The 49,732-nt window shown below is 65.0% G+C and carries 46 protein-coding genes and 1 tRNA gene; 14 read left to right on the top strand and 33 right to left on the bottom strand.

Going from position 1 to position 49,732, the window contains the following annotated elements; genetic code table 11:
- The coding region (locus GGD67_RS39115) for a hypothetical protein (RefSeq protein ID WP_210286722.1) at nt 1–225 on the top strand (225 nt) is incomplete at its 5' end.
- Nucleotides 226–1,878: 1,653 nt separating this feature from the next.
- Here the strand turns inward: GGD67_RS39115 and GGD67_RS33260 are convergent.
- From GGD67_RS33260 to rpoZ, 12 genes are all read right to left on the bottom strand, one after another.
- Nucleotides 1,879–3,423, bottom strand: a complete 1,545-nt coding sequence (locus GGD67_RS33260) for a GMC family oxidoreductase (protein WP_179738710.1) — start codon at nt 3,421–3,423, stop codon at nt 1,879–1,881.
- Between the two features lie 315 nt (nt 3,424–3,738).
- Nucleotides 3,739–5,997 carry a DNA topoisomerase IV subunit A gene (parC, locus tag GGD67_RS33255; protein WP_018320017.1) on the bottom strand — a complete coding sequence of 753 codons (2,259 nt, stop codon included), beginning with the start codon at nt 5,995–5,997 and terminating at the stop codon, nt 3,739–3,741.
- A 60-nt stretch (nt 5,998–6,057) separates the two neighbouring features.
- Nucleotides 6,058–6,345, bottom strand: a complete 288-nt coding sequence (locus tag GGD67_RS33250) for a hypothetical protein (RefSeq protein ID WP_018320016.1) — start codon at nt 6,343–6,345, stop codon at nt 6,058–6,060.
- A 101-nt stretch (nt 6,346–6,446) separates the two neighbouring features.
- Nucleotides 6,447–7,199 carry a DNA repair protein RecO gene (gene recO / locus GGD67_RS33245; RefSeq protein ID WP_179738696.1) on the bottom strand — a complete coding sequence of 251 codons (753 nt, stop codon included), beginning with the start codon at nt 7,197–7,199 and terminating at the stop codon, nt 6,447–6,449.
- Between the two features lie 138 nt (nt 7,200–7,337).
- On the bottom strand, nt 7,338–7,718 hold the full coding sequence (locus tag GGD67_RS33240) for a hypothetical protein (protein WP_018320014.1): 381 nt from the start codon (nt 7,716–7,718) through the stop codon (nt 7,338–7,340).
- A gap of 21 nt (nt 7,719–7,739) precedes the next feature.
- Nucleotides 7,740–8,666 (bottom strand): GTPase Era, encoded by a 927-nt coding sequence (era, locus tag GGD67_RS33235; protein ID WP_092257556.1) that lies wholly within the window; start codon nt 8,664–8,666, stop codon nt 7,740–7,742.
- Nucleotides 8,656–9,477 (bottom strand): ribonuclease III, encoded by an 822-nt coding sequence (gene rnc, locus GGD67_RS33230; RefSeq protein ID WP_018320012.1) that lies wholly within the window; start codon nt 9,475–9,477, stop codon nt 8,656–8,658. The genes era and rnc overlap by 11 nt, the downstream gene beginning before the upstream one ends.
- Nucleotides 9,474–10,238, bottom strand: coding sequence for a signal peptidase I (lepB, locus tag GGD67_RS33225; protein WP_179738694.1), 765 nt, complete (start codon nt 10,236–10,238; stop codon nt 9,474–9,476). The genes rnc and lepB overlap by 4 nt, the downstream gene beginning before the upstream one ends.
- A gap of 249 nt (nt 10,239–10,487) precedes the next feature.
- The gene (gene acpS, locus GGD67_RS33220) at nt 10,488–10,907 is read right to left on the bottom strand and encodes a holo-ACP synthase (protein ID WP_179738692.1); all 420 of its coding nucleotides are present in this window, start codon (nt 10,905–10,907) and stop codon (nt 10,488–10,490) included.
- On the bottom strand, nt 10,904–11,656 hold the full coding sequence (locus GGD67_RS33215) for a pyridoxine 5'-phosphate synthase (RefSeq protein WP_179738690.1): 753 nt from the start codon (nt 11,654–11,656) through the stop codon (nt 10,904–10,906). The genes acpS and GGD67_RS33215 overlap by 4 nt, the downstream gene beginning before the upstream one ends.
- Before the next feature lie 45 nt (nt 11,657–11,701).
- A complete protein-coding gene (locus GGD67_RS33210; protein WP_018320008.1) occupies nt 11,702–13,987 on the bottom strand; it encodes a RelA/SpoT family protein in 2,286 nt (761 codons plus the stop codon).
- Nucleotides 13,988–14,191: 204 nt separating this feature from the next.
- The gene (gene rpoZ, locus GGD67_RS33205; protein WP_008133017.1) at nt 14,192–14,584 is read right to left on the bottom strand and encodes a DNA-directed RNA polymerase subunit omega; all 393 of its coding nucleotides are present in this window, start codon (nt 14,582–14,584) and stop codon (nt 14,192–14,194) included.
- Nucleotides 14,585–14,913: 329 nt separating this feature from the next.
- Between rpoZ and GGD67_RS33200 the strand changes: the two genes are divergently transcribed.
- Together GGD67_RS33200 and GGD67_RS33195 are read left to right on the top strand one after the other, a co-directional pair.
- The gene (locus tag GGD67_RS33200; RefSeq protein WP_018320007.1) at nt 14,914–15,558 is read left to right on the top strand and encodes an NYN domain-containing protein; all 645 of its coding nucleotides are present in this window, start codon (nt 14,914–14,916) and stop codon (nt 15,556–15,558) included.
- The gene (locus tag GGD67_RS33195; protein ID WP_018320006.1) at nt 15,539–16,213 is read left to right on the top strand and encodes a uracil-DNA glycosylase; all 675 of its coding nucleotides are present in this window, start codon (nt 15,539–15,541) and stop codon (nt 16,211–16,213) included. Before GGD67_RS33200 ends, GGD67_RS33195 begins: the two co-directional genes overlap by 20 nt.
- A 9-nt stretch (nt 16,214–16,222) precedes the next feature.
- Here GGD67_RS33195 and GGD67_RS33190 read toward each other — a convergent pair whose 3' ends face one another.
- The 4 genes from GGD67_RS33190 to dapA are packed head-to-tail and all read right to left on the bottom strand — an operon-like array spanning nt 16,223 to nt 18,700.
- A complete protein-coding gene (locus GGD67_RS33190) occupies nt 16,223–16,804 on the bottom strand; it encodes a peroxiredoxin (protein ID WP_179738688.1) in 582 nt (193 codons plus the stop codon).
- A 4-nt stretch (nt 16,805–16,808) separates the two neighbouring features.
- Nucleotides 16,809–17,282 (bottom strand): SsrA-binding protein SmpB, encoded by a 474-nt coding sequence (gene smpB / locus GGD67_RS33185; RefSeq protein WP_018320004.1) that lies wholly within the window; start codon nt 17,280–17,282, stop codon nt 16,809–16,811.
- Between the two features lie 59 nt (nt 17,283–17,341).
- Nucleotides 17,342–17,755 (bottom strand): large conductance mechanosensitive channel protein MscL, encoded by a 414-nt coding sequence (mscL, locus tag GGD67_RS33180; RefSeq protein WP_026202292.1) that lies wholly within the window; start codon nt 17,753–17,755, stop codon nt 17,342–17,344.
- A gap of 54 nt (nt 17,756–17,809) precedes the next feature.
- Entirely contained in the window at nt 17,810–18,700 is an 891-nt protein-coding gene (gene dapA, locus GGD67_RS33175; protein WP_018320002.1) for a 4-hydroxy-tetrahydrodipicolinate synthase, read from the bottom strand.
- Nucleotides 18,701–18,979: 279 nt separating this feature from the next.
- On the opposite strand from dapA, the gene GGD67_RS33170 reads away from it, so the two are divergent.
- The gene (locus GGD67_RS33170; RefSeq protein WP_179738708.1) at nt 18,980–21,400 is read left to right on the top strand and encodes a lytic transglycosylase domain-containing protein; all 2,421 of its coding nucleotides are present in this window, start codon (nt 18,980–18,982) and stop codon (nt 21,398–21,400) included.
- Between the two features lie 542 nt (nt 21,401–21,942).
- Here the strand turns inward: GGD67_RS33170 and GGD67_RS33165 are convergent.
- Nucleotides 21,943–23,514, bottom strand: a complete 1,572-nt coding sequence (locus GGD67_RS33165) for a porin (protein WP_092257571.1) — start codon at nt 23,512–23,514, stop codon at nt 21,943–21,945.
- An 814-nt stretch (nt 23,515–24,328) separates the two neighbouring features.
- Between GGD67_RS33165 and GGD67_RS33160 the strand changes: the two genes are divergently transcribed.
- Nucleotides 24,329–24,421 (top strand) — tRNA-Ser (locus GGD67_RS33160).
- Between the two features lie 147 nt (nt 24,422–24,568).
- Here the strand turns inward: GGD67_RS33160 and GGD67_RS33155 are convergent.
- From GGD67_RS33155 to GGD67_RS33110, 9 genes are all read right to left on the bottom strand, one after another.
- Entirely contained in the window at nt 24,569–24,778 is a 210-nt protein-coding gene (locus GGD67_RS33155) for a hypothetical protein (protein WP_179738686.1), read from the bottom strand.
- A 95-nt stretch (nt 24,779–24,873) separates the two neighbouring features.
- Entirely contained in the window at nt 24,874–25,140 is a 267-nt protein-coding gene (locus GGD67_RS33150) for a hypothetical protein (RefSeq protein ID WP_018321086.1), read from the bottom strand.
- A gap of 1,574 nt (nt 25,141–26,714) precedes the next feature.
- On the bottom strand, nt 26,715–28,193 hold the full coding sequence (gatB, locus tag GGD67_RS33140; protein WP_179738684.1) for an Asp-tRNA(Asn)/Glu-tRNA(Gln) amidotransferase subunit GatB: 1,479 nt from the start codon (nt 28,191–28,193) through the stop codon (nt 26,715–26,717).
- Nucleotides 28,190–28,492: a hypothetical protein gene (locus tag GGD67_RS33135; RefSeq protein WP_179738682.1), complete on the bottom strand. Its 303-nt coding sequence runs from the start codon at nt 28,490–28,492 to the stop codon at nt 28,190–28,192. Before GGD67_RS33135 ends, gatB begins: the two co-directional genes overlap by 4 nt.
- Complete coding sequence (gene gatA, locus GGD67_RS33130; protein WP_018321090.1) at nt 28,483–29,958, bottom strand: Asp-tRNA(Asn)/Glu-tRNA(Gln) amidotransferase subunit GatA; 1,476 nt, start codon at nt 29,956–29,958, stop codon at nt 28,483–28,485. The genes GGD67_RS33135 and gatA overlap by 10 nt, the downstream gene beginning before the upstream one ends.
- Nucleotides 29,955–30,167: a hypothetical protein gene (locus GGD67_RS33125; protein ID WP_018321091.1), complete on the bottom strand. Its 213-nt coding sequence runs from the start codon at nt 30,165–30,167 to the stop codon at nt 29,955–29,957. Before GGD67_RS33125 ends, gatA begins: the two co-directional genes overlap by 4 nt.
- Before the next feature lie 14 nt (nt 30,168–30,181).
- The gene (gatC, locus tag GGD67_RS33120; RefSeq protein WP_179738680.1) at nt 30,182–30,469 is read right to left on the bottom strand and encodes an Asp-tRNA(Asn)/Glu-tRNA(Gln) amidotransferase subunit GatC; all 288 of its coding nucleotides are present in this window, start codon (nt 30,467–30,469) and stop codon (nt 30,182–30,184) included.
- 140 nt (nt 30,470–30,609) lie between these two features.
- Nucleotides 30,610–31,686: an NAD(P)H-dependent flavin oxidoreductase gene (locus tag GGD67_RS33115; protein ID WP_018321093.1), complete on the bottom strand. Its 1,077-nt coding sequence runs from the start codon at nt 31,684–31,686 to the stop codon at nt 30,610–30,612.
- Nucleotides 31,687–31,740: 54 nt separating this feature from the next.
- Nucleotides 31,741–32,715 (bottom strand): nitronate monooxygenase family protein, encoded by a 975-nt coding sequence (locus GGD67_RS33110; RefSeq protein WP_179738678.1) that lies wholly within the window; start codon nt 32,713–32,715, stop codon nt 31,741–31,743.
- A 97-nt stretch (nt 32,716–32,812) separates the two neighbouring features.
- On the opposite strand from GGD67_RS33110, the gene GGD67_RS33105 reads away from it, so the two are divergent.
- Together GGD67_RS33105 and GGD67_RS33100 are read left to right on the top strand one after the other, a co-directional pair.
- The gene (locus GGD67_RS33105) at nt 32,813–33,703 is read left to right on the top strand and encodes a LysR family transcriptional regulator (RefSeq protein ID WP_179738676.1); all 891 of its coding nucleotides are present in this window, start codon (nt 32,813–32,815) and stop codon (nt 33,701–33,703) included.
- Between the two features lie 195 nt (nt 33,704–33,898).
- On the top strand, nt 33,899–34,834 hold the full coding sequence (locus GGD67_RS33100; protein WP_179738674.1) for a cyclase family protein: 936 nt from the start codon (nt 33,899–33,901) through the stop codon (nt 34,832–34,834).
- Nucleotides 34,835–34,954: 120 nt separating this feature from the next.
- On the opposite strand, the gene GGD67_RS33095 is transcribed toward GGD67_RS33100, so the two are convergent.
- The gene (locus GGD67_RS33095) at nt 34,955–37,189 is read right to left on the bottom strand and encodes a DNA/RNA non-specific endonuclease (protein WP_179738673.1); all 2,235 of its coding nucleotides are present in this window, start codon (nt 37,187–37,189) and stop codon (nt 34,955–34,957) included.
- A gap of 272 nt (nt 37,190–37,461) precedes the next feature.
- Entirely contained in the window at nt 37,462–37,674 is a 213-nt protein-coding gene (locus GGD67_RS33090; protein WP_091967017.1) for a hypothetical protein, read from the bottom strand.
- 45 nt (nt 37,675–37,719) lie between these two features.
- Between GGD67_RS33090 and ruvX the strand changes: the two genes are divergently transcribed.
- Together ruvX and GGD67_RS33080 are read left to right on the top strand one after the other, a co-directional pair.
- Nucleotides 37,720–38,205, top strand: coding sequence for a Holliday junction resolvase RuvX (gene ruvX, locus GGD67_RS33085; protein ID WP_179738671.1), 486 nt, complete (start codon nt 37,720–37,722; stop codon nt 38,203–38,205).
- Between the two features lie 3 nt (nt 38,206–38,208).
- Nucleotides 38,209–39,132 carry an AEC family transporter gene (locus GGD67_RS33080; RefSeq protein ID WP_179738668.1) on the top strand — a complete coding sequence of 308 codons (924 nt, stop codon included), beginning with the start codon at nt 38,209–38,211 and terminating at the stop codon, nt 39,130–39,132.
- Here GGD67_RS33080 and GGD67_RS33075 read toward each other — a convergent pair.
- The 3 genes from GGD67_RS33075 to GGD67_RS33065 are packed head-to-tail and all read right to left on the bottom strand — an operon-like array spanning nt 39,129 to nt 42,345.
- A complete protein-coding gene (locus tag GGD67_RS33075) occupies nt 39,129–39,893 on the bottom strand; it encodes a CPBP family intramembrane glutamic endopeptidase (RefSeq protein WP_018321101.1) in 765 nt (254 codons plus the stop codon). The genes GGD67_RS33080 and GGD67_RS33075 overlap by 4 nt on opposite strands.
- Nucleotides 39,894–39,916: 23 nt before the next feature.
- On the bottom strand, nt 39,917–41,560 hold the full coding sequence (locus GGD67_RS33070) for an isovaleryl-CoA dehydrogenase (protein ID WP_179738666.1): 1,644 nt from the start codon (nt 41,558–41,560) through the stop codon (nt 39,917–39,919).
- Nucleotides 41,561–41,580: 20 nt separating this feature from the next.
- A complete protein-coding gene (locus GGD67_RS33065; RefSeq protein ID WP_179738706.1) occupies nt 41,581–42,345 on the bottom strand; it encodes a M15 family metallopeptidase in 765 nt (254 codons plus the stop codon).
- A gap of 198 nt (nt 42,346–42,543) precedes the next feature.
- Here GGD67_RS33065 and GGD67_RS33060 point away from each other — a divergent pair, with 198 nt between their 5' ends.
- The 4 genes from GGD67_RS33060 (at nt 42,544) to GGD67_RS33045 (ending at nt 46,794) form a co-directional block, all read left to right on the top strand.
- Nucleotides 42,544–43,491 (top strand): aspartate carbamoyltransferase catalytic subunit, encoded by a 948-nt coding sequence (locus GGD67_RS33060; protein WP_018321103.1) that lies wholly within the window; start codon nt 42,544–42,546, stop codon nt 43,489–43,491.
- Nucleotides 43,492–43,496: 5 nt separating this feature from the next.
- Nucleotides 43,497–44,798 carry a dihydroorotase gene (locus GGD67_RS33055; RefSeq protein ID WP_026202486.1) on the top strand — a complete coding sequence of 434 codons (1,302 nt, stop codon included), beginning with the start codon at nt 43,497–43,499 and terminating at the stop codon, nt 44,796–44,798.
- 47 nt (nt 44,799–44,845) lie between these two features.
- Nucleotides 44,846–45,442: a glycerol-3-phosphate 1-O-acyltransferase PlsY gene (gene plsY, locus GGD67_RS33050; RefSeq protein WP_092257610.1), complete on the top strand. Its 597-nt coding sequence runs from the start codon at nt 44,846–44,848 to the stop codon at nt 45,440–45,442.
- Between the two features lie 149 nt (nt 45,443–45,591).
- Complete coding sequence (locus GGD67_RS33045) at nt 45,592–46,794, top strand: patatin-like phospholipase family protein (RefSeq protein ID WP_179738664.1); 1,203 nt, start codon at nt 45,592–45,594, stop codon at nt 46,792–46,794.
- On the opposite strand, the gene GGD67_RS33040 is transcribed toward GGD67_RS33045, so the two are convergent.
- Nucleotides 46,786–48,030 carry an amidase gene (locus GGD67_RS33040; RefSeq protein ID WP_179738662.1) on the bottom strand — a complete coding sequence of 415 codons (1,245 nt, stop codon included), beginning with the start codon at nt 48,028–48,030 and terminating at the stop codon, nt 46,786–46,788. The genes GGD67_RS33045 and GGD67_RS33040 overlap by 9 nt on opposite strands.
- Nucleotides 48,031–48,121: 91 nt before the next feature.
- Between GGD67_RS33040 and dprA the strand changes: the two genes are divergently transcribed.
- On the top strand, nt 48,122–49,264 hold the full coding sequence (gene dprA / locus GGD67_RS33035; protein ID WP_179738660.1) for a DNA-processing protein DprA: 1,143 nt from the start codon (nt 48,122–48,124) through the stop codon (nt 49,262–49,264).
- Here the strand turns inward: dprA and GGD67_RS33030 are convergent.
- On the bottom strand, nt 49,261–49,683 hold the full coding sequence (locus GGD67_RS33030; RefSeq protein WP_018321109.1) for a helix-turn-helix domain-containing protein: 423 nt from the start codon (nt 49,681–49,683) through the stop codon (nt 49,261–49,263). The genes dprA and GGD67_RS33030 overlap by 4 nt on opposite strands.
- Nucleotides 49,684–49,732: the final 49 nt, after the last annotated feature.

Raw genomic sequence — 49,732 nt, 5'->3', positions numbered from 1 at the left:
GCAACGAAGCGCTTCATTCCAGCCCCCCGCAAATCGTGCGGGAATCATATCGCGCGAATCACATCAAGCGCAGCGTTTTCACACAGCCAGGGTCATAAGCCGTCGATGATGACCAAGCTGGGCGACTTCCGTCTTGCTCTTGGAAGCTGTAATTCACGAGCACCCGTCCTCAAGGAAAAGCTCGTCGCAGCGCGCCCGTCGGGCAAAACAGCCCGGTCAGTTTGACCAAGCCGCCTGTCAAGCCCCACCTTGCAAAATATTCCACTTTACCGAAATTCGGATTTGTCGTACACACTGCTCACCCTGGCCCGAGACAAGGGGCGGATCGCGATCGTCACGAACCGCGGGCTGGGTAGCGATGGACGCGACGGCGTCGGGCGCGAGCGGGCATTGCAGGGCGGGACACCGTGAGCAATGGCTTCGCGCAAACGACACGGCGCCGACAGCGTCTTCGTATGGCTTCGGGGGCGAGCACACGCCACCCCTCGGATTCCCAGCGAGGACGTGCGCGGACGGAGAAGTCGTGTGGTCCCGGCGCCCGGGGTTCTGGCGTCAAGCCTTGGCGGTGATGTGTGGCCGACCGGCACGCGCATCGATTATCCGCAAGGCGACGGGGCAATAGTGCAACGCTCCCCGAGGAGAGCACGAAGGACACCGTTAAAACCATTCGCGCAGGGAAGGCCGGGCGATCCGGCGAGACCTGTAGTCCACCCCGTGTGCATCTCTTATGGCGCACGGACTTACGGGTGCCAGCCGGCGCCCGGCCTTCCCTGCGCCCTTGTCTTTGTCGAGGGCGGCACCTGGAGCAAGACTCGGGCGAGACACGCCGCGAGAAGGCGATGGTGCGCCTGCTTGATGCCTCCGTCAGAGTTTTGGAGCCTTCTTAAACCTAGCCCGCACCAAGAGCGCATGCTGTAAGCTACCTCACAGGCGGCCAAGATCTTCGACGTGGCCGAGGGCGATCGCCGCATGCCCGCGTGCTGCCAGGGTTCGACACGGCTGCTCCCTTCTTGCCACCCGCTCAATCGGGGTGGCAATTCATCGTGGAGGAGCAGCAGGCGGCGCGAAAATCTCGTCCGCGTTCCATTGCAAAGGCGCAGATCGAAGCCGACAACCTGTCTGCGCGCGAGCGAGTTTCGGCTTGCTCGGCCCGGCACCGGCAAGCATCCTTTCCGTCGCAAGATGAAATGGACCCGGAATAGAGGCGGCAATCCCAGCAACAACGGACTTGCCCAACGATGTCGCTGCAATCGTAATAGTCACCACAGATACGGCGACGACAAGCACATCGGTCACAATGCGCTTCGAAAGGTGCCTTGTCATGAGTGGGACCCTCACAACCAAAATAAAGCACTGCGCAACTGGAATCTTGCATCGTAGGCAAATGGGTATTGAAGCGTGCTCACCGCACGTGAAGTGCTTGCGGCGGTTATACGCCGCTGATGAACAATGGTGTAGCAGCGATCCAGACCTAGTCTGGTGCGAAACGCGCAACAGGTCTGCGGCTCCCCTGGCGCTCGCGAAACTCGACTCTCGTAACCAGAGATCGTGTCGTCGACAATCTCAAGATCGTGGATTGTGCATTCGCGACCTCGAGAGATAGGGAAGTGCGGTCGGTCTGTGAACTGGTGAGCAAGGTCCCGCCACTTGCTCGGTCGTTGCGAGCGTAGCGAAACAAGCGGTGCGTTCCCATCCATCACCGTCACCCTGAGGTGGCCGCTTCTTCAGCGGCCCTCGAAGGGCGACGGCCCGGCTGGCGCTGCCAAGATATCGAAACATCTCGGCCGTTCATCCTTCGAGGCTCTCGGCGCGATGCTCTTGCATCGCGCCACTCGCACCTCAGGATGACGGAATAAGTGGAATCTGGCGCGGCAGAAACTACCGCATCATCATCCGCGCGATCGCTTCGCCGATCACCACCGTGGTGAAATGCGTGTTGGCGCGGCAGTCGGACGGCATGATCGAGGCGTCGGCGACGCGCAAGCCCGCGATGCCTTTCACGCTGCCATCAGGATTGACCACGCCGTCGGGGTCGCCAGCGCCGGTCATGCGACAACTGCCGGCGGCGTGCTGGATGTCGCCGGTCTCACGGCGCAGCACTGCATCGAGCTCATGATCCGGCAGCGCTGCCGCCTGCGGCAGCGTCAGATCGGTGTCGGCGAGCCGGATCCAGTCGGCAATGCCTGAGAGCGCCGGCTGCGACGTGATCACGGCGAGCCGCCTCACCGCATCCATCATGCGCAGCATGTCGCGGGGATCGGCGAGCATGTTCTCCTCGACGACGGGATCGATCGCCGGATCGGTCGAGGCCAGCTTCAGCGTGCCACGCGAATAGGCGTTGAACAGGCCCGCGCCGATCGCCCCGGGATTGCCGATGCCGCGATGATTGAAGGCGATCAGGATCATGTCGCGCTTGCCGCCCTCGGCGAGGCCCGAGGAATAGGTCACGCAGCAATTGGTGTGACGGGTGTCGGGGTCGGTGGGACGCAGCTCCTCACGAAGCTGAATCGTCGTGCGAAACAGCGGATGATCAAAGTAGTGGCGGCCGACCGGCAGGTCGCGCGCGACGCCAATTCCCATCGCCTTCAATTCCTCGGCAGGGCCAATGCCCGAGCGCAGCAGGATCGCCGGACTGTGGATCGCGCCGGCGCAAAGCACGATCTGCCGCGCACTGATCTCATGAGTGCCCTGCCCTTCGATATGGACACGGACACCGGTGGCGCGGCCGTCGCTGATCAGGACGCGATCAACCAGTGCATGGCCGCGGATTTCCAGATTGGCGCGGCCTCGCGCCGGCTCGAGATAACCCTCATTGGTGCTGATGCGGCGACCATCGCGGCTGTTGATGGGATAGCAGGCAACGCCCTCGCCGTCGGGGCCGTTGAGGTCGGCGCACCAGGGATAGCCGCTGGCGAGCGCGGCATCGCGCAAGCCGCGATCGATCGCGCCCCAGGTCTCGGGCGGCGCGCGATAGACCGGCAGCGGTCCGCCGCGGCCATGGCCTTCGGCGGCGCCGAATTCAAAATCGTCCTCGATCACCGAGAAGAGCGGCATCACCTCGCTGGCCGACCAGCCGGTGCAGCCATGGGCGGCCCATTCGTCGAACGCATCGGCAACGCCGCGGATCGCGATCTGGCCGTTCATCATCGAGGAGCCGCCGAGCCCCTTGCCGCGCCAGTAGAAGCGCGGCTCCTGCCCGGCGACGCGACGCGACAAGAGATCTGGCCACTGCCATTTCTCCTGGTACTCGCGCTTGTGGATGATCGGGATCGGGTTCGGCGTCCGCACCTCCCATGGCGCCTCATCGGCGCGCCAGTCGCGCCCCGCCTCCAGCAGCAGGACGCGCCGGGCGGGATCCTCGGACAGCCGCGCCGCAACAGCCGCGCCAGCGGAGCCGCCGCCGACAACAATGACATCGTACATCGCGCTATTTCTCGACATTCCAGAACACCAGCTGGCGAACGGTATCAGACCGCGCGGAGTGGTGGAATGCGAATTGGAGAGCGGCGCCGTCGCAGCCCGTCATTGCGAGCGCAGCGAAGCAATCCAGAATCTTTCCGCAATGACGGTGTGAAAAGAGATGTGCGCAACACACACGCCTGTGCCCCGGACGCAGCGCAGCGCTACTTCAACGGTGCGCTGCAGAGCCGGGGCCCATGTCTCCGGGCAATCCGTCTGGCGTGGGTCCCGGCTCTGCGCAGCAGCGTTGTACGCTGCAGCGCGTCCGGGACACGAGCCCTACCCGATCACCTTGCCGAACTTGTTCGACTTCGGGAAACCCTTCGGCGGCAGGCGGCCGGCGTCGGCGCGGGTGCCTTGCCACTCGCTGAGCTCCTTCATGGTCGCCGAGAATTCGCGGCCCGCGGAGTCCTTCCAGGTCAGACCCGCCTTGGCCTCGAACACGGCAACGTCGGAGAGACCGCCGTCCTTGTACTTCTGCAGGCGGACGCCGCGGCCGCGCGCCATCTCCGGCACCTGGTCGAGCGGGAAGATCAGCATCTTGCGGTTCTCGCCGATGACCGCAACAGTGTCGCCGATCACCTCGGTGACCGTGCGCGCCTCGTTCGGCATGTCGACGTTGAGGACCTGCTTGCCCTTCTTGGTGGTGCCGACGCAATCGTCCTCGTTGACGACAAAGCCCTGGCCCTCGTGGCTCGCGACCAGGAATTTGCGCCCACCCTTGTTGACGAACAGCGCGACCGGCGCGGCCTCCTGCTCGAGGTCGATGAACAGGCGGATCGGCTCGCCGTGGCCGCGGCCGCCCGGAAGCTTGGCGACGTCGAGAGAGTAGAATTTGCCGTTGGTGGCGAACAGCAGCAGCTTCGAGGTCGTCTCGGCGAAGAAGGCGAAGCCGAGCTTGTCGTCCTGCTTGAAGGCAAGGCCCGAGAGATCCTCGACATGGCCCTTCATGGTGCGGATCCAGCCCTTGTCGGAGACGACGACCGTCACCGGCTCGCGTTCGACGAAGGCCTCCTCGATCGCGGCGAGATCGTGCTCGGGCGCATCGGCAAAGGTGGTGCGGCGCTTGCCGAGCGGCGTCTTCGGTCCGAACATGTCGCGGACCTTGCCGACCTGCTCGCCGACCTTCTTCCACTGCTCGGCTTCCGAAGCGAGCACCGCGTTGATGCCCTTGAGCTCGGCACGGAGGTTCTTGTCCTCGGTGCGGATCTCCATCTCCTCGAGCTTGCGCAAGGAGCGCAGGCGCATGTTGAGGATGGCTTCGGCCTGCACCTCGGTGAGCTTGAACTCCTTCATCAACGCCGGCTTCGGCTCATCCTCGGTGCGGATGATCTTGATGACCTTGTCGATGTTCAGATAGGCGATCAGGAAGCCGCCGAGGACTTCCAGCCGGTGCTCGATCTGCGCCTTGCGGTAGTTGCTGCGGCGGATCAGGACGTCGCGCAGATGGTCGAGCCATTCGCGCAGGCACTCCGCAAGACCCACCACCTTGGGCACGCGGCCCTTGATCAGCACGTTGAGGTTCAGCGGAATCTTGTTTTCGAGCTCGGTGAGACGGAACAGCGATTCCATCATCAGCGCGGGATCGACGTTCTTCGATTTCGGCTCGATGACGATGCGGACGTCTTCGGCCGACTCGTCCCTGATGTCGCCGACCAGCGGCAGCTTCTTCTGGTCCAGCAGCTCGGCGACCTTCTCGATCAGCCGCGACTTCTGCACCAGGAAGGGAATCTCGGTGACGACGACGACCCAAGCGCCTCGTGCGCCCTCCTCCTGCTCCCACCGCGCGCGAACGCGGAACGAGCCGCGGCCGGTGGTGTAGGCCTCGGCGATGGCCTGCTTGGAATCGACGCAGATGCCACCGGTCGGGAAATCCGGGCCCTTGACCCACCGCATCAGCGCCTTGGACTTGGCGTCGGGCTTCTCGATCAGATGCAGCGCGGCTTCGCAAAGCTCGGCGGCGTTGTGCGGCGGGATCGAGGTCGCCATGCCGACCGCGATGCCCTGCGCACCGTTGGCGAGCAGGTTCGGGAAGCCGCCGGGCAGCACGACCGGCTCCTTCGACTGGCCGTCGTAATTGGCGCGGAACTCGACGCCGTCCTCGTCGATGCCGTCGAGCAGAAGCCGCGCGACGTCGGTCATGCGCGCTTCGGTGTAGCGGTAGGCGGCGGGATTATCGCCGTCGATATTGCCGAAATTGCCCTGGCCGTCGACCAGCGGGTAGCGCGAGGAGAAGTCCTGCGCGAGGCGCACCATGGCGTCGTAGATCGCCTGGTCGCCGTGCGGATGGAACGAGCCCATCACGTCGCCGACGATTTTGGCGGATTTCTTGAAGGCCGTGCCGGGGTCGAGCCTGAGCAGGCGCATGCCGTAGAGGATGCGTCGGTGAACCGGCTTCAGGCCGTCGCGCGCGTCGGGCAGCGCGCGGTGCATGATGGTGGAGAGCGCATAGGCGAGATAACGCTCCTCGAGCGCTTCACGCAGCGGCACCTCGTGAATTTCGGCCGGTTCTTCCGGCGGAACGATTCGTTTTCCCATGCCGCCCGGTTAAACCGTGGAAGCGAATCGGGCAAGGATGGATTGGTTCCCTGTGGGCGCCTAATGCCCCGCCCAGCCGGCTGTTACGGTCTGGGTCTGGGTCCCACCAGGCGTTTGGGCAGGCGCCGGCACGTTGGTCAGGCACCGCCGGGCGGCCTCGATTTCGGCCTCCGTCGCTCCCTTCGACCGCGCCCATGTCTCTGCGGCCGCAGCAGAATATTTCGCCACATAATACCGGACGACCGTGCAGGACGCCCGGCGAAACACGCCGGGTTGCGGCTCGCCGGCCATTGCATCAGGCGCAAACGTGAGCAGCGCCGCGGACAAGGCGAATCCTCTGATCAACATTTAGGCTGTCCCCGCTATGGAACCTGAGGAAGCGAACTCAACCAGCCCGACTTCGTTCCCCCGGAACCCCTACTCGGAGGCAAAGCAGAGTCCCACTCCGCTCATGGCGCGGGAATCGCCGCCTTCGCCTGCTGCCGGATCAAGGCGTTGATGAAGCCCGCGCGCGCGTCGGAATGGCCCTGCCCGCGCGGCTCCAGCACATGGCGCAGCAGGAACAGGCCGGTGAGCCGAAAACCGTCCTGGAGATCCTGCTCGGTGAGGTCGCTTGCGGTTTCGCCTTGGCGCAGAAACGGCGGCAGGCGCAACAGGCGGTCACGCCACGGCTCGCCAGCGCCGCGCGACACCGCGCCGCCGGATTTCGGCGAGACATAGATCAGGTCCGTGGTCTCGCCGGTCACCGCGCAGTTTTCCAGCGCCAGCCCAAAGCCGAGCTCGGCGAGCATCGCCAGCTCGAAATGGATGAGGTGCACGGCTGCACCACCGATATCCTCGAAATCGTCGAGCGAATGCTCGAGCAGCGCGAAGATCTCCTCATGCGGATCGCGCTCCGGCAAGAGGCGCGCAATCGAGGCGAGATGGGTGACGCCGTAGACGCCATGGGACGAACCCAGCAGCGCCGCCGCGCGCAGCTTAAGCCCTTCGATGGTGTAGGTGCCGAGATGCTCGTCGAGCCGCGCTCGCCATACCGCGCTGACGCTGTTCCCCGGCTGCAGCAAGGGCCGCATCCGCGAGCCGGCGCCGCCGCGGACGAGGCCGAGATGGCGGCCGTGCGCGCGCGTCAACAGCTCGACGATGGCGCTGCTCTCGCCATGCCGCCGCACGCCCAGCACGATGCCTTCGTCGGTCCATTCCATGAAGGAAGTTTAGCGCATTTAAAGCTGCCGTAGGGTGGGCAAAGCGAAGCGTGCCCACCAATTTGATCGACGGCGCGAGATGGTGGGCACGGCGCGCAAGGGCGCGCCTTTGCCCACCCTACGGCACCGCGCGAAACCTCACGCGTTGAACCAGCCCTGCGCGTCGCCGCTGAAGGAGAAATACAGGCCTACCGTCGTCAGCGCGCAGGAAACGATCTCGATGGCGCTGTCGAGCTCCAGGCCCTTCTGGCCGATGATCTGGCCAAGCGAGATCACCGACAGCACGAGCGCCGCCGCCAGCACCCAGCGCGGCCAGTTCTTCCGCTCATGCGCGGCGAGCCTGACGAAGTAGACCAGCAGCAGGATCATGCCGCCGGCGAGCAAGGTCCCCGTCATGATCATCTGCTCGGTCACCTCCGCATTGGGCGTGCGATCCTGCACCGCGACGGACAAGGCATCCAGCATCAACGATGCATAGAGCAGCGCTTCGAAGCGCCGGACATTGCTGGGCACGCTCATCGGATACCGATCTGTTCTTGGTTATTCTCTCGGAAAGTCCAGGCCCATCTCGCGGTAGCGATCGGGATCGTCGCCCCAATTCTCGCGCACTTTGACGAACAGGAACAGGTGCACCGGCACGTCCAGGATCTGCATCAGCTCCTTGCGCGAGTCCGCGCCGATCGACTTGATGGTGGCGCCGCCCTTGCCGAGCACGATCTTGCGCTGGCTCTCGCGCTCGACGAAGATCGTTTGCTCGATCCGCACCGACTTGTCCTTGCGCTCCTCCCACTTGTCGGTCTCGACCGTGGACTGGTAGGGCAATTCCTGGTGCAGCTTCTGATAGATCTTTTCGCGCGTGATCTCGGCCGCCAGCTGCCGCATCGGCGCGTCCGACATCTGGTCCTCGGGATAGAGGAACGGACCCGGCGGCACCATCTCGGACAGCGTCTTGCGGATATCGTCGACGCCGTCGCCCGAGATCGCCGCGATCATGAAGGTCCGCGCGAACTTCATGCGCTCGTTGGCGGCCTGTGCCAGCGCCAGCAATTTCTCGCGCTGGACCAGATCGACCTTGTTGATGACGAGGATCTTCTCGTGATTGACGCTGGCCGCCTTGGTGAGGATCGCCTCGGCTTCCTCGTCGATCCCGGTCTTGGCGTCGAGCAGCACGCAGACGAGATCGGCATCATGCGCCCCGCTCCAGGCGGTCGAGACCATGGCGCGGTCGAGCCGGCGCTTGGGCAGGAAGATGCCGGGCGTGTCGACCAGGATGATCTGCGCGTTGTTCTCGATCACGATGCCGCGGATCAGCGCGCGCGTGGTCTGCACCTTGCGCGAAACGATCGTGACCTTGGCGCCAACCAGCGCGTTGACCAGCGTGGACTTGCCGACGTTCGGCGCGCCGATCAGCGCAACGAAGCCGCAGCGCGTGGCAGTGGGCGCCTCGCCGCTTGTTTCAGCCGTCATTGCCGCCGCCAACGCCTTCACGTTCGATCATCACTGAAGCTGCTACTTTCTCTGCCGCGCGCTTGCTGCCGCCGATGCCCTCGGCCGGCGCGAGCCCCGGCAGGTCCACCGCGACGCGGAATTGCGGATCGTGGTGCGGGCCGGTGCGCTCGACCTCGCGGTAAACCGGCGTTGGCAGCCCTTTGCCCTGCGCCCATTCCTGCAGCACGGTCTTGGGATCGCGCAAGGGACGGCGCGGCTTGTGCATGCGCTCGGTCCAGTTGCGCTTGACGAATTCGGCGGCCGCCGCATGGCCGCCGTCAAGGAAGATGGCGCCGATCACGGCCTCGCAGATGTCGCCGAGGATGGACTTGCGCAGGCGCGCGTCGGCGCTGGAGCCGACCGAGCCGAGCTTGATGTCGTCGAGCAGACCGAGCGACTTGGCGACGTCGGCGCAGCTTTCCTTGCGCACGAGCTCGGCAAGACGCTTGGACAGCTCGCCTTCGTCGGCGTTCGGGAAGGCGTGATAGAGCATGTCGGAGACGACGAGCCCGAGCACGTGGTCGCCGAGGAATTCCAGGCGCTGATAGCTGTCGCCGCGCTTGCGCCCGGACTTCAGCGCCGAGACATGCGTGATCGCCTGCATCAGCATATTCGGGTCAGCGAAGCTGTGGCCGATGCGCGCCTCGAGCGCCGCGTTGGCATCGGTGCCCTTGGCCTTGCTGCTCCGCGTCCGCTTCTTCTTTGCAGGCGTCTTCGCTGCAGCTTCGCTCTCGGGAGCGGCTTGCGCCTCGGTCGGTTGGATCGCGATGTCCTTGGCTTCGTCTTTCATCGGACGATTTTGAAGAACCGATTCCAGCGCACCGCCCACGGCCAGCGCCAGAACATCCAGGCATGCTCGCCTTCGGCGATGGAGAAGAAGATCATCTGGGCGCGGCCGATCAGATTCTCCTGCGGCACATAGCCGACCTGGCCGAGGAAGCGGCTGTCGGTGGAATTGTCGCGGTTGTCGCCCATCATGAAGAAATGGCCGGCCGGCACGGTGTAGACGTTGGTGTTGTCCACGTAACCGTTGTCGGCACAGTCGAGCGTCTCATAGGACACGCCGTTCGGCAGCGTTTCCTTCCAGCGCTTCACGCGGGAGATACTGCCACCTTCCGAGCCGCAGGGCTCCTCGCCGACATATTCACTCATGCGCTGCCGCTCGACCGGCGTGTCGTTGATGTAGAGCAGCCCGTCGCGCATCTGGATGCGGTCGCCTGGAAGGCCGATCACCCGCTTGATGTAATCGGTGGAATCGTCCTTCGGCAGCCGGAACACGACGATGTCGCCGCGGTTCGGATCCGAGCCCCAGATCCGCCCGGAGAACAGCGGCGGCGAGAATGGAATCGAATAGTGGCTGTAGCCGTAGGAATATTTCGAGACGAACAGATAGTCGCCGACCAGCAGCGTCGCCTTCATCGAGCCGGACGGGATATTGAAGGGCTGGAACAGGAACGTGCGGATCACCAGCGCGATCAGGAGAGCGTGGATCACGACCCGGATCGTCTCACCGACGCCGCTCTCAGTTTTCGTTCCTGAAGTCACGCTCATTGCTCTCTCAATTCCGGCCGGCGATCACAGAGCGCCCTCCTCCCGCGAACGGCCCACCGGTTCGCGGCGCAAGGAGATTGTCCTGATTCTGATAGTGAGGGCCAATTCCGGCGTAAAGCCGAATTCGCCCAAGCTGATTTGCGTCCGCGGACTTTTAGACGGTTGTCGGAGGCCACGCAATCAAGGATCGCATCAAAACTGAATAAGGTATTGATTCATAACACAAATCATAAAATCGCCGGGGCCCCCTCAGGGTTTCGGCAGCGGGACGGCCGAAATGATCACGAAGGCCTGCGCCAACGGCCAGTCGTCGGTGATCGACAGGTCGATCCGCGCCTCGAACCCCTCCGGGGTCAGGGTCTGGAGCCGGGCCAGCGCCCCGCCGGTCAGCTGCATGGTCGGCCGCCCGCCCGGCAGGTTGACCACCCCCATGTCGCGCCACCAGACGCCGCGCCGGATCCCGGTGCCGAGCGCCTTGGAGCAGGCCTCCTTGGCGGCGAAGCGCTTGGCGTAGGTCGCCACCACCATCTTCTCGTTCTTGGCCCGCCGCTCCGCCTTGGCCCGCTCGGCCGCGGTGAAGATGCGATCGAGGAAACGCTCGCCGTGGCGCTCGATCACCTTGGCGACGCGGGTGATGTCGATCAGGTCGGAGCCGATGCCGATGATCATGCCCGGCTCCGGCCGCGGTCCATCGCCGCGCGCATGCTGCGCACCGTCTCGGCAAGACCGACGAACAGTGCTTCGCCGATCATGTAGTAGCCGATGTTGAGCTCCATGATCTCTGGAAGGGCGGCAATCGTCTCCGCCGTCGCATAGTCGAGCCCGTGCCCGGCATGAACCTCGAGCCCGGCCGCCTTCGCCAGCTTCACGCCCGCCACGATCCGCTGCCATTCGGCCTCGGCCTTGGCGGTGTGGCCGTCGACGACGGCATCGCACCAGGCGCCGGTGTGGATCTCGATCACAGGCGCACGCAGCCGCGCCGCCATCTCGATCTGGGCGGGATCGGCGGCGATGAACAGGGAGATCCGAATGCCGGCATCGTTCAGTCGCGCGATATAGGGCGCGAGGGCGTTGTGCTGGCCGACCACATCCAGCCCACCTTCAGTGGTCACTTCCTGCCGGCGCTCCGGCACCAGGCACACCGCGTGCGGCTTGGTGGCGAGCGAGATGCGCATCATGTCGTCGGTCGCCGCCATCTCGAAATTGAGCGGCTTGGAGATCTCGGCCTTCAGCCGCGCCATGTCCTCGTCGCGGATGTGGCGGCGATCCTCCCGCAAATGGGCGGTGATGCCGTCGGCGCCGGCTTCGATCGCCAGCAGCGCCGCGCGCACCGGATCGGGATGGCGGCCGCCGCGCGCGTTACGCACGGTTGCGACGTGATCGATATTGACGCCGAGGCGAAGCTTCGAAGCGGGCATTTCAGAACTCACGAAATCGGAGGGACGGACGGCTGCGGAGGACGCCTATCCATTAACACGTTCGACTTTGGCGACGACCGCCTTCGCGCGCAGCTGGGCCAGGATCGCGCTGAGGTGCTTGAGATCGTAGACTTCAAGATCGATCGTCGTCTCCGTGAAGTCAGGCGAGCGGCGCTGCATGCTGATGTTGTCGATATTGCCGTCGTGCTCGGCGATCACGGTCGCGATCTGCGCCAGCGCGCCGGGCTCGTTGACGTTCTCGACCTTGATGCGGGCCGGAAAGCGCTGCGGCGCGGAGTCCTCGATGTCCCAACGGACGTCGAGCCAGCGCTCCGGCTCCTCCTCGAAATCCTTCAGCGCCGGCGCCTGGATCGGGTAGATCGTGATGCCCTCGCCCGGCGTCACGATGCCGACGATGCGATCGCCCGGCACGGCGCCGCCATTCGGTGCGAACTTGATCGGCAGGTCGGAATTGATGCCGCGGATCGGGATCGCGACCGGGCTGCGCGGCGGCTCCGACGACTTCTCCTTGAGCTTGGCGGCAAGCCCCTTCTTCACGCCGTAGCGCGCGATGCGCTCCTCCTTGTAGTCGGGGTACATCGCACGCGCGACGTGGGAGGCCTTGATCTCGCCGCGCCCCACCGCCGCCATGACGTCCTCGATCGAGGTGCGCGCGAGCCGCGGCAGCGCGCCCTTGAGCTTGTCGTCGGCGTATTCGATCTTGGCGCGCTCGAACAGGCGCTCCACGATGCGCCGGCCGAGACCGGCGTATTGATCGCGCACCGCAGTCCGCGTGGCGCGGCGGATCGCAGCGCGCGCCTTGCCGGTGACCGCAAGCGTCTCCCAGGCCGAGGGCGGCGCCGATTGCGCTTCCGAGGTCAGCACCTCGACCTCGTCGCCGTTCTGCAGCTCCGAGGACAGCGGCGCGAACTGGCCGTTGATCTTGCAGCCGACTGCGCTGTTGCCGACGTCAGTGTGCACGGCATAGGCGAAGTCGATCACGTTGGCGTGGCGCGGCAGCGCGATCAGCTTGCCCTTCGGGGTGAAGCAGAACACCTGGTCGTGAAACAGCTCGAGCTTGGTGTGCTCGAGGAATTCCTCCGGATTGGCGCTTTCCGAGAGGATGCCGATGGTGTGGCGCAGCCAGGCGAACGCATTGGATTCGCGCTTGAGGAATTCGGTCGGCGAGCCCACGCCCTCCTTGTAGAACACATGCGCGGCGATGCCGCGCTCGGCGATCTGGTCCATCGCCTCCGTGCGGATCTGCAGCTCGACGCGCTGGTTGCCGGGGCCGATCACCGTGGTGTGGATCGACCGATAATCGTTCTGCTTCGGCGTCGAGATGTAGTCCTTGAAGCGTCCCGGCACGACCGGCCAGGTGGTGTGGACGATCCCGAGCGCGCGATAGCAGGCCTCGATGTCGTTGACGACGAGGCGGAAGCCGAAGATGTCGGACAATTGCTCGAAGCCGACCGACTTGCGCTCCATCTTGGTCCAGATCGAGAACGGCTTCTTGCGGCGGCCATAGACCCGCGCCCCTAAGCCCCGGTGGCGCAGATTGTTGGAGAGCTGGTCCTCGATCTCGCCGATCAGATTGCGGTTGCGCTCGGCGAGCGCGTCGAGGCGCTGCATCACCACCGAATAGGCTTCGGGATCGAGGGTGCGGAAGGACAGATCCTCCAGCTCCTCGCGCATTTCCTGCATGCCCATGCGGCCCGCCAGCGGCGCATAGATGTCGAGCGTCTCCTCGGCGATGCGCCTGCGCGATTCCGTCGGCACGAAATCCAGCGTGCGCATGTTGTGCAGGCGATCGGCGAGCTTGACCAGGAGCACACGGACATCGTCAGCAATGGCCAGCAACAATTTGCGCAGGTTCTCGGCCTGCTTGGCCTCCCGCGACACCAGCTCGAGCCGCTTCAGCTTGGTCAGACCCTCGACCAGCGCGCCGATCTCCGGCCCGAAGATCTGGTCGATCTCGGCCCGCGTCGCTTCGGTGTCCTCGATGGTATCGTGGAGCAGCGCGGCCACGATGGTGGCGTCGTCGAGCTTGAGGTCGGTGAGAATCGCTGCCACTTCGAGCGGGTGCGAGAAATACGGATCGCCCGAGGCGCGGGTCTGCGAGCCGTGCGCCTTCATGGCGTAGACATAGGCGCGGTTCAGCAGGTCTTCGTTGGTGTTGGGATTGTAGGACCTGACGCGCTCGACGAGGTCATATTGACGCATCATGCGCGCGCGCGGCTTGGCCGGGCGCGCGACCGGCGCAGTCGGGGCCACGGCAACCGATTCGGTTGCGGCCTGCATCTGCGTGGATCTGCGGCGCCGATATACCATCCCGTCCTGCCTTCAAACGAGCCCGAGCCGGCCCGCTGTATACATCTTAGCTCCGATCGCGCTTGTGTCCGATCAATTCAGTGACAGGACGCATCGCCAACTACAACGCATGGTAACCACGAAAACGTCAACAAAAGCAAAGGCCCGAACACCGGTTCGGGCCTTTGATAAAATCACAAGAAATCGACGATCGCGACGGACGATTTACTCGTCTTCCTCGGGCTGCTCCTCGGGCGGCGCGAGGCCTTCGAGACCCTTCAGGAGCTCCTCTTCGGTCATGCGCTCGACGGCGACTTCGGTATCGTCCGCATCGACGCTCGCGCCCGCGGAACCGATCAGCGGCACAGTATCCGGCTCGGGCTCGTCGACCTCGACGAACTTCTGGAGCGAGTGCACCAGCTCCTCGCGCAGGTCCTCGGGCGAAATGGTCGTGTCAGCAATTTCGCGCAAAGACACAACAGGGTTCTTGTCGTTATCGCGGTCAACCGTTAGTTGTGAGCCGGACGAAATCATGCGGGCACGGTGGGCGGCCAGCAGGACCAGGTCAAACCGGTTGTCGACCTTGTCGATACAATCTTCTACGGTGACGCGAGCCATGGACTGTCGCTCCGTTGTGGGTGGGACGAAATATGTGGATGATTGGGGCTAGTTATAGGGGCTGGGGCCGTTTCGCAAGGCCAATTTGTGATTTGGCCTCGCCAAACGGCTCTGCTACCCCCACATTGGGGCTGGGATGGGCGGTTACCCGGGCTGCCATCGAGGGCGGCGCCGGGTCTATGAAAGTCCGCCATAACTATACCTTGTTTGCCCCGACTTCTCCGGATTTGCGGCTTCGACGGATTTCGGCGGCACCCTAGAACTGCGCGGCCTGCTGCCGCCGCGCCAACAATAAACGATCAATCACGAACACTACGCGAGCAAACTGAATGTCACCTTCCTCCACCGACAAGATCGCGCTCTTCATCGACGGAGCCAATCTCTACGCGACGGCGAAAACTCTGGGCTTCGACATCGACTACAAGCGCCTGCTGAAGGAGTTTCAGAGCCGCGGAACGTTGCTTCGGGCGTTCTACTACACCGCCATCATCGAGGATCAGGAATACTCCTCGATCCGCCCGCTGATCGACTGGCTGGATTACAACGGCTACACCGTCGTCACCAAGGCGACCAAGGAGTTCATCGACGCCTCCGGCCGCCGCAAGGTCAAGGGCAACATGGACATCGAGCTCGCCGTGGACGCCATGGAGCTTGCCGAGCACATCGACCAGATGGTGCTGTTCTCCGGTGACGGTGACTTCCGCTCCCTGGTCGAGGCCGTGCAGCGCCGCGGCGTTCGGGTCACGGTGATCTCCACCATCGCCAGCCAGCCGCCGATGATCGCCGACGAGCTGCGCCGCCAGGCCGACGTCTTCACCGACCTCGTCGAGCTGCAATCCAAGCTCGGCCGCGATCCCTCCGAACGCCCCGCCCCGCGCGACCGCGGTGATCGCGAGGCCCGCCACCACGCCCCGCAATTCCTCCAGCGCGCAACCACGATGGCGCCGAGGGGCGATGACGACTTCGAGGAGTGAGGCGGCCCGGTCAAGCCGCCAGCCTCCCACCCTCGTTCCCGACCGCAATTGTCCGCTCTGTCCGCGCTTGGTCGCCTTTCGCGAGGCGAACCGGGCGCGTGAGCCGTTGTGGCACAATGCGCCGGTTGCGCCCTTCGGCGACATCAAGGCCCGCCTGTTGATCGTCGGCCTCGCGCCGGGGATGCAGGGCGCCAACCGCACAGGACGGCCGTTCACCGGCGATTACGCCGGTGACCTGCTCTACGCCACCCTGCTCGAATATGGATTTGCCAAGGGCACCTATCAGGCGCGTCCCGATGACGGCCTGAAGCTGGTCGACTGCCGGATCGCCAATGCCGTGCATTGCGTTCCGCCACAGAACAAGCCGCTGCCCGTCGAGATCAACACCTGCCGCCAGTTCCTCGTGGCGAATCTCGAGACGATGCCGAAGCTGCGCGCGATCATCGCGCTCGGGCGGATTGCGCACGACAGCGTGCTCAAGCCGCTGAACCTGAAGGCCTCGCAGGCCCCCTTCGGCCACGGCGCCGTGCATCAGGCCGGCGCGTTCAGGCTCTACGACAGCTATCATTGCTCGCGCTACAACACGAACACCGGCGTGCTGACGCCGGACATGTTCCGGTCGGTGTTCGCGAAGGTGAAGGCGGATCTCGATTAGCGCCCTGGTTCAGGCCTTGGCCGGATTGGCCTTCAGCCAGTCCAGGACGTCGCCGGCGTTCCGGTCGGGCGGAAACACCGGGTAGAACACATGCGTGATCCTGGCGTCGTCGATGATCAGCGCAAGACGCTTGATCAGCGTCAGGCCCGCGACCTCCATCGTCGGCAGATTGAGCGCGCGCGTCAGCGCCAGCTTCTCGTCCGACAGCACGGGGAACGGCAGATGCAGCCGTGACGCCATCTCGGTCTGGTACTCGTTGCTCTGGGTCGAGAGGCCGAACACGTGGGAGGCGCCGGCGCCCTTCAGCTCGGCGAACAGATCGCGAAACGCGCAAGTCTGCGGCGTGCACCCGCGTGCACCCGGGATCATGTCCCAATCGTCGACCAAGGAAATCTTGCCGGGTTCGCCGGTGCGGGGATAAGCGAACACCACGGTCCGGCCGCGCAGCGCCGACAGCGTCACCGAGGTGTCGTTGGTCGCGAGCAGGCCGATTGGCGGCAGCGTCATGCCGGTCAGATGCGCGGCGGCGCCGTCGTCTTCAGGTGCGGGAATCTGGCTCCAATCGACCTCGAGCAGGTTCCGTTGATTCATCTCGCTATCCCCTCGCCCGCATCAGGCGGCCCTTCTCCCGGCTCCAGTCGCGCTTCTTCTCGGTCTCGCGCTTGTCGTGCAGCTTCTTGCCTTTTGCAACCGCCAGCTGCAACTTGGCGCGCCCACGCTCATTGAAATAGAGCTTGAGCGGGATCAGCGTCATGCCCTCGCGGTCGACGGCGCCCATCAGCTTGTTGATCTGCCGGCGATGCAGCAGCAGCTTTCGCGGCCGCTTCGGCTCGTGATTGAAGCGGTTTCCTTGCAGATATTCGGGAATGGTGGCGTTGATCAGCCAGATCTCGCCATCCTTGGAATCGGCATAGGACTCCGCGATCGTGCTCTTGCCGTTGCGGATCGACTTGACCTCGGTGCCGGTCAGCGCAATCCCCGCCTCGATCGTATCCTCGATCGCATAGTTGAAGCGGGCCTTGCGATTTTCCGCCATGACCTTGATCGGACGTTCGTTCTTTTCAGCCATGGCGACGAAACCTGAGCGCGATGCGCAGCGATGCTAACAGTTTGGATGAAGCGCGCGCGTCACTTCTTGAGGAGATCGCGGATCTCGGTCAGCAGCACGACCTCCTCCGACGGCTTCGACGGCTCCGCGGGCTTGGTCTCTTCCTTCCGCTTCAGCGTGTTCATGGCGCGGATCACCAGGAACAGCACGAAGGCGACGATGATGAAGTTGATCGTCAGCGTCAGGAAGCTACCGTAAGCAAGTACGGCGCCTTGCTTTTTCGCATCCGCTAAGTTGGTGGCGGTCACCGACTTCGACAAGGGGGCGAAGTAGTTCGAGAAGTCGAGGCCGCCGGTCGCAGCGCCGATGATCGGCATGATGATGTCACCGACAAGCGAGGTGACGATGGCGCCGAAGGCCGCGCCGATGATGACGCCGACCGCGAGATCGACGACGTTGCCCTTCATGGCGAACTCACGGAACTCCGTGAGCATCCGCCTGCCCTTTTCGTCGACGCTCATGAACGGCCTCCCCGATAGGTCAACCCATCAGTTGATCAGGCCAGCGTGCACCATGGCGCTGCGCACGGCAACGCGGGTCGGCTCGGAGACCGGCACCATCGGCAGCCGCAGCGTCTCGTCGAGCTTGCCGAGCAGCGACATCGCGTACTTGATCGGCGCCGGGTTGCTCTCGATGAAGAGGTTGTTGTGCAGCGGCATCAGCTTGTCGTGGATCTTCAGCGCGGTGGCATGGTCGCCCTTGGCCCAGGCGGCCTGGAACTCCGAGCACAGGCGCGGCGCGACGTTCGAGGTCACCGAGATGCAGCCGTGGCCGCCATGCGCCATGTAGCCGATGATGGTCGCGTCCTCGCCCGAGAGCTGGTTGAAATCCTCGCCCATCGCCGCACGCTGCTGCGACACGCGCACCATGCTGGCGGTGGCGTCCTTCACGCCGGCGATGTTCTTCAGCTCCCACAGCCGCTTCATGGTGTCGACCGACATGTCGATTACCGAGCGCGGCGGGATGTTGTAGATGATGATCGGAATGCCGATTGCATCGTTGATCGCCTTGAAGTGCTGGTACATGCCTTCCTGGGTCGGCTTGTTGTAGTACGGCGTCACCACCAGCACGGCGTCCGCGCCGGCCTTCTCGGCGTGCTGGGCGAGCTCGATCGCCTCCTTGGTCGAGTTGGAGCCTGCGCCCGCGATCACAGGCACGCGGCCCTTGGCTTCAGCGATGCACCATTCGACTACCTTCTTGTGCTCGTCATGGCTGAGCGTCGGGCTCTCGCCGGTGGTGCCGACCGGCACCAGGCCGTTGGTGCCCTCCGAAATCTGCCAGTTGACCAGGGATCGGAATGCCGCCTCGTCCAGCGAGCCGTTCTTGAACGGCGTGACCAAGGCGGTGAACGACCCCCGGAATTTCGTCTTGGCTGCCATGGACTTCCTCCGTACGCGGCTATCTCTTGAGCAAGCTCCTTTCATATCGGGTCTATCCCGCCGGTAAAAGGGCTGCAGCCCGGTGACGCACCGTTTAGGCCGCGATTTTGCCGCGGTAGTGGTGCAAATCGGCCCGCGGTAAGCGGCTGTTGGTATTTTGTCCGCATATTCAATCAAATACAGCTAGATCTTGAGCCACTTGACTGATTCGGGGCGACCAAACCCGTGACCTCATTCCCTCGTGCCGCCTGGCGATCCACCGGTCTCATCGTGTGCCTGATGGCAGGGCTATCGGTCGGCTGCGCCGCCCTGGCCAAGTCCAATGAGACGACGGCGGAAGCTGGCAAGGACACCGCGAAGCCAGCCGCCAAGGACACTGCCAAGGACAGCGCGAAGGGCTCGTCCAAGGGAACCGGCAAGGAAACTTCGAAGGACGCGGCCAAAGGAGCAAGCCAGGGAGCAAACAAAGGCGCAAGCAAGGGTGCAGCTCCTGCCCCGGCCAAGGACGCTGCGAAGAAACCGGCCAAGGAGGCAGGCAAGGACACCGGCAAGAGCGCCGGAAAAGAGCCCGCCAAGGACAAGCCCAAGCCCGCCGCAGCGGCACCTGCGCCGAAATCTCATCCGGCCGCCAGCGGTTCGCCGCCGAAAACGGCTCCCGCGCCGGCCGCGACGGCTACCGTCAGGCCTTCCGCCCCCGTCGCCAGACCGGCCGCAGCGCCGGTGCTGGCCCCGGCGACGCGCCAGCATGCCGCGCCGCGCAAGCCGGTCATACCCGCCGCGGTCGCTGCGACGTCGTCGACGCCCCAGGGCGACAAGGACGCCCTCGAGAGCGTCATCGAGCTCGTGCGCAAGCGCAAGGCGGGTGAGGCCAGCAACGTCGCAGCGGGCATCTCGGATCCGGTCGCGCGAAAACTCGCGGAATGGATCATCCTGCGCAGCGAGGACAATGGCGCGACCGTGGAGCGCTACCGCGCCTTCCTCTCCGCCAATCCGAGCTGGCCGTCGCAGACCTTCCTGCGCCGACGCCTCGAGGCCGCGATGTGGGACGACAGGCGCGACGATTCCGTGGCGTGGTCGTGGTTCGAGAACGAATCTCCGATCTCCGCCAAGGGCCGCTTCACGCTCGCCAAGGCGATGCTGGCGCGCGGCGACCGCGCCAATGCCGAGCGGCTGGTGCGCGAGGCCTGGCGCAGCGATCCGATGTCCGAGGATACCGAGAACAACGCGCTCGACCAGTTCGGCGCCCTGCTGACGCCGGGCGACCAGAAGGCGCGGATGGACACCCTGCTCTATGGCAGCGAGAACGAGGCGGCGCTGCGCGCCGCAAAGCGCCTGGGCGCCGGCTATGTCGCACTCGCCAAGGCCCGCATCGCCGCCGTCAAGAAGGCGCCGAACGCGCGCGCGCTGCTCGACGCCGTGCCGCGCGAGCTGCACAACGACCCCGGCTTCACCTTCAGCAAGATCCAGCTGCTGCGCCGCGAGGAGAAATTCGCCGAAGCAGCCCAGCTCATGCTGTCGGCGCCGAAGGATCCGAACCGGCTCCACAATCTCGACGAATGGTGGATCGAGCGGCGTCTTTTGGCGCGCAAGATGATCGACACCGAGGAATTCCGCAGCGCCTATCTGATCGCGCGCGACGCCGCACTGCCCTCGCGCGACATCTACAAGACCGAGCAGGAATTCACGGCCGGGTGGATCGCGCTGCGCTTCCTCAACGACCCCGCGGCCGCCACCCAGCATTTCGCCCGCATCGGCGTCGGCAGCGTCAATCCGACCGCGCTGGCGCGTGCCGGCTATTGGCAGGGCCGCGCCGCGGAAGCGGCGGGGCGCCAGCAGGAGGCGCGCAACGCCTATGCCCGCGCCGCCGAACAGTCGACCAGCTATTACGGCCAGCTCGCCCGGGCCAAGCTCAGCCTGCCGCAGATCGAGCTCAACAGCCAGCCGCGCGGCCGCGGCGCCGAACGGCTGGAGATCGTGCGCGCAGCGCACCTGCTCTACGAGCTCGACGAGCGCGAGATGGCGATACCGCTGCTGGCCGACATGGGCGAGAACGGCGATCCCGAAGCGCTCGCCGGCCTCGGCGAGCTGACCCAGCGCTACAACGATGCGCGCGGCATGCTGCTGCTCGGCAAGGCCGCGCTCAATCGCGGCCTGCCGTTCGACTTCTATGCCTATCCCGTCAACGGCATTCCGCAGTTCACGCCGATCGGTCCCGAAGTCGAGCGCAGCATCGTCTATGCGATCGCGCGGCAGGAGAGCGCATTCAATCCGTCAGTGGTCTCGCCGGCCCAGGCCTACGGCCTGATGCAGGTGACGCCCGACGCCGCGCGCTATGTCTGCAAGCGCCACGGCGCGACCTACGATCTGGGACGGCTGAAGAACGATTCGGTCTACAACGCCACGCTCGGCTCGGCCGAGCTCGGCGGACTGCTCGAGGATTATCGCGGCTCCTACATCATGACCTTCGCCGCCTACAATGCCGGCCGCGGCAGCGTGAAGAAGTGGGTCGAGCGCTACGGCGATCCGCGCGATCCCAAGGTCGATGCGGTCGACTGGGTCGAGCTGATTCCGTTCTCCGAGACGCGCAACTACGTGCAGCGGATCATGGAGAACCTGCAAGTCTACCGTGCCCGCTTCGGCGGCGGCACGCGGCTGCAGATCGAGGCCGATCTGCGCCGCGGCGCCGGCAGCGTGGAATAGCGATCCGCTCTTTCGATTCAGCCGCGAGCATGGGTGGCAAGCGCCGCCGTTGCCTCGCGTGCAGATGAAGGCGCCTGTCGCCACCGCTGCAAAGGCAGATCAGCGAGGCGTCGCACGGCCCCACGCCGGCCAACGACAATCCTCCCCCAGCGCGCCACTGTCAGAGATGGGAAGCGCGGAGCTCCCCTCTCCCAACCAGAGCAATCGCAATTGGGAGCGACTTCTGTGTGGCCATCCTTCGAGACGCCCGCCATTGGCCGGCTCTCAGGATGACGGAGTGTGCGGCGGCAGACTTGACGGGCATCGACACTGCTTGGCTGCTAGGAGATCGCCACCGGGTCCGCGCAAAGCGCGGCCCGATGACAGGCTTCTCGAATGACACGGCGCGCGCTCAGCTTGCGGAAAATGCCCTGTGCGATCGCCCTGTTCTGGCGATGCGCCAAACTTGGCCCATTGCGCCAAGCGAGAAGGCAAGCTTCGTGGCAAAAGAAAAGCCCCGGCGGTTTCCCGCCGGGGCTCTCTGTCAGGTCGTTAGACCGAACTTACCAGTTGCGCTGAGCGCGGAGGAGCAGGGTGATGGTGTCCTGATCCTTGAGCTCGTACACGGCAGCCGGCTTGGCCGTCGTGCCGGCACCAGCGTAACCAACCGTACCGGAGTACTTCTGGTCGAGATGGGTCCAGTTCAGGTCAGCCGAGAACGTGAGGTTCTTGACGGGGGTCCAGCGGGTGATGACACCGACCTGCGCAACGGCGAAGTCAGGATTACAACCCGTCACACCGACCAGGCCACCGAACACGCCGCCTGCACCGCCAGCGCCGCAAAGCGTGGTCTTGGCGAGCGAGCCGAACTGCGCCTGAGCGTAGGCACCGTACAGCGCGGTGTTCCAGTAGGGATCCCAGTTATGGGTGTAAGCGCCGCGGAAGCCCCAGGTCTTGACGGTTTCCTGCGAGCTGCCGGTCACGAACACGGTGTCCGGAGCGATGGCGAAGCCGACGCTCTGGTAAGCAACACCCGAGCTGCCGAACATCGAGTAGCTGCCGCCCGCGAGGTTCTGGAAGTTGTAGCGGGACGCGCCGTCGGTGTAGACGCCCGAAATGTTGATCACGTCACCCGCACCAGTCGGGATGTTCTTGATCGACAGAGCGAGCTGAACAGCCCAACCCCACTTGTCGTCGGGGTGGCCAGTCGGCTCGGTGGCGCCGTAGTAGGCAACGTGATTGTCGTGAGCGGCGACCGACGCCTGGAACAGACCCCAAGCCTGGTCGACACGAACCATACCGACGAGGTTCGGCGAGCGCGAACCGCCGATGGCGTTCGAGCCATACGAACCGCCGATCATGCCAGCCGCCGAAGCGCCGGTCATGTTGAGGTTGCCGGCCTGGTAGTAAGCCGTCGCGTCTTCCGCCGAGAACGACGCCGTCACGCCCTGGCCGAAGTCAGCGGTGTAGGTGAACTGGTTGACACCAGTGACCGTGCCGGAACCGCCGACGAGGCTGTCGAAGTTGTTGCCGGGATAGTTGGTCCAGGGCGCGTCGAACTGCGACACGGCCTTACCCATGGTGAAGCCAGCGAACTGGATGAAGGCGTAGTACACGCCGAGCGAACCGCCCGAGGTGTTGCCGTCGGTGCCGTTGATCGACGAACCAACGAGCGCCGGGGTGGCGCCGGAGGTGTTGAGCGCCAGCGTGCCGCTGTAGGCGGTCGTGCCGGTCGCGCTGCCGGTGCCGGCGTAGTTGCCGGTGGTCCAGGAGAACACGCCGTCGAAGAAGGTACGGACGACGCCGTACTCGGTCGCGGTGCGCGTGTCGATGTTGAGATCTTCACGAGCGCGCATGGTGTAGTAGTTCGTCAGACGGTTACGCGCGCCGTTGTTCGACGTGAGCTGACCGCTGAAGCTCGAGTTGGTGTTCAGCGCGACTTCAGCGCGCAGATAACCACCCAGCTTGATGCAGGTGTCGGTGCCCGGGATGTAGTAGAAGCCCGCGCCGTACAGCGAGCAGATCTTCACGTATTCGACCGCCTTGGCCTTCACGGGCAGATCGGCTGCTTGAGCTCCGCCCACGGCGATCAGACCCGCCGCTGAGCCGAGCAAAAGGCTCTTAACCAACTTCATGTTAAACCTCCAAGTTGCTCTTCAGGGAAGGTCACTGACCGGACGGCCAATTCCCCAACCCCCTCTAAATCACCGCTCCGGGCTCCTTCGCGTCTTCGGACACACCCGCATGAACGCGAGGGACTTAAGCGAAATGACCTAAACGGGACGACCTCGGGATGCCCCCCTCCGTCGCTCAGTCACAATTACCGAACGTCCTTGCACACACAACAAGAGAACGCTTGGAAACGGGCCTATGAAGCTTGTTTTCCGACGGGTGTTGCACAAATAACACGCAGATGTGATCGAAGCGCCCTCGCAACCAATTGTTTTCATTGACGTTTTAGAGACGGCTCCTCCTGCCATCAAAGTTCCCCACTTAAGGCACGGCAAGCGAGATCTCGGCCTGGAGGGGCTTTGACGCACTCGAATCGTGGAATCGCAGGGAGACTCAAGGAGAACGCATCGCCCTGCTCCGCACCTCCCAACCTGATGCAGGCACGGCTTTAAGGGGTGGACGAGCACCCTTTGTGGATAGCGACCGTTATTGGGCCGGTTGGCGGATGACACGAATCGAACCTTCAGCCGCCCGCTCCCCGCGCCGCATTAATTTTTCCAGTAAATTCAGCCTCTTACGCGAGCAAAGACGTTCTCATAGGCAAAAACCATCTTCGAGATGCGCCGGACGCTCCAACTCTGTGCCCCATTCTCGCAACGTTATGGTCACGCCCCGGGAGCAAAGTGCTTTGTCGCGAAAATCGCTGGGAATATTCGAGCGAAAACACACGCTTCCAAATTGACCCGCCCAAGCAATTAGATGCATAAGGCTCGCACCGGAGAGGTGGCCGAGTGGCTGAAGGCAACGCTTTGCTAAAGCGTCATACGGTCTCAAGCTGTATCGAGGGTTCGAATCCCTCCCTCTCCGCCACCCAGCGGCAGAATCAATCCAGGTCTGGGCGTTCTTTCAGCCGAAAGCGCTCGTGTGACCGGCGCGAAAGCCCGGCGCAAGGATCGGCGCGGCCGTTCAGCTCGATTCGCACCATCTTATATGTGTGGCTATGTGTGTGGTCCGTGCCTAGCGCTGGAACCGCCAGATCCGCCAATGCGAGGGCGAAATCAGCACCGCCTCGCCGGCCCAGACGTTGTACCAGACGCCGGACCTGCGCCGGCACGGAAACGACCAGGGCAGAATCCCAGTCTTGTGCGGACGTCCGAGTTCCAGATCGAACTCATCGGGAGCGATCTGAATCGGCAGCCATCGTCCATTGGTATCGGGCTCGCTCATGCCGCACGGGTCTTATGTGGCGGCACGACGAAGAAACTTGATTCAGCGCAACCAGGCCCACCCGTGCGAACACGGGTGCGGATGCGATTCTCGGTTCAGTGCGTGGAGACCCACGCCCTCGCCTCGCGCTGTGCGGCCGAGATCTCGGCATCCGACATCTGCCCGGCGACTTCCTGGCGCAGCGTCACGGCGTCCTTGCGGCCCTTCAGGGCGGCGAGGTTGAACCATTTGTGCGCGGCGACGAGATCGACGAGCCCGGAACGGCCGCTCGCCCAATAGATCCCGCGCTCGAACAGCACGTCCGACAGCGCGGTCGCGTCGATCGGCGTTGCCGTCTCCAGATCGAAAGTACCCTGAAACATAACGCATCCCCTTTTTTTCTTGTGCCTTGCTCCCCCGAGCGCGGCTCCCGTCCAACTCTGATGTGCATGACCCTTGCTGGGACCGCGCACTGTTCAACTCATCCCTTGGGCTTCTTGCCCAACGCCGTTTGCCGGCTTGTTGGAGGCGATGATGGCGGGCAAATTTGAATGGCAGTTTAAGTATCGCGATGAAGCAGACGTAAACGCGAGCGCGCGGCGCCGGCGCGCAGAATTCAAGAAATCGCTGATTTGCAGGCACTTCTGCGTTTCGTCAGATTTGGTTTACCCTGGGATTTTGGGACATCGATAACCATCGCGCGCGGTGGACGCATCCTGCGGCGTCCCCACTCGCGATCGTCGCCCGCGCCCCGGCTATCGCCAAGGCTTCGCCTGGCCCCGTCGTCCTTGAGCGCCGAAGCTTCGGCGAAGGCGGCAGAAGGGTGACCGGCACTCCAGAGATGGCAATGTCGCACGAGAAGCCCGGCGTACTGGATCGCCCGGCCGGAGCGCGGCGATGACACCGCGAATGGCGAAAGCGGCGTGCGAGCGCGCAATCAGGCTGCAGCCCTCGCCTGCCCAAGGTGGAGCGGCCAGCGCAACGATGACGCCGTGGTCAGATCAGCAATGTGGGGAAAAGGAAATGCCGGCAATACCCCGGCCTCAGGAGAACGAGGGCGTCGGCGAACACGTCAGGACCAGATTCCACTTTGACCGCGAGGCCACTCGTGAAATTGCAGAACCGGAGAACCGGCCCCGCACCGAACGAAGAAAACTAGTTTCTTCTGCCGGACCGCAAAGAGAACGGTCCGACCGTTGACCTGATGTCTCGCCGACACCCTCTATCGTCGACCAGAACCTCTAGGAGGCGCTGATGACGTGCCGGCTGCTGGAGCCGGCAACTTCAGAAGCGAAGTTACTTCTTCTTCTTCGCGACCTTGCGGGTCTTCTTCGCAGTCTTCTTCACTGCGCTCTTCGCCTTCTTCGCCTTCTTCGCTTTCTTGGCCATGTTGCCCTCCGATGTGTGAGATGGCTTTAATCGCTGCGTGCAGTCGGGGATCGAATGCACACTCATCCCGAATACACCAACACAACGAAAAAAACAGCGTCTCGCTTAAAGAAGTGTTGACGACGCAACGCGCGTGCGCTTGGCGAACGCGATGCAAGCGCACCGAACGACACGTGCGAGCGACCGCACAGCGTGCGCGCAGCATCGACGTTCGCGGCGGATGCGATTGCAGAAAAACACTATGCAGCAAGTATTTTTCTTTGCGTGCGCATCGCGCGCGATCAACGCGATGATGCGCATCGCCGATCCCGCGATCACCTCGCAAGGGCGCTTCGCGGACTCTGAGTCGCGATTTTTGGCAACGAAAATATTTTCATGCTTAACGGCGCGAACGCTCGCCGGAGCGTGTGCGAGCCGCCGTTTTGCGCGAATCGCGTGACGGCGATTCGGCCGTTGCATCGCGTCTGGTCGGGATGAAGTTTACCGCCGAGGGTGCGCGCGAGCGTCGCATCGAGAACCGACAGCGAGGTGACGGAGCGTGTCCGTCACCTCGTTCGAACGCGCGAGGTTAGAGGCCGAGCTTCGACTTGAGCACGTCGTTGACGCTCTGCGGGTTGGCCTTGCCGCCGGACGCCTTCATCACCTGACCGACGAACCAGCCGAGCGACTGCGGCTTGTCCTTGACCTGCGCGGCCTTGTCGGGATTGGCCGCGATGATGTCGTCGACAACCTTTTCGATCGCCGAAAGATCCGTGACCTGCTTCATGCCGCGGCTTTCCACCAGCGCGCGGGGATCGCCGCCCTCCTGCCAGACGATCTCGAACAGATCCTTGGCGATCTTGCCCGAGATCGTGCCCTCTCCGATCAGGTCGATGATGCCCGAGAGCTGCTCGGCGCTGACCGGAGAGCCCGTAATATCCCGGCCTTCCTTGTTGAGACGGCCGAACAGTTCGTTGATCACCCAGTTCGCCGCCATCTTGCCGTCGCGCGCGCGGTTGCCGAGCTTGTCGAGCACGGTCTCGTAGAACACCGCGCTCTCGCGCTCGGCGACCAGCACGCTCGCGTCATAGGGCGACAGGCCGAGATCGGCGACGAAGCGCGTCTTCTTCTGGTCCGGCAGCTCCGGCAGCTTCGCCTTCAGCTCGTCGACGAATTCCTGGCTGAACTCCAGCGGCAGCAGGTCGGGATCGGGGAAGTAGCGATAGTCATGCGCCTCTTCCTTGGACCGCATCGAGCGGGTCTCGCCCTTGTTGGGATCGAACCGACGCGTCTCCTGCTCGATCTGACCGCCGTCCTCCAGGATCTCGATCTGGCGCCGCGCTTCATACTCGATCGCCTGGCCGATGAAGGTGATCGAGTTCATGTTCTTGATTTCGCAGCGGGTGCCGAGCGGCCCACCGGGCTTGCGCACGGAGACGTTGACGTCGGCGCGCAGGCTTCCCTTCTCCATGTCACCGTCACAGGTGCCGAGGTAGCGCATGATCGAGCGTAGCTTGGTCACATAGGCCTTGGCCTGCTCGGCGTCGCGGATGTCCGGTTTCGAGACAATCTCCATCAGCGCCACGCCACAGCGGTTGAAATCGATGTAGGACAGCGACGGAGACCGGTCGTGCAGCATTTTGCCGGGATCCTGCTCCAGATGCAGCCGCTCGATGCCGATGGAGACACTGCGGCCGCCGTCGAGATCGACAATCACCTCGCCCTCGCCCACGACAGGCGACTTGTACTGGCTGATCTGGTAGCCCTGCGGCAGGTCGGGATAGAAGTAGTTCTTCCGGTCGAACACCGAACGCAGATTGATCTGCGCGTTGAGACCGAGCCCGGTCCGGACAGCCTGCCTGACGCATTCCTCGTTGATGACGGGCAGCATGCCCGGCATCGCGGCATCGACCAGCGACACCTGCGTGTTCGGCTCGCCGCCGAACGCGGTCGAGGCGCCCGAGAACAGCTTTGAGTTCGACGTCACCTGGGCGTGAATCTCCATGCCGATGACCACCTCCCAATCACCGGTGGCGCCCTTGAGAAGCTTGTGCGTGGCCGTGCTCATGTCGTGCTCCCGAGCAGCGTGACAGCGATCCGCTCCCACTCCGCTTCCAATGAATCCTTTGCCGCGGGCTGGCCGGCCTGGCGGTACCAGTAGCCGGCATTGCCGAGATCGCCCTCGACGCGGTGCAGATAGGCGTGCACCCAGGCCGCGTCACGGCCGTTGTCGTCCTGGACGATCCTGTGCGCCTGATCCCAATCGCCCTTCGCGGCCCACCACAGGCCGGCGAGCGGCGCGCTCAGGTGTGGCGCGGGCGCCGCGCCGTCGAGGCTCGCGATGAACGCCGCGGCATTCACCACCACCTCGCGGGCGTGAAGCGGCCGGCCGCCTGCTCAATCACCTCGCCGAGCGAGAACAGCGTCTCCTCCTCGAACGGACGGCCGATCAGCTGCAGGCCGAGCGGCAGGCCTTGCGCGTCCTTGCCGGCGGGCACCGCGATGCCGGGCAGGCCCGCCATGTTCACGGTCACCGTGAAGATGTCGTTGAGATACATCTCGACCGGATCCGCGCCGCCCTTCTCGCCGATGCCGAAGGCCGCCGACGGCGTCGCCGGCGTCAGGATCGCGTCGACGCCCCGCGCGAAGCAATCCTCGAAATCCTTCTTGATCAGCGTGCGCACCTTTTGCGCGCGCAGATAATAGGCGTCGTAGTAGCCGGCCGAGAGCACATAGGTGCCGATCATGACGCGGCGGCGAACCTCTGCGCCGAAACCTTCGGCGCGGGTGTTCTCGTAGAGCTCGACGATGTTCTTGGCCTGCTCGCGCAGGCCATAGCGGACCCCGTCATAGCGCGCGAGGTTGGAGGATGCCTCCGCCGGCGCCACGATGTAATAGGCCGGCAGCGCGTATTTGGTGTGCGGCAGCGACACCTCGACCAGTTCGGCGCCGGCCGCCTTCAGCCAGGCCGCGCCTTCGCTCCAGAGTTTCTCGATCTCGGCCGGCATGCCGTCGAGACGATACTCCTTGGGGATGCCGATCTTCATGCCCTTCACGGACTTGCCGATCGCGGCCTCGTAATCCGGCACGGCGATGTCGACCGAGGTCGTGTCCTTGGGGTCATGGCCGGCCATCGAGCGCAGCAGCATCGCGGCATCGCGCACGCTGCGCGCGATCGGGCCTGCCTGGTCGAGCGAAGAGGCAAAGGCGACAATGCCCCAGCGCGAGCAGCGGCCATAGGTCGGCTTGATGCCGACGGTCGCGGTGAACGCCGCCGGCTGGCGGATCGAGCCGCCGGTGTCGGTCGCGGTGGCGCCCATGCACAGCAGTGCCGCCACGGCCGAGGCCGAGCCGCCGGACGAGCCGCCGGGCACCAGCGTGGTGTTGCTGCCCTCGCGCCGCCAGGGATTGCCGACGGGACCGAAGCACGAGGTCTCGTTCGCCGAGCCCATCGCGAACTCGTCATTGTTGAGCTTGCCGAGCATCACCGCACCGTCGCGCCAGAGCTGCGAGGTGATGGTGGACTCGTAGGTCGGCACGAAATTGCCGAGGATCTTCGAGCATGCCGTGGTGCGCACGCCCTTGGTCGCGAACAAATCCTTGATGCCGAGCGGAATGCCGGCGAGCGGGCCGGCATCGCCCTTGGCGATCTTCTCGTCCACGGCCTTGGCCATGTCGCGGGCCTGCTCCGGCGTCTCCATCACGAAGGCGTTGAGCACGCGCGCGGCCTCGATCGCGCTCAGATGCGCGTCGGTCAGCTCGAGGGACGTGAAAGTCTTGTCGGCGAGACCCTTGCGGGCCTCGGCGAGCGTCAGCGATGTCAAATCGGTCATTTATTGATCGGGCTGCAGAAGAACGGAGACAGGGTCTTGTCGTTGGCCGGGTCGTCTTTCTTGGCGGCCGCATTGGCGGCGGCCTCGATCTCGTCGAGCACGGCATTGACGGCGACGTTGGGATCGGCAGCCTTGCCCTGCCGCTCCATCTTGTCGAGATAGTTCATGTAGGCCTGATAGGCCTTCTCATCGTCGCAAAGCAGGCACATCGGATCTAACCTGTTTATTCAACGACCTTGGGCACCACGAAGAAGTGACCTTCGGTCGCGGGCGCGTTGGCAACGATATCGTCGGCGATCTCGCCGTCATCGACCACGTCCTGCCGCTTCTTCATCTGCATCGGGGTGACCGAGGTCATGGGCTCCACGCCCTCGACATTGACCTCCGAGAGCTGCTCGACAAAGGCGAGCATGGCGTTGAGCTCGCCCTGCAGATGCGGAACCTCGCCCTCGGAAACCGCGATGCGCGCCAGATGCGCGATGCGGCGGACGGTAGCGGCGTCGACGGACATTATATAAGGCCTCTCACGGCAAAACCTATGTGCCGTATAGCAGAGGCCGGTTTTGCGCCGCAACCGGCGCTAGCGCATGATCCGGAAAAGTGTGAAGCGGTTTTCCGAAAAGATCATGCGCAAACAAGAACCTAAAGCGCTTAGCTGGCCAGCGCTTTCATGCGGGCCAGCGCCGATTTGGCAAAATCCCGGGTCAATTCGGCCGCAGGGACCTCGCGGCCCAGTGCCACAGCCTGTCCGGCCCAGAGATTGGTGAAATCCACCCTGCCCTGCTTTTCGGCAGCCGTCTTCAATGGTCCCAGCGCGGTTGCGGCATGGGGAAACGGCGGGGCGTCCGGCGAGATCGGGCCGGCCTCGCGCATCAGGCGGTTCTGGATGCCGCGCGCCGGCCGGCCGGTCATGACATTGGTGATCACGGTGGAATCGTCCCGCGCTTCAGCCAGCGCCTTGCGGCCGCCAGCGCTGACCTTGGACTCCGGACAGCGCAGATAGGCGCTGCCGATCTGCACGCCCGAGGCACCGAGCGCGAAGGCGGCGGCGATGCCGCGCCCGTCCGCGATGCCACCGGCCGCGATCACCGGCACCTTCACGGCATCGGCGACCTGCGGCACCAGCGCGAACGTGCCGGGCTGCTCGGAGATCTTGTCGGTCAGGAACATGCCGCGATGGCCGCCGGCCTCGGCGCCTTGCGCAATGACGGCATCGACGCCGCGCTGTTCGAGCCAGACCGCCTCCTTCACCGTCGTCGCCGACGAGATGACGAGGCAGCCAGCGGCCTTGACGCGCTTGAGCAGCGCCTGCTCCGGGAGACCGAAATGGAAGCTGACGATCTCGGGCTTCAGCTCCTCGACGACCTGGCAGAAGGCGGCATCGAACGGCGCGCGGTTCGCCGCAGCGACCGGCGCCGCGGGATCGAGACCATGCTCGATGTAGTAGCCCGTGAGCCGCTGCTTCCAGCGCGCTTCAGCCTCAGTCGAAAGGTCAACCGGCGTGTGGCAGAAGAAGTTCATGTTGACCGGCGCCTTCACGCGCTGGCGGATGATGTTGACCTGCTCGCGCGCCTTCTCCGGCGACAGCATCGCGCTTGGCAACGAGCCGAGCCCACCGCCCTCTGCCACGGCGATCACCAGCTCCGCATCCATCACACCCGCCATCGGCGCCAGCACGATCGGAAATTCGGTCTTGAAGAGGTCGATCAGTCGACGGTCAGGCCACATCGTTGTTCTCTCTCGTTTCTCTTACCCTCCCCTGGAGGGGGAGGGTGAAGAATCCTACCTCGCGACTACCGAATTCCGCCGCCCGGCAAGAAGCTGCCCGGCCTCAATCGCAATCCGCTCGACGATCTCGGCTGCCGGTGGAATATCATGGATCAGGCCGACCGCCTCGCCTGCGATCACGGCGGCGACGTCGAAATTGCCGGCTGCCTTGGCCGCGGCATAATCCGCCGCGACCCCAGCGACATTCTGCATCAACTCGACTTCGCGACCACTCCAGCGCCGGGCATGATCATTGACCAGACACCGCCCGGTAAACGGCGCCGGCCAGACATTGTTGCGGGAGAGATCGAAGATGATGCCGCGCACAGTCGAGCCGCTGCTTGCCGCGCAGATGCGCCGCTTGGCCTCCTCTGCACCGTCGGCCTCCTCACTCGCATAGAAGCGCGTGCCAAGCAGCACGCCACTCGCGCCCAGCATCATCATCGCAGCAAGCCCACGCCCATCGGCGATGCCGCCGGCCGCAACCACCGGCACGCCCGCGGCAAGATCTACGATTGCGGGCACGAGATCGACCGTGGTGCGGGAGGCGCCGTGCCCGCCCGCCTCCGTCCCCTGCGCGATCAGGATATCGGCGCCGGCTTCGAGCGCCTGCCGCGCCATCGCCTCGTCCTGTACCTGGCAGATCAGACGCGCCCCGGCCGACTTGATCTTGTTCGCGAACGGCGCAGGATCTCCGAACGATAGCATGATCGCGGATGGTCTTGCGCCGAGCGCGATGTCGAGAAGCTCGGGCCGCTTGGCGAGGCTCCATGTAATGAAGCCGATCCCGAACGGCGCGGACAGCGAAGCGAGCTTCGCGGTCTCCCGCTCCAGCCACGTCCTCTCGCCATAGCCGCCGCCCAGAATGCCAAACCCGCCGGCGCCGCTCACGGCCGCGACCAGACGGCTGCCCGCGATGACATCCATCGGTGCCAGCAGGACGGGATGGCTGATCTCAAGCAGCGTGGTCAGCGGTGTCGCAATGGGCATGGTCCTTCCCCGATCTGGACAGCGAGAGTAAGTGCGATTAGCATTCTCGAAAATTGAATTGTTGCGAACGCTACCATCTCAAACGCGAAACGGTACGATGGAACTCAGCGATCTCCAGACCTTTGCGGCCGTCGCCCGCAGCGGCGGCATCACCCGTGCCGCGGAAGAGCTGAACACCGTGCAATCCAACGTCACCCAGCGCGTGAAAGCGCTGGAGGCGGAGATCGGCACGCAGCTGTTCGAACGCCATAGCCGCGGCATGACGCTGACCGGCGCCGGCAAGCGCCTCCTGCCCTATGCTCAGCGGATGGCCGCGCTGTCGCGCGAGGCCGTGCTTGCCGCGCGCGACGATGGCGAGCCGAAGGGACCGCTCGCGATCGGTTCGATGGAGACCACGGCGGCGGTGCGGCTGCCGCCGCTGCTCGCCGACTTTCATCGCCGCTTTCCCGCGGTGCGCCTGTCCTTGCGTACCGCGCCGACCGCCGACCTCGTCGCGAGCGTGCTCGAAGGCGCGCTCGATGGTGCCTTCGTCGCAGGTCCGATCGCGCACGACGACCTCACTGCGACGAGCGCCTTCCGCGAGGAGCTGGTGCTGGTCAGCGCGCGGCGCTGGACCTCCCTCGCCGAGCTGCGCGCCGGCACGCCGGAGTCCGGCCCGACGGCCCTGGTGTTTCGCACCGGCTGCACCTACCGCCAGCGGCTCGAGCAGGTGTTCGTCGAGTTCGGCTGGCCCTCAGCCACGCGCTTCGAGCTCGGCACGCTTGACGGCATGATCGGCTGCGTCGCCGCCGACATGGGCGTGACGTTGCTGCCGCGTGCCGTCGTCGAGCGCAGCGCAATGAACGGCAGCGTCTCGATGCACACGCTGAGCACCTCGCACGCGCGCGTCGAGACACTCTTCATCCAGCGCCGCGCCGGACATCAATCCAGCGCGCTGAGCGGCTTTGCCGCTTGCCTGAAGACCGACCAGGACGTCATCGCAGCCTGACGCGGTGAGACGTTCCATCGCACGAAATTCAACGTCACAAATCTGCCGTACTTGAATCCGTCGACGTCGCGCTGCGTTCGGCGGCCGCAGCACCTCGCGCTGAAATATTTTGAAGCGCAGACGCCTTTGACGTTAGGATGCGGCACTGCCAGCGCAAATTACCATAACGAAGCCAAAACATCGGGAGGACTATCGATGCGCAATACGTTCGTGTTGTGCTGCGTCGCCGCGTTGTCGGCGATGTCAGGAACTGCAAGCGCTCAGGACTGGACGAAATCGAAATGGGGGCCGAACGACGAAATTGGCGCGGCCAACTACATGACGCCGGAGCTCGTGGTGAAAGCCGCCTCTCTGGTGAAGACCGGCAAGACCTACGCACTCGGCATTCCCGTCACGCCGCAGACGCCGGCCTATCCGCCGCGCGCCTTCAAGCTCACCATCGTGCAGCCCGGACAGGCCGGCATTCCAGGCCTCGGGCCCAACAAGGCCACCTATAACGACGACATCCTCGACACCTGGGTCGGCATCGGCAGCCAGCTCGACGGGCTCGGTCATCTCGGTGTCGAGCACGTCTATTACAACGGCAACAAGCTCGCCGACTTCGCCGATGCGAACGGATTGAAGAAGCTCGGCATCGAAAAGGTGCCGCCGATGGTCACGCGCGGCGTGCTGCTCGACATGGCCGCCTATTTCAAGACCGACGTGGTGAAGGAAGGAACCGCCTTCAACGTCAAGGAGATCGAGGAAGCCGCCAAGCAGCAGAACGTCGAAATCCGGCAAGGCGACGTCGTGATCTTCCACACCGGCTGGCTCAGCCTGATCGGCAAGGACGACAAGCGCTATTCCGCCGGTGAGCCCGGCCTCGGCGTCGAAGGCGCGAAGTATTTGACCGGCAAGGGCGTCGTCGCAGTCGGTGCCGATACCTGGGCCCTCGAGGTGCTGCCGTTCGAATCCAAGAACGTGTTCGAGGTGCACCAGATCCTGCTCGCGATGAATGGGACCTATATCCTCGAGAACATGGACACCGCCGCGCTCGCTCGCGACAAGGGCTATGAATTCCTGTTCGTGCTGGGCCAGCCGCGCTGGACCGGCGGCGTACAGGCAATGATCAACCCGATCGCGATCCGCTGACGTCGGACGCGCATCTGGCGAAAGAAGCCGGGTGAGGACTTGCAGTGCCTCGATAGAGCGCACCGCTGCCCTCACCCGAACGTCGCCTCGGTTTCGCTGCCTCGCGAACCGAAGCGCTCATCAGAGTCGAATGTCCTCATAGGACTCGATCCGCCGCGGGCCGACCGAGGTCGCCTCGTGCGAATCCGCATCAGTGAGATTGCCGAAATCGAGCTTGGTCAATTTCGCGAGGTCCGCGATCGAGACCTGGAAGACACTGACATCCTCCTCCGACATCTTTTCGCGCAGATCCGCCTCCTGGATGCGATCGATCTCCATGACCAGCTTCCGCTGGCTCATCAGGAACGCCGCCGCCTTGAGAGCGTCGTCATCCTCGTTGCGTCGGATCAGAATCTTCCAGAAATATTTCGGGATCTGAACGCCGCCGAAGCTCGGATCCTTGTGCGGCCGCCCGGCCGGATTGGGCAGATCGGATCCATCGGCATCCGGCCCGTCGAACACCGGACCGTTCATGACGATGCCCTTCTCCTCGCCTTCAAGCAGGACATCGCGCGTGTAATCTTCCAGGCCCGCCCAGAGCTGCTTACCCTGGTTGAACGAGAAGAATTGCGGCGAGCAATTGGTGAAGTGGAAGGAATCGTCGCCATGCTGCTTGGCCGCGGCGACGGTGTCGCCCCAGGTCGCATCGAGGCGGCGCACGAGATGACCGCGATCGAACGGATTCTTGCTGCGGTCCGCTTCGAACGTGGCCTGCTTGCGGTAGAATTCGTCGCCGATCTGGGCATCGTCGTCGATGCGCGGATCGCGCAGCCAGGAATCGCCTTCGCGCTTGCCGACGTCCTGTTGCCGCCCGCCGTCGATATTGACACAGCTGAAGAAGGCGAGCCGGCGCTCCTTGTTCATGACGACGCTGTAGTTGAAATATTTCAGCTCGGACTGCCTGGAGCTTCCCTTGAGCGTCGCAATTCTGGACTTGAGCGCGGCCGGAATCTTCGGCAGGGCCACCGAGAATTTACCGGTGCCGAGGAAATTCGCCTTGTATCCGGGACGCGATTTCAGCGTGCTCTGATCGATATGCACGGCCTCCATGGGCAGGCCGTTCGCACTGATGCGAGGCAGGAGGCCGGCCGGCGGAGCGATCAACGGCTTGCCACCGTTCGGCATACCGCCGTTCTGCATTCCGCCGTTCTGCGCCCCTCCGTTGCCCCCAGCCGGGCCCGGCACGGGTGCCAGCGGCGCGAACGGAATGTCCTTCCTGAACATCGGCAGCGGCACGCGGATAGGGACCACCAGCGAGGTGCCGTCGAGCGACTGCTCGACCCAGACATTGGCGCTGAACGCAGGCGCGGCGACCGGCGCGCGGGCCTTCTCGACCTCGAGCCGGATCGGCGGCTCTTCCTCGTCCAGCACCGGCTTGATCAAGGGATGGGAGCCAACGGCGACCTTGAGATCGGCGACGATCGCGCTGATCCGGATGCCTTCATTGGCGATCCAGTCGATCAGGGTTTCGTCCATTGACGGCTTCCACACCTTGCCGTCCTTGGTCAGGGTGCGGCCCTGCGCATCCTTCCGGGGAACGCCACTGTGGTGCAGCGCGACCACCTGCCAGAAGCGGTTGAACGCCGGCGAGCCCGACGATCCCGCCGTCGTATCGGTGTTGTACCAGAGGAAGTCGCCGACATATTTGAGCAGCTTGTTCTCGCGGACGCAGACCTGCTTCATCTGCCCGCTGGGGTGTTGGACGATGGTGAGGTACTCGCCGGGGTCTGCCTTGCCGGGCGCGCCGCTGAGCGGCAACCATCCCCAATCCTCGAGCTCCTCGTGGCCCGACAGCGAGGTCGGTGCCACCGCGACGACCGAGAAATCCAGCCTGTCATTGGTGTAGAAGAACTTGCCCGGCTCGAAGCCGAACCGCACAGGCACACGCTCTTGTCCGGAGACGTCGAGCTCGTAGTTGAAGTCGGCGATCGAATTGGCGGCGTCGGCCGGCTTGCCGAAGACATGATGGTTTGTCAGGAGCAGGCCCGGCCCGATCAGAAAGCCCGAGCCGTAGCCGAGCAGGTTCGACTTGAGATCCCTGAGCTGAATGCGGCAGACCGAGCGCGAGGCCGCAGTCCCCTTGGCGAGATAGTTGATGCTGTCGAGATCATTGCCCTGGATGATCCGCTCCAGGCCGATCTCGGCCTTCTCCACGTCCTGCGTCTCGGCCAGCAGCTGGCGCTGGCGCACGCGCATCTTCTCGACCGTCATCTCGATCGGACCGTCGCCCAGTTTCCGGTTCAAGGCTTCGGGTGAGAACTCGGCTTGCTTGAATCGCCTTTCTGAGCCCGCGATCAGGCTTGGCTTGATGAGCATCGGTGACCTCTCAAATGACTGGCGAATATTGGACCTGGTGAGCGCCTGAAAAAATCTGCGCGAAGTTGCAGCGCGGGCCGTATGGCCGATCGCTGCCGATCGTTCTGGAAATCGGGGCTCCGCCCCACACTACTTTAGACCGGTACATCTCCTGCCACGCAACCACCGGCATCATGCCATGGTCTGCAATGTCACCAGTGTGAGATTTCCCACATTTGATCGAAGCGCCCGCGCATCACGATTTCGCGCGCTGCTTGCTGCCGCTGGATCATCTACGGCTTCAGCTGCCACCGCCGCAGCGCCACGACGGCCCAGATCGCTTCGACCAGGCCGAACGGCCAGGCGCCCTGGAGAAAGCCATAGGCCGATCCGAGCGCGCAGGACGCGGCGAACAGCAGCACGAACCAATGGCTGCGATCTTCCAGGGCGTAAGTGACCAGCATCGCCGTGACGGCGAACAGGCCGAATAATGTCAGCGCGTCCATTGTTCCGGGTTCACTCCGCGGCGCGACGCATGATATGCGCTACGCATGCCGGCTCTTATCCTGCCCCTCATCGATGCTGCAACCCACTGGCCCGCCCGCGGCGCGCTGGTCGGGCTGGACCTCGGCACCAAGACCATCGGCGTTGCGGTGTCCGATCCGGACCGGCGGCTTGCGACCGGCGTCGAGACGATCCAGCGCAAGCAGTTCAAGCAGGACGCCGCCCGGCTGCTCGTGATCGCGGCCGAGCGCAGGGTGGTCGGCTTCGTGCTCGGCCTGCCCATCAACATGGACGGTAGCGAGGGTCCGCGCGCTCAATCCACCCGCGCCTTTGCCCGCAATCTCGCCGGCCTGACCGCCCTCCCCATCGGCCTGTGGGACGAGCGCCTCTCGACCGCGGCCGTCGAACGCGAGCTGATCGGAATGGATGTCAGCCGCGCCAAGCGCGCCGAGGTGATCGACGAGCACGCCGCGATCTTCATCCTGCAGGGCGCGCTCGACCGCCTCGCCAATCTGCGTCCAAGGACCGCCTGACCGATGGCCGTCGTGATCGCGGCGCTGCTGCCGGTCTTCATCCTCATCGTGCTCGGAATCGTGCTGAAGCGCAGCCTGATGCGGCTCGACACGCAATGGCACGGGCTGGAGCGGCTGACCTATTTCGTGCTGTTTCCGATGCTGCTGATCCAGACGCTGGTGAAGGCCGACCTCTCCAAGGTGCCGGTCGCCGGCGTCGGCGGTGCGCTGCTGCTGTCGGCACTCGCGATGTCGCTGCTCTGCCTCGCGCTCCGCCCTGCCCTGGCGCGGCTCGATATCGACGGCCCCGCCTTCACCTCGATCTTCCAGGGCGCGACGCGCTGGCAGACCTTCGTCGGGCTGTCGGTGGCCGCCAACATGTTCGGCGATGTCGGGCTGGCGCTCGCCTCCGTGGCGATGGTCGCGATCATTCCCCTGGTCAACGTGTTGAGCGTCGTGGTGCTCGCCCATTACGCCGCGCCGGAGAAGCAGTCAGCGCGCACCATCGTCATGACGGTGATCCGCAATCCGCTGATCTGGGCCTGCGCGATCGGGCTCTTCGTCAATGTCACCCACCTGCCGTTGCCAAAACTCTGGCACGACGTGGCGGACGCGCTCAGCCGCTCCTCGCTCGCGATCGGCCTGCTCGTCACTGGCGCGGGCCTGCATCTCGAAGGCCTCTTGCGTCCAAGCATGGCCGCGGCCATCGGCGTCGTCTTCAAGCTCGCACTGATGCCTGCGCTGGCGCTGGCGCTGGCCGCATGGTTCGGCCTGTCAGGCGACAGCCGCGCGATCGTGGCGATCTGCGCGGCGGTGCCGACCTCGTCCAGCGCCTATGTGATGGCGCGCCAGATGGGCGGCGACGCGCCGCTGCTGGCGCAGATCATCACGCTGCAGACGATTCTGGCGGCCATCACGATGCCGGTCGCGATCGCGCTGGCGGCTTAGCTCCCCAGCCACATCGTCAGCACCACCGCGGTCAGATTGTTCAGCGCGTGCAGCACGATGGTGAGCCAGAGCGAATTCGCGCGATAGCGCATATAGCCGAACCACAGGCCGATGGTGAAGACTTCGGCGAGGAAGTACATGTCGTATTGCAGGTGCACGATGGTCCAGACCAGCGACGACAGCAGGATCGCGCCCGGCACGCGCAAGAAGCTCGCCGACCAGCCGCGATAGAGGAAGCCGCGCGCCAGGATCTCTTCCGACACCGGCGCAGCCACGCTGAAGGCGAATAGCAGCAACAGCGCCGCGCCCTTGTCGCGGCCCGATTTCAACAGATCGGTCATGAAGCCCGGCGTCGCCTCGCGGCCGAGCGCACGCGACATCGTCTCCCAGACCAGCACCAGCAGGATGAGGCCGACCGCACCGAACAGGAGCTGCTTCCAGGACGGCCAATGCAGCGCGAGATAGTCGACGAAGGAGGCCTTCTTGATGGCAATGGCGAGCCACACCGCCAAAAGCGTCGCCGGCAGGCCCATGATGACCGACAGCGCGAGCGCCTGCGGATCGTGGCCGACCGCCTGGAGCGAGGCGAAGTCCATGGGAAGACCACGCTGCGCCACCAGCAGGACGACGGCGCCGATCTGCCCGACGAACATCGCGGCGAAGATAAAAAGGCCCCACAACGCGGTGCCCCAGAACATCCAGACGCGCGGCGGCGCTGGCGTCATAGTCAGCGGCGGATGGTCGGGATTGAGGGAGTCCATCAGGAGGCTTTCGTTGGGAAGACTCACGGCAGCGCCCGCTCCAGCAGCGCGCGGGCCTCGCCGCTCTCCAGCTCGACGGCGCCGTACATGCTGGCGTGATTGGCCGCAAGGCGCGTGGCGGCGAACAGTTCGGCATTGCGCGGGGAAACACCGTTGAGAGCCGCAGCAGCGGCCAGCAGCGCCAGTTTCTCGACGGCGAGACGCGCGACGCGCTCGCCATCGGCACGACGAAAAGTCTGGCCGATGAAGGTGGCTGTCTCGCCTGCCCCAGGCAAGCCCTTCGTCTCGGCCGCAAGCGATTGCAGCACAGCCGTCGCCGGCTCCGGCTCGCGCGAGAGCGCGCGGAGCACGTCGAGGCACATCACATTGCCCGAGCCCTCCCAGATCGCGTTGACCGGCGACTCCCGGTAGTGCCGCGCCAGAATGCCGTCCTCGACATAGCCGTTGCCGCCGAGGCATTCCATGGCCTCATAGAGGAACGGCGGCGCACTCTTGCAGGTCCAGTATTTGATCGCGGGCGTCAAGAGCCGCATATAGGCGGCCTCCGCCGCATCGTGCGGCGTGCGGTCGAAGGCGCGGCAGAGCCGCATGACCAGGGCCGTGCTCGCCTCGACATGCAGCGCCATGTCCGACAGCACGGCCTGCATCAGCGGCTGATCGGCGAGATGTTTCTGGAACACGCTGCGGTGGCGGGCGTGATGCAGCGCATGCGCCAGCCCCGAGCGCATCAGGCCGACGGAGGCGATCGCGCAATCCTGCCGCGTCAGCTGCACCATCTGGATGATGGTGCGGATGCCCTTGCCTTCCTCGCCGACCCGCTCCGCATAGGCACCGATGAACTCGACCTCGGACGAGGCATTGGAGCGATTGCCGAGCTTGTCCTTCAACCGCTGGAACTGGATCGCATTCACCGAACCATCCGGCGCGAAGCGCGGCATGAAGAAACAGGTCAGCCCGCTGTCCGCCTGCGCCAGCACCAGGAAGGCATCGCACATCGGCGCCGACATGAACCATTTGTGGCCGGTGATGCGGTAGGCCTCGCCCTCGCGCACCGCGCGCGTCATGTTGGCACGCACGTCGGTGCCGCCCTGCTTCTCGGTCATGCCCATGCCGAGCGTCATGCCGCGCTTCTGCCACCACGGCGCAAAGCTCGGGTCGTAGCTCCGGGTCGACAGCACCGGCATCACCCTGCCGAGCAGGTCCGGCTGCATCGCCAACGCGCCGACCGAGGCGCGCGTCATCGTGATCGGACAGAGATGGCCGGTCTCGACCTGTGCGGCCATGTAGAATTTCGCCGCGCGGATGACCTCGGCGGCATCGCCCGCCGGCTTTCCGTCTGCCGTCCAGGTCGAATTGTGCACGCCGGCATGGGCGCTGTGCGCCATCAGCTCGTGATAGGCCGGGTGAAACTCGACCTGGTCGCGGCGGTTGCCTTTTGCGTCGAAGGTGCGCAGCTTCGGCGTATTCTCGTTCGCGACACGTCCGCGATCGGCCATCGCGGCCGAGCCCCATTGCTTGCCGAACTCGGACAGTTCGCGCTCCGCCGCCGCACCGCCATTGGCCTTCACCGCATCGACCAGCGGCCGATCCGCGGCGAACAGGTCGACATCCTCGAACGGCGGCGACTGGTTGAAGACCTCGTGGGTCGCGAAGCTCGGCTGGGTCATGGTGCTTCCTCGGCGCGGAATCAGTTCCGGCGCGGCTGGATCGGGAAATCATAGGCCGCCCCGCCGGCCCCCGGCAGGGAAAAATGCCACCACTCCTTCGAATAGTTCACAAAGCCTTGCCTGGCCATCGCAGCCACCAGCCGCCTGCGCCAGACGCGCTGCTCGGAGGTGATCGCCGGTGCCGCGGTATGACCCTTCGCATCGGTACAGTCGTAGCCGGTGCCCATGTCGACGCTGCCTTCCGGCGCGCGCGCTTCGACCGGCGCGGTGCAATCCGCATAGGCTCTTGATGGGTCGTATTTGGCGGAGTTGTCAGCCTTCAGATCGACCAAAGTGAGATCGAGCGCGGCGCCCGTCGAATGCTGCGACCGGCTCGCGATGTAGCCGAGGCGGAACAGCTCGGTCTTGGGAATTTTGGGATTGTAGCGCCGCTCGGCGGCGCTCTCGTGACCGTTCTGCGACCACTTGACCATGTCGAGCGAGGCCCGCGCCGGCCGGTAGCAGTCGAACATCTTGAGCGAGAGGTCTTGCGCCGCCAGCTCCTGCTGCACCGCCTTGAGCCGCAGCCCGACTTCGCGCTTCACCACGCACTCGCCGGCGTTGTAACCGGCGAGCGGCCGGCCGACGAAATTGTTCGATGTGGCGTAGCGGATGTCCTGGATGATGCCGGGATCGATCTCGCGCAGATAGACGAAGCCGCCGGGGAGCGATTGGGCGTGGGCCGCGCTGATTGTTGCTGCAGCCAAGAGCACAGTCAGGATTGTTTTCACGAAATGCCCCCACATCGTCATGGCCGGGTTTATCCCGGCCATCCACGTTCTTTTTGCGTCAAATGCGATAGAAGAACGTGGATGCCCAGGACAAGCCCGGGCATGACGTCGAGGCCACGCCGCAGCGTCGGGACCGACAGATCAGGGGATAACTCACCGCCCCGGCTTTGGCCCTTGCCCCCCCATCCATCCGCGCCTATAGCTCTCGTTTTAATGACATCGAAATCGACCTTCGTCCTCGGCCACCGGCATTTGCTGGGCATCGAGGGCCTTTCCGCGGCCGACATCACCGGCCTCCTCGACCTGTCCGAAGAATATGTCGAGCTCAACCGCCAGGTTGACAAGAAGCGCACCGTCCTGCGGGGACGGACGCAGGTGAACCTCTTCTTCGAGGCCTCCACCCGGACCCAATCCTCGTTCGAGCTTGCGGGAAAGCGGCTCGGCGCCGACGTCATGAACATGTCGGTGTCCTCCTCGTCCATGAAGAAGGGCGAGACGCTGATCGACACCGCGATGACGCTGAACGCGATGCACCCGGATATCCTGGTGATGCGCCATCACGCCTCCGGCGCGGTGGAACTGCTGGCGCGCAAGGTTGACGGTTCCGTGATCAATGCCGGCGACGGCGCCCATGAGCATCCGACCCAGGCCCTGCTCGACGCGCTCACCATCCGCCGCAACAAGGGCCGGATCGAGGGGCTCGTGGTCGCGATCTGCGGCGATGTGCTGCATTCGCGCGTCGCCCGCTCGAACATCATCCTGCTCAACACGATGGGCGCCCGCGTCCGCGTGGTCGGCCCCACCACGTTGCTTCCGCCGGGCATCGAGCGGATGGGCGTCGAGGTCGCGCGCGACATGCGCGAGGGGCTCAACGGCGCCGACATCGTCATGATGCTGCGGCTGCAGCGCGAGCGCATGAACGGCTCCTTCGTGCCGTCCTCCAGCGAGTACTTCAACTATTTCGGGCTCGACCAGAAGAAGCTCGCCTACGCCAAGCCGGACGCACTCGTGATGCATCCGGGCCCCATGAACCGCGGCGTGGAGATCGACTCGATTGTGGCCGACGGCGCGCAGTCCCTGATCCGCGAACAGGTGGAGATGGGGGTGGCCGTGCGCATGGCCGTGCTGGAAGCGCTCGCCCGTAACCTGCCGAACGCGTGATGCCGATGTTGACCGATCGCCGCCCCATCCTGCTCGCCAACGCCCGCGTCGTCGATCCCTCCCGGGATTTCGACGGTGTCGGCGACGTCCTGATCGCCGACGGCGCCATCCGCGAGACCCGCCGCGGCATCGGCGCGGCCGGCGTCCCCGAAGGCACCGACATCGTCAACTGCTCCGGCAAGATCGTCGCGCCCGGCCTGATCGACATGCGCGCCTTCGTCGGCGAGCCCGGCTTCAGCCATCGCGAGACCTTTGCCACCGCGAGCCAGGCGGCCGCGACCGGCGGCATCACCACCATCATCTGCCAGCCCGACACCTCTCCGGTGATCGATAATTCGGCGACCGTCGACTTCGTGATGCGCCGCGCCCGCGACACCGCGATCGTCAACATCCAGCCGATGGCGGCGCTCACAAAGGGCATGCACGGCGATGAGATGACCGAGTTCGGTCTGCTCAAGGCCGCGGGCGCCGTCGCCTTCAGCGATGGCGTCAGAAGCGTGACCAATGCGCAGGTGATGCGCCGCGCGCTGACCTACGCCCGCGATTTCGACGCGCTGATCGTCCACTACACCGAGGACCCCGATCTCGTCGGCGAAGGCGTGATGAACGAGGGCGAGTTCGCATCGCGGCTCGGCCTGATGGGCATCCCGAATGCCGCCGAGGCCGTGATCCTCGAACGCGACATGCGCCTCGTGGCCTTGACCGGCGGCCGCTATCACGCGGCCTCGCTGACCTGCATCGACTCGCTCGAGATCCTCCAGCGCGCGCGCGACGCCGGGCTCGCCGTCAGCGCCTCGGTCTCGATCAACCATCTTGCGCTGAACGAGAACGACATCGGCCCCTACCGTTCGTTCCTGAAACTGTCGCCGCCGTTGCGGACCGAGGACGACCGCCGCGCACTGGTGGCCGCAATCGCCTCCGGCCTCCTCGACGTCATCATGTCCGACCACAATCCGCAGGACGTCGAGGTCAAGCGCCTGCCGTTCGCCGAAGCCGCTCCCGGCGCCGTTGGACTCGAGACCATGCTGCCCGCCGGCCTCCGCCTCGTGCATAATGGCGAGATGGAACTGAAGACGCTGATCCGCGCGATGTCGACCCGGCCGGCCGAACTGCTCGGCCTGCCCGGCGGAACCCTGCGCGCAGGCAGCCCGGCCGACGTCATTGTGATCGATCCCGACGTGCCCTGGGTGGTCGATCCCGCCGACCTCAAATCGCCCTGCAAGAACACTCCGTTCGACGAGGCCCGCTTTACAGGCCGCGTGGTGCGCACCATTGTCGGCGGACGCACGGTTTACGAGCATGTCTGACCTGTGCAATCGTTCGGCTCGAAAGTCGGGCCTTTGGAGCTGCCGCCATGGGGCTTGAAGCATTTTTGCCGGTGGCCTTCGTCATCGGCTACCTCCTCGGCTCGATCCCGTTCGGGCTGGTCCTAACCCGGCTCGCCGGCACCCAGGATATTCGCTCGATCGGCTCCGGCAGCATCGGCGCCACCAATGTGCTGCGCACGGGACGCAAGAGCCTTGCCGCAGGCACCCTGCTGTTCGACGCCCTCAAGGGCACCGTGGCCGTGGTGATCGCCGGCTACATCGCAGGACCCAATGCCGCCATGGTCGCCGGGCTCGGCGCGTTCCTCGGCCATCTGTTCCCGGTCTGGCTCAAGTTCCGGGGCGGCAAGGGCGTGGCCGTTTATATCGGCATCCTGATCGGCCTGTTCTGGCCCGGCGCCGTCGTGTTCTGCCTGATCTGGCTGGCGACCGCCTTCACCACCCGCTACTCCTCGCTCTCCGCGCTGGTGGCGGCGTTCGTCACGCCGATGTTCCTGTGGTGGTTCGGGCATCTCGCCTTGTCGGCGCTGACGGCACTGCTGACGCTGCTGCTGTTCTACGCGCACCGCGAGAACATCAAGCGCTTGCAGACCGGCAAGGAGAGCCGGATCGGCGAGAAGGCCTGAAGCCGGACATCTACGGATATCGAAGCGACCCTTCTGCATTATATGCCAAATCCTGTTCGCAACTCGGCGCATGCTCGCGGCCGGCAGTAGCGAACAGGTTCCACGCCTGTCATCCTGACAGAAGAAACGGCGTTACGCGGTTGCTCAGAATGAGCGAGAAGATTGACGGCGCGCATGACGGGGTTGGTTCGCAGGGCACGGCGGCAAGCCGGCTGCTGTCGGCGACCAATATCTGGTCCGATGCGCCCGCACCGCCGCCTGCGCCAACGCTCACTGCCGTTTCGCCGCCGGCTCCGCCACCTGCCCCCGTCGCTCCCGCTCCTGTTGTAGTCGAGGTCCGACCTGCGGCTGCCCAGGTTGCATCGGCGCAGGCTCGCGCCACCCCCTGGCCGCCACGAAAGCTCTCGCTGGCGCTGCAGGGCGGCGGCACCTTTGCCGCCTTCACCTGGGGCGTGCTGGAGCGGCTGCTGGAAGAGCCGATCGAGATCGACACCATCAGCGGCGCCAGTGCCGGCGCCATCAATGCGCTCCTGCTCGCCTCCGGCCTTGCCGAAGGCGGCCGCGAAGCGGCACGGGCACGACTGAGCCGGTTCTGGCTCCGCCTGCTGCACGAGGCCTCGTTCCGCTCGCTGATGCTGGTCGGTGGCTTCTCGCCGGCGGGAAGCTCGGTCGCGTTCGGTCCGACGCTGCGCTCCGGCCAGTTCGATCCTTTCGATCTCGATCCGCTGCGACAGGCGCTGTCGCGCGACATCAATTTCGCCGCGCTGCTCAATCCGGACTGCCCGAAGCTCCTGATCGCGGCGACACGGATCCGCGACGGGCAGCAGCACATCTTCCGCAACGACGCCATCACCGCCGACGTCGCGCTGGCCTCGACCTGTCCGCCCCTGGTTCACTGCGCCGTCGAGATCGAGGGCGAAGCCTTTTGGGACGGCGGCTTTGGCGGCAACCCGCCCTTGCTGCGGCTGGCGCAGGACACGACGACGTCCGATGTCCTGCTCGTCCAGGTCACGCCGGCGCGCGACAGCTACGTGCCGATCACGCTCGCCGCGATCGACCGCCGGCTCGACCAGATCGCGGCCAATGCCGCCCTCAATGCCGAGATCGCCGCGATCGCCTGGGCGCAGGCGCATGCAGCATCTTCGTTGCGGCTCACCCGGATCGCGGCAGAAGATTCCGTTGACGGCCTGGCGCAGCGCTCATCGACGGATCTCGGCCACAGCTTCATCCGGCTGTTGCACCGAAGCGGTCGCGCCGCTGCCGAGCGCTGGCTCAGGCAAGATGCAAAGGCCGACGCGCCGCTCGCCGAGCCGGCCCGGGCCCTTGTCGCTTCCGAACCCGCGCTAGCCTGACTTCGCCAGCGCGTTCTCCAGGAACCATGCCGCCGCGAGTGCGACCGGATCGTTGCCGAAGCGCGCGATCACCTGCACGCCGATCGGCAGGCCGCCCGCCTTCAGCACCGGCACGTTGACGCAAGGATTGCCCATCAGCGTCCACAGCCGGTTGTAGCGAGGATCGCCTGTCGTCGCGAGCTCCTTGGCCGGCGCGGTGCCGGGCGCGGAATAGGTCAGGAGCACGTCGACGCCCTCGAACAATTCGCCGAGCTCGCGGCGGCCACGACGGCTGATCCGGCGTGCCTCGTCATATTCCTTCGGCGTCAGATGGGCGGTGGCATCGAGGCTTGCCCGCAGCATCGGCGCGATCTCGTCGTGACGTTCGGAAAACTCCCAGGCCAGCGCGCGATGCGCCTCAAAATCCTGGACGACGGGATGGATGCGCCAGGCCTCCTGCACCGCCTCGGGCAGATCAATGGCCTGCACGCTGGCACCGGCGCGCTCCGCCGCCTTGATCGCGGCCTGCAAGCCTTCTTCGGCCGCCGGCTCCACGGCACCGGCAAATTCCTGCCAGACGACGGCAATGCGTGGCGCCTTGGCCGGGACGATGCCGGAAAACTCGGAGCGGCCCGTCATCGCCAAAAGTCCGCGCGCAAGATCCTCCGCACGCGCGCCGAACAGGCCGACCGTGTCGAGCGCCCACGAATAGCACTTCACGCCGACCGTCGGCAGCATCCGGAACGACGGCTTGATCGCGGCCGTCCCGCAATAGGCGGCGGGCCGGATCACCGAGCCGCCGGTCTGGGTGCCCAGCGCCAGCGGGATCATGCCGGCACTGACCGCTGCCGCAGAGCCCGAGGACGAGCCGCCCGGCGAATGGCCGAGATTATGCGGATTGAGCGTCGGGGTCGGATCGCGCGAGGCAAACGCCGTGGTCGTGGTCTTGCCGATGATGGTGGCGCCTGCCCGCTTCAGCATCATGACAACAGGCGCATCGCTGCGCGGCTGCCAGCCGCGATAGATCTCCGAGCCCATCTCGGTCGGCATATTGGCGGTGTCGATGATGTCCTTGATGCCGACCGCGATGCCCCGCAGCGGGCCGGAGGCCTGCGCCTTCGCGGATTTGTCGTGGCGGACGAAGGCGCGAACGTCCTTCTCTTTGGCCTCGATCGCCGCATGCGACTGGGCGATGGCGGCATCGGGCGAGAGCTCGCCCGCTTCGATGCGGCGCTGGAGGTCGGCGAGTGAGATCATGGCAAAACCCTTCTTATTGGTATCGCTTTTAGCATCGGGGCGAGGTCGCGCAAGCGCACGCCGCTGTTGCGCAACGCCCTCAGGTTGTTCCATGCTGCGGCCACAAGGAGACGCCGTGGACGCCATCAATCCGAGCGTGGAGCTGACCGAAGCTGAGCGGATCGACCGCATGCGGCTGATCCGCTCCGACAATGTCGGACCGCGCACCTTCCGTTCGCTGGTCGATCATTTCGGCAGCCCGCGCGCCGCACTGGAGCGGCTGCCTGATCTGGCGCGCCGCGGCGGCGCGCAGCGGTCTGGGCGCATCTATAGCGCGGACGAGGCCAAGGCCGAGCTCGCCGCCAGCCGCAAATTCGGCATCGCCTGGCGCGCACCCGGCGAGGACGGCTATCCGGCGCGGCTGGCGATGATCGACGATGCGCCGCCGCTGCTCGCGGTGCGCGGCGATACGAAGTCCTTGATGCGGCCGATGATCGCCATCGTCGGCTCGCGCAACGCCTCCGGCGCCGGGCTGAAATTCGCAGGCCTGCTGGCGCGCGAGCTCGGCGAAGCCGGATTCATCGTCATCTCAGGGCTCGCCCGCGGCGTCGATCAGGCCGCCCATCGCGCCAGCGTCGCAAGCGGCACGATCGCGGTGCTCGCCGGTGGACATGATTGCATCTATCCGCCCGAGCATGGCGACCTGCTCGCAGCGATCCTCGACCACGCGGGGGCTGCGATCTCCGAGATGCCGCTCGGCCACGAACCGCGCGCCCGCGACTTTCCCCGCCGCAACCGTCTGATCTCAGGCGCCTCGCTCGGCGTCGTCGTGGTGGAAGCGGCGCACCGCTCGGGCTCGCTGATCACCGCGCGTATGGCGGCCGAACAGGGCCGCGAGGTGTTCGCGGTGCCGGGCTCGCCACTCGATCCGCGTGCCGCCGGCGCCAATGATCTGATCAAGCAGGGCGCGACCCTCGTCACCGAAGCTGCCGACATCATCAACGCTGTCGCACCGATCATGGAGCGGCCGCTGATGCACCCCGTCAGCGAGCCCGACAGCGAGCCCTTCGAGAGCGATCCGCAGGGCCACGACCGCGACCAGATCACCGGCCTGCTCGGCCCCACCCCGATCTCGATCGACGATCTCGTGCGGATGTCCGGCGCCTCGCCCGCAATCGTGCGCACCGTGCTGCTGGAGCTCGAACTCGCCGGCAAGCTGGAGCGTCACGGCGGCGGGCTGGTGTCGCTGCTTTAGCTCTCGTTGCGCTCGTCGAACTTCGTCCGCGCCGCCGCGATCTGCTGCTGATGCGCGATCGCCCACTCGCCGAGCGCCTTCACCGGCTGTTGGAGACCACGGCCGAGATCGGTCAACTCATAGTCGACCCGCGGCGGGATGGTGGGGAAGATCGTGCGCGTAACGAGGCCGTCGCGCTCCAGCCCCCGCAGCGTCAATGTCAGCATGCGCTGCGAGATGCCGTTGATCATGCGCTTAAGCTCGTTGAAGCGCTTCGGCCCGTCGCTCAGCATCATGATGACGAACACGCTCCATTTGTCACCGACGCGAGACAGCACGGAGGCGACCCCACGGCAGTCCGCATGGTCGGGATGCGGCATTGGATCGGGCCTCGGCGTCGCAGGAAAACCGGTGTTCTTAGGTTTCAAAGATGTGCCCATGGCTCAAAAAAGTGCGTTCTTGCGGGGTTTTCGATAGTCACTCATGTAG

Source organism: Bradyrhizobium sp. IAR9 (assembly GCF_013408065.1).
In the GTDB taxonomy this organism is placed as follows: domain Bacteria; phylum Pseudomonadota; class Alphaproteobacteria; order Rhizobiales; family Xanthobacteraceae; genus Bradyrhizobium.
The sequence above is the reverse complement of the archived record's forward strand: the minus strand, read 5'-3'. Positions and strand labels throughout refer to the sequence as shown.

What these genes read in the sequence shown, in the direction of transcription:
- GGD67_RS33215 (WP_179738690.1), bottom strand. Translation starts at nt 11,656, where the DNA reads ATGCCCGCTTCGAAGCTTCGCCTCGGCGTCAATATCGATCACGTCGCA.
- recO (WP_179738696.1), bottom strand. Translation starts at nt 7,199, where the DNA reads ATGGAATGGACCGACGAAGGCATCGTGCTGGGCGTGCGGCGGCATGGC.
- GGD67_RS33080 (WP_179738668.1), top strand. Translation starts at nt 38,209, where the DNA reads ATGGCCGTCGTGATCGCGGCGCTGCTGCCGGTCTTCATCCTCATCGTG.
- era (WP_092257556.1), bottom strand. Translation starts at nt 8,666, where the DNA reads ATGACGGCTGAAACAAGCGGCGAGGCGCCCACTGCCACGCGCTGCGGC.
- GGD67_RS33150 (WP_018321086.1), bottom strand. Translation starts at nt 25,140, where the DNA reads ATGTTTCAGGGTACTTTCGATCTGGAGACGGCAACGCCGATCGACGCG.
- GGD67_RS33210 (WP_018320008.1), bottom strand. Translation starts at nt 13,987, where the DNA reads ATGGTATATCGGCGCCGCAGATCCACGCAGATGCAGGCCGCAACCGAA.
- GGD67_RS33075 (WP_018321101.1), bottom strand. Translation starts at nt 39,893, where the DNA reads ATGGACTCCCTCAATCCCGACCATCCGCCGCTGACTATGACGCCAGCG.
- GGD67_RS33195 (WP_018320006.1), top strand. Translation starts at nt 15,539, where the DNA reads ATGACGACTTCGAGGAGTGAGGCGGCCCGGTCAAGCCGCCAGCCTCCC.
- GGD67_RS33070 (WP_179738666.1), bottom strand. Translation starts at nt 41,560, where the DNA reads ATGACCCAGCCGAGCTTCGCGACCCACGAGGTCTTCAACCAGTCGCCG.
- rnc (WP_018320012.1), bottom strand. Translation starts at nt 9,477, where the DNA reads ATGAAAGACGAAGCCAAGGACATCGCGATCCAACCGACCGAGGCGCAA.
- lepB (WP_179738694.1), bottom strand. Translation starts at nt 10,238, where the DNA reads ATGAGCGTGACTTCAGGAACGAAAACTGAGAGCGGCGTCGGTGAGACG.
- mscL (WP_026202292.1), bottom strand. Translation starts at nt 17,755, where the DNA reads ATGCTCACGGAGTTCCGTGAGTTCGCCATGAAGGGCAACGTCGTCGAT.
- dprA (WP_179738660.1), top strand. Translation starts at nt 48,122, where the DNA reads ATGCTGCGGCCACAAGGAGACGCCGTGGACGCCATCAATCCGAGCGTG.
- GGD67_RS33095 (WP_179738673.1), bottom strand. Translation starts at nt 37,189, where the DNA reads ATGCTCATCAAGCCAAGCCTGATCGCGGGCTCAGAAAGGCGATTCAAG.
- GGD67_RS33165 (WP_092257571.1), bottom strand. Translation starts at nt 23,514, where the DNA reads ATGAAGTTGGTTAAGAGCCTTTTGCTCGGCTCAGCGGCGGGTCTGATC.
- plsY (WP_092257610.1), top strand. Translation starts at nt 44,846, where the DNA reads ATGGGGCTTGAAGCATTTTTGCCGGTGGCCTTCGTCATCGGCTACCTC.
- gatA (WP_018321090.1), bottom strand. Translation starts at nt 29,958, where the DNA reads ATGACCGATTTGACATCGCTGACGCTCGCCGAGGCCCGCAAGGGTCTC.
- parC (WP_018320017.1), bottom strand. Translation starts at nt 5,997, where the DNA reads ATGGGAAAACGAATCGTTCCGCCGGAAGAACCGGCCGAAATTCACGAG.
- GGD67_RS33240 (WP_018320014.1), bottom strand. Translation starts at nt 7,718, where the DNA reads ATGAGCGTGCCCAGCAATGTCCGGCGCTTCGAAGCGCTGCTCTATGCA.
- GGD67_RS33030 (WP_018321109.1), bottom strand. Translation starts at nt 49,683, where the DNA reads ATGGGCACATCTTTGAAACCTAAGAACACCGGTTTTCCTGCGACGCCG.
- GGD67_RS33190 (WP_179738688.1), bottom strand. Translation starts at nt 16,804, where the DNA reads ATGAATCAACGGAACCTGCTCGAGGTCGATTGGAGCCAGATTCCCGCA.
- GGD67_RS33250 (WP_018320016.1), bottom strand. Translation starts at nt 6,345, where the DNA reads ATGTTGATCAGAGGATTCGCCTTGTCCGCGGCGCTGCTCACGTTTGCG.
- rpoZ (WP_008133017.1), bottom strand. Translation starts at nt 14,584, where the DNA reads ATGGCTCGCGTCACCGTAGAAGATTGTATCGACAAGGTCGACAACCGG.
- GGD67_RS33055 (WP_026202486.1), top strand. Translation starts at nt 43,497, where the DNA reads ATGTTGACCGATCGCCGCCCCATCCTGCTCGCCAACGCCCGCGTCGTC.
- GGD67_RS33045 (WP_179738664.1), top strand. Translation starts at nt 45,592, where the DNA reads ATGAGCGAGAAGATTGACGGCGCGCATGACGGGGTTGGTTCGCAGGGC.
- smpB (WP_018320004.1), bottom strand. Translation starts at nt 17,282, where the DNA reads ATGGCTGAAAAGAACGAACGTCCGATCAAGGTCATGGCGGAAAATCGC.
- dapA (WP_018320002.1), bottom strand. Translation starts at nt 18,700, where the DNA reads ATGGCAGCCAAGACGAAATTCCGGGGGTCGTTCACCGCCTTGGTCACG.
- ruvX (WP_179738671.1), top strand. Translation starts at nt 37,720, where the DNA reads ATGCCGGCTCTTATCCTGCCCCTCATCGATGCTGCAACCCACTGGCCC.
- gatC (WP_179738680.1), bottom strand. Translation starts at nt 30,469, where the DNA reads ATGTCCGTCGACGCCGCTACCGTCCGCCGCATCGCGCATCTGGCGCGC.
- GGD67_RS33100 (WP_179738674.1), top strand. Translation starts at nt 33,899, where the DNA reads ATGCGCAATACGTTCGTGTTGTGCTGCGTCGCCGCGTTGTCGGCGATG.
- GGD67_RS33060 (WP_018321103.1), top strand. Translation starts at nt 42,544, where the DNA reads ATGACATCGAAATCGACCTTCGTCCTCGGCCACCGGCATTTGCTGGGC.
- GGD67_RS33125 (WP_018321091.1), bottom strand. Translation starts at nt 30,167, where the DNA reads ATGTGCCTGCTTTGCGACGATGAGAAGGCCTATCAGGCCTACATGAAC.
- GGD67_RS33170 (WP_179738708.1), top strand. Translation starts at nt 18,980, where the DNA reads ATGGCAGGGCTATCGGTCGGCTGCGCCGCCCTGGCCAAGTCCAATGAG.
- GGD67_RS33200 (WP_018320007.1), top strand. Translation starts at nt 14,914, where the DNA reads ATGTCACCTTCCTCCACCGACAAGATCGCGCTCTTCATCGACGGAGCC.
- GGD67_RS33105 (WP_179738676.1), top strand. Translation starts at nt 32,813, where the DNA reads ATGGAACTCAGCGATCTCCAGACCTTTGCGGCCGTCGCCCGCAGCGGC.
- GGD67_RS33065 (WP_179738706.1), bottom strand. Translation starts at nt 42,345, where the DNA reads ATGTGGGGGCATTTCGTGAAAACAATCCTGACTGTGCTCTTGGCTGCA.
- GGD67_RS33040 (WP_179738662.1), bottom strand. Translation starts at nt 48,030, where the DNA reads ATGATCTCACTCGCCGACCTCCAGCGCCGCATCGAAGCGGGCGAGCTC.
- gatB (WP_179738684.1), bottom strand. Translation starts at nt 28,193, where the DNA reads ATGAGCACGGCCACGCACAAGCTTCTCAAGGGCGCCACCGGTGATTGG.
- GGD67_RS33090 (WP_091967017.1), bottom strand. Translation starts at nt 37,674, where the DNA reads ATGGACGCGCTGACATTATTCGGCCTGTTCGCCGTCACGGCGATGCTG.
- GGD67_RS33115 (WP_018321093.1), bottom strand. Translation starts at nt 31,686, where the DNA reads ATGTGGCCTGACCGTCGACTGATCGACCTCTTCAAGACCGAATTTCCG.
- GGD67_RS33110 (WP_179738678.1), bottom strand. Translation starts at nt 32,715, where the DNA reads ATGCCCATTGCGACACCGCTGACCACGCTGCTTGAGATCAGCCATCCC.
- GGD67_RS33155 (WP_179738686.1), bottom strand. Translation starts at nt 24,778, where the DNA reads ATGAGCGAGCCCGATACCAATGGACGATGGCTGCCGATTCAGATCGCT.
- acpS (WP_179738692.1), bottom strand. Translation starts at nt 10,907, where the DNA reads ATGATCATCGGCATCGGCTCCGACCTGATCGACATCACCCGCGTCGCC.
- GGD67_RS33260 (WP_179738710.1), bottom strand. Translation starts at nt 3,423, where the DNA reads ATGTACGATGTCATTGTTGTCGGCGGCGGCTCCGCTGGCGCGGCTGTT.